This window comes from Streptomyces sp. NPDC104226, from assembly GCF_055584085.1.
Window position 1 is genome coordinate 790,090 of the sequence record NZ_JBVJMS010000001.1, and the last position, 57,671, is coordinate 847,760.

The 57,671-nt window shown below is 72.5% G+C and carries 40 protein-coding genes (2 of these 40 only partly in view); 20 read left to right on the top strand and 20 right to left on the bottom strand.

The window, feature by feature from the left end:
- On the top strand, positions 1-150 hold the 3' end of the coding sequence (locus ACZ60J_RS03525) for a glycoside hydrolase family 6 protein (RefSeq protein WP_469678692.1). It extends 1,611 nt beyond the left edge of the window; the window shows 150 of its 1,761 coding nt (coding positions 1,612-1,761); its start codon lies beyond the left edge, outside the window; its stop codon occupies positions 148-150.
- 92 nt (positions 151-242) lie between these two features.
- Here the strand turns inward: ACZ60J_RS03525 and ACZ60J_RS03530 are convergent, their stop codons facing one another.
- Positions 243-1,295, bottom strand: a complete 1,053-nt coding sequence (locus ACZ60J_RS03530) for a LacI family DNA-binding transcriptional regulator (RefSeq protein ID WP_469678694.1) — start codon at positions 1,293-1,295, stop codon at positions 243-245.
- A gap of 364 nt (positions 1,296-1,659) precedes the next feature.
- Here ACZ60J_RS03530 and ACZ60J_RS03535 point away from each other — a divergent pair, with 364 nt between their 5' ends.
- The 6 genes from ACZ60J_RS03535 (at position 1,660) to ACZ60J_RS03560 (ending at position 10,066) form a co-directional block, all read left to right on the top strand.
- Positions 1,660-3,018 carry an ABC transporter substrate-binding protein gene (locus ACZ60J_RS03535; protein ID WP_469678696.1) on the top strand — a complete coding sequence of 453 codons (1,359 nt, stop codon included), beginning with the start codon at positions 1,660-1,662 and terminating at the stop codon, positions 3,016-3,018.
- A 190-nt stretch (positions 3,019-3,208) separates the two neighbouring features.
- Positions 3,209-4,288 carry a carbohydrate ABC transporter permease gene (locus ACZ60J_RS03540; protein ID WP_469678698.1) on the top strand — a complete coding sequence of 360 codons (1,080 nt, stop codon included), beginning with the start codon at positions 3,209-3,211 and terminating at the stop codon, positions 4,286-4,288.
- A gap of 4 nt (positions 4,289-4,292) precedes the next feature.
- Entirely contained in the window at positions 4,293-5,228 is a 936-nt protein-coding gene (locus ACZ60J_RS03545; RefSeq protein ID WP_469678700.1) for a carbohydrate ABC transporter permease, read from the top strand.
- Between the two features lie 106 nt (positions 5,229-5,334).
- A complete protein-coding gene (locus tag ACZ60J_RS03550) occupies positions 5,335-6,777 on the top strand; it encodes a GH1 family beta-glucosidase (protein WP_469678702.1) in 1,443 nt (480 codons plus the stop codon).
- A 528-nt stretch (positions 6,778-7,305) separates the two neighbouring features.
- Positions 7,306-9,306, top strand: a complete 2,001-nt coding sequence (locus tag ACZ60J_RS03555; RefSeq protein WP_469678704.1) for an RICIN domain-containing protein — start codon at positions 7,306-7,308, stop codon at positions 9,304-9,306.
- 124 nt (positions 9,307-9,430) lie between these two features.
- Positions 9,431-10,066: a hypothetical protein gene (locus ACZ60J_RS03560; protein ID WP_469678706.1), complete on the top strand. Its 636-nt coding sequence runs from the start codon at positions 9,431-9,433 to the stop codon at positions 10,064-10,066.
- Here the strand turns inward: ACZ60J_RS03560 and ACZ60J_RS03565 are convergent.
- The 3 genes from ACZ60J_RS03565 to ACZ60J_RS03575 all read right to left on the bottom strand — a co-directional run bounded on the left by ACZ60J_RS03565 (position 10,063) and on the right by ACZ60J_RS03575 (position 12,458).
- Complete coding sequence (locus ACZ60J_RS03565; RefSeq protein ID WP_469678708.1) at positions 10,063-11,535, bottom strand: sialidase family protein; 1,473 nt, start codon at positions 11,533-11,535, stop codon at positions 10,063-10,065. The two genes, ACZ60J_RS03560 and ACZ60J_RS03565, sit on opposite strands and share 4 nt — an antisense overlap.
- A gap of 259 nt (positions 11,536-11,794) precedes the next feature.
- On the bottom strand, positions 11,795-12,001 hold the full coding sequence (locus tag ACZ60J_RS03570; protein WP_469678710.1) for a hypothetical protein: 207 nt from the start codon (positions 11,999-12,001) through the stop codon (positions 11,795-11,797).
- Positions 12,002-12,182: 181 nt separating this feature from the next.
- Entirely contained in the window at positions 12,183-12,458 is a 276-nt protein-coding gene (locus ACZ60J_RS03575) for a hypothetical protein (protein WP_469678712.1), read from the bottom strand.
- A gap of 525 nt (positions 12,459-12,983) precedes the next feature.
- Here ACZ60J_RS03575 and ACZ60J_RS03580 point away from each other — a divergent pair.
- Positions 12,984-13,211, top strand: coding sequence for an Orn/Lys/Arg family decarboxylase (locus ACZ60J_RS03580; RefSeq protein ID WP_469678714.1), 228 nt, complete (start codon positions 12,984-12,986; stop codon positions 13,209-13,211).
- A 6-nt stretch (positions 13,212-13,217) separates the two neighbouring features.
- On the opposite strand, the gene ACZ60J_RS03585 is transcribed toward ACZ60J_RS03580, so the two are convergent.
- The 6 genes from ACZ60J_RS03585 to ACZ60J_RS03610 form a co-directional block, all read right to left on the bottom strand.
- Complete coding sequence (locus ACZ60J_RS03585; protein WP_469678716.1) at positions 13,218-15,290, bottom strand: SpoIIE family protein phosphatase; 2,073 nt, start codon at positions 15,288-15,290, stop codon at positions 13,218-13,220.
- Positions 15,291-15,476: 186 nt separating this feature from the next.
- A complete protein-coding gene (locus ACZ60J_RS03590) occupies positions 15,477-16,904 on the bottom strand; it encodes a serine/threonine-protein kinase (RefSeq protein WP_469678718.1) in 1,428 nt (475 codons plus the stop codon).
- Positions 16,901-17,710 carry a serine/threonine protein kinase gene (locus ACZ60J_RS03595; protein WP_469678720.1) on the bottom strand — a complete coding sequence of 270 codons (810 nt, stop codon included), beginning with the start codon at positions 17,708-17,710 and terminating at the stop codon, positions 16,901-16,903. Before ACZ60J_RS03595 ends, ACZ60J_RS03590 begins: the two co-directional genes overlap by 4 nt.
- Positions 17,711-18,184: 474 nt before the next feature.
- On the bottom strand, positions 18,185-20,221 hold the full coding sequence (locus ACZ60J_RS03600) for a DUF8189 domain-containing protein (protein ID WP_469678722.1): 2,037 nt from the start codon (positions 20,219-20,221) through the stop codon (positions 18,185-18,187).
- Positions 20,222-20,320: 99 nt separating this feature from the next.
- Positions 20,321-21,829 carry a DUF8189 domain-containing protein gene (locus ACZ60J_RS03605; RefSeq protein WP_469678724.1) on the bottom strand — a complete coding sequence of 503 codons (1,509 nt, stop codon included), beginning with the start codon at positions 21,827-21,829 and terminating at the stop codon, positions 20,321-20,323.
- On the bottom strand, positions 21,826-22,749 hold the full coding sequence (locus tag ACZ60J_RS03610) for an alpha/beta hydrolase (RefSeq protein WP_469679103.1): 924 nt from the start codon (positions 22,747-22,749) through the stop codon (positions 21,826-21,828). The genes ACZ60J_RS03605 and ACZ60J_RS03610 overlap by 4 nt, the downstream gene beginning before the upstream one ends.
- 427 nt (positions 22,750-23,176) lie before the next feature.
- Here ACZ60J_RS03610 and ACZ60J_RS03615 point away from each other — a divergent pair, with 427 nt between their 5' ends.
- From ACZ60J_RS03615 to ACZ60J_RS03645, 7 genes are all read left to right on the top strand, one after another.
- On the top strand, positions 23,177-24,844 hold the full coding sequence (locus ACZ60J_RS03615) for a PLL family lectin (protein WP_469678726.1): 1,668 nt from the start codon (positions 23,177-23,179) through the stop codon (positions 24,842-24,844).
- Between the two features lie 161 nt (positions 24,845-25,005).
- A complete protein-coding gene (locus ACZ60J_RS03620; protein ID WP_469678728.1) occupies positions 25,006-25,494 on the top strand; it encodes an RICIN domain-containing protein in 489 nt (162 codons plus the stop codon).
- A gap of 74 nt (positions 25,495-25,568) precedes the next feature.
- Positions 25,569-26,759, top strand: coding sequence for a serine hydrolase domain-containing protein (locus tag ACZ60J_RS03625; protein ID WP_469678730.1), 1,191 nt, complete (start codon positions 25,569-25,571; stop codon positions 26,757-26,759).
- Positions 26,760-26,798: 39 nt separating this feature from the next.
- The gene (locus ACZ60J_RS03630; protein ID WP_469678732.1) at positions 26,799-27,908 is read left to right on the top strand and encodes an alpha/beta hydrolase; all 1,110 of its coding nucleotides are present in this window, start codon (positions 26,799-26,801) and stop codon (positions 27,906-27,908) included.
- Positions 27,909-27,994: 86 nt separating this feature from the next.
- Complete coding sequence (locus ACZ60J_RS03635; protein WP_469678734.1) at positions 27,995-30,022, top strand: protein kinase domain-containing protein; 2,028 nt, start codon at positions 27,995-27,997, stop codon at positions 30,020-30,022.
- Between the two features lie 37 nt (positions 30,023-30,059).
- Positions 30,060-32,420 carry an outer membrane protein assembly factor BamB family protein gene (locus ACZ60J_RS03640; RefSeq protein WP_469678736.1) on the top strand — a complete coding sequence of 787 codons (2,361 nt, stop codon included), beginning with the start codon at positions 30,060-30,062 and terminating at the stop codon, positions 32,418-32,420.
- Positions 32,421-32,486: 66 nt separating this feature from the next.
- Positions 32,487-34,652 (top strand): protein kinase domain-containing protein, encoded by a 2,166-nt coding sequence (locus ACZ60J_RS03645; protein ID WP_469678738.1) that lies wholly within the window; start codon positions 32,487-32,489, stop codon positions 34,650-34,652.
- A gap of 122 nt (positions 34,653-34,774) precedes the next feature.
- On the opposite strand, the gene ACZ60J_RS03650 is transcribed toward ACZ60J_RS03645, so the two are convergent.
- From ACZ60J_RS03650 to rhaI, 5 genes are all read right to left on the bottom strand, one after another.
- Positions 34,775-35,101, bottom strand: a complete 327-nt coding sequence (locus tag ACZ60J_RS03650; RefSeq protein ID WP_469678740.1) for an L-rhamnose mutarotase — start codon at positions 35,099-35,101, stop codon at positions 34,775-34,777.
- Positions 35,098-38,325 (bottom strand): discoidin domain-containing protein, encoded by a 3,228-nt coding sequence (locus tag ACZ60J_RS03655; RefSeq protein ID WP_469678742.1) that lies wholly within the window; start codon positions 38,323-38,325, stop codon positions 35,098-35,100. The genes ACZ60J_RS03650 and ACZ60J_RS03655 overlap by 4 nt, the downstream gene beginning before the upstream one ends.
- Before the next feature lie 382 nt (positions 38,326-38,707).
- Complete coding sequence (locus tag ACZ60J_RS03660; protein WP_469678744.1) at positions 38,708-40,180, bottom strand: rhamnulokinase; 1,473 nt, start codon at positions 40,178-40,180, stop codon at positions 38,708-38,710.
- Positions 40,181-40,187: 7 nt separating this feature from the next.
- Positions 40,188-42,227, bottom strand: a complete 2,040-nt coding sequence (locus ACZ60J_RS03665) for a bifunctional aldolase/short-chain dehydrogenase (protein ID WP_469678746.1) — start codon at positions 42,225-42,227, stop codon at positions 40,188-40,190.
- Between the two features lie 169 nt (positions 42,228-42,396).
- Positions 42,397-43,563, bottom strand: a complete 1,167-nt coding sequence (gene rhaI, locus ACZ60J_RS03670) for an L-rhamnose isomerase (RefSeq protein WP_469678748.1) — start codon at positions 43,561-43,563, stop codon at positions 42,397-42,399.
- A gap of 151 nt (positions 43,564-43,714) precedes the next feature.
- Here rhaI and ACZ60J_RS03675 point away from each other — a divergent pair, with 151 nt between their 5' ends.
- Positions 43,715-44,734 carry a LacI family DNA-binding transcriptional regulator gene (locus ACZ60J_RS03675; RefSeq protein WP_469678750.1) on the top strand — a complete coding sequence of 340 codons (1,020 nt, stop codon included), beginning with the start codon at positions 43,715-43,717 and terminating at the stop codon, positions 44,732-44,734.
- Positions 44,735-44,751: 17 nt separating this feature from the next.
- On the opposite strand, the gene ACZ60J_RS03680 is transcribed toward ACZ60J_RS03675, so the two are convergent.
- Entirely contained in the window at positions 44,752-45,768 is a 1,017-nt protein-coding gene (locus tag ACZ60J_RS03680; protein ID WP_469678752.1) for a fatty acid desaturase family protein, read from the bottom strand.
- 56 nt (positions 45,769-45,824) lie between these two features.
- Positions 45,825-46,541 (bottom strand): DUF998 domain-containing protein, encoded by a 717-nt coding sequence (locus tag ACZ60J_RS03685; protein ID WP_469678753.1) that lies wholly within the window; start codon positions 46,539-46,541, stop codon positions 45,825-45,827.
- A 311-nt stretch (positions 46,542-46,852) separates the two neighbouring features.
- On the opposite strand from ACZ60J_RS03685, the gene ACZ60J_RS03690 reads away from it, so the two are divergent.
- The 3 genes from ACZ60J_RS03690 to ACZ60J_RS03700 all read left to right on the top strand — a co-directional run bounded on the left by ACZ60J_RS03690 (position 46,853) and on the right by ACZ60J_RS03700 (position 51,674).
- Positions 46,853-48,277, top strand: a complete 1,425-nt coding sequence (locus tag ACZ60J_RS03690; RefSeq protein WP_469678754.1) for a YVTN family beta-propeller repeat protein — start codon at positions 46,853-46,855, stop codon at positions 48,275-48,277.
- A gap of 268 nt (positions 48,278-48,545) precedes the next feature.
- On the top strand, positions 48,546-50,084 hold the full coding sequence (locus tag ACZ60J_RS03695) for an MFS transporter (protein WP_469678755.1): 1,539 nt from the start codon (positions 48,546-48,548) through the stop codon (positions 50,082-50,084).
- 24 nt (positions 50,085-50,108) lie between these two features.
- Positions 50,109-51,674 (top strand): MFS transporter, encoded by a 1,566-nt coding sequence (locus tag ACZ60J_RS03700; RefSeq protein ID WP_469678756.1) that lies wholly within the window; start codon positions 50,109-50,111, stop codon positions 51,672-51,674.
- Between the two features lie 89 nt (positions 51,675-51,763).
- Here the strand turns inward: ACZ60J_RS03700 and ACZ60J_RS03705 are convergent, their stop codons facing one another.
- The gene (locus ACZ60J_RS03705) at positions 51,764-53,128 is read right to left on the bottom strand and encodes a lipase family protein (RefSeq protein WP_469678757.1); all 1,365 of its coding nucleotides are present in this window, start codon (positions 53,126-53,128) and stop codon (positions 51,764-51,766) included.
- 184 nt (positions 53,129-53,312) lie between these two features.
- On the opposite strand from ACZ60J_RS03705, the gene ACZ60J_RS03710 reads away from it, so the two are divergent.
- Positions 53,313-54,596, top strand: coding sequence for a PucR family transcriptional regulator (locus ACZ60J_RS03710; RefSeq protein WP_469678758.1), 1,284 nt, complete (start codon positions 53,313-53,315; stop codon positions 54,594-54,596).
- 45 nt (positions 54,597-54,641) lie between these two features.
- Here the strand turns inward: ACZ60J_RS03710 and ACZ60J_RS03715 are convergent, their stop codons facing one another.
- Both ACZ60J_RS03715 and ACZ60J_RS03720 read right to left on the bottom strand, forming a co-directional pair.
- On the bottom strand, positions 54,642-57,554 hold the full coding sequence (locus tag ACZ60J_RS03715) for an ATP-binding protein (RefSeq protein ID WP_469678759.1): 2,913 nt from the start codon (positions 57,552-57,554) through the stop codon (positions 54,642-54,644).
- Positions 57,555-57,623: 69 nt separating this feature from the next.
- Positions 57,624-57,671, bottom strand: partial view of a cytochrome P450 gene (locus ACZ60J_RS03720; protein ID WP_469678760.1) — the 3' portion only. 1,374 nt of this gene lie beyond the right edge of the window; only the last 48 of its 1,422 coding nucleotides appear in the window; the start codon falls outside the window, past its right edge; the stop codon is at positions 57,624-57,626.

Genomic DNA, 57,671 nt, shown 5'->3' on the forward strand with positions numbered 1-57,671 from the left:
GGCTTCGACCGGATGTGCGACCCCACCTACACGGGCAACGCCCGCAACGGCAACAGCATGTCGGGCTCCCTCCCCGACGCACCGCTCTCCGGCCAGTGGTTCTCCGCCCAGTTCCAGGAGCTCATGAAGAACGCCCACCCGGCGCTGTGACGCGGGACGGGTGAGCGGCCCGGAGTTCTTCGGAAGCCTCCGCTTCCGAAGGACTCCGGGCTTCGGCCCGTCACCCCGTCACCCCGTACCGCTCAGGAGGAGTCCCGCACGACCAGTTCCGTCGGCAGGACCCGGCGGGGCTCCTCGCCCTTCCCCGCCGGCGACGCGGAACCGGGCCCGAACTCCTCCGCGATCTTCTGGAGCAGCAGCCGGGTCATCGTGCGGCCCATCTCCTCGATCGGCTGGCGCACGCTCGTCAGCGGCGGGTCCATCAGGCGGGCCACCGCGGAGTCGTCCACCCCTACGAGGGCCACGTCCTCGGGGATCCGCCGCCCGGCCTCGCGGAGCACTCCGCGCGCGCCGGCCGCCATCACGTCGGAGGCGGCGAAGACCGCGTCCAGCCCGGGGCTGCGTTCCAGGAGCTCGCGCATCGCCAGCCGGCCGCCCGCCTCGGTGAAGTCGGCGGTCGCGACGAGCGATTCGTCGGGCTGGATTCCGGCCTCGGCGAGCCCGGCCCGGTAGCCGCCGAGGCGGGCGCGGGCCACGTACATGTCGAGCGGGCCGCTGATGGTCGCGATCCGGCTCCGGCCCCGCCCGGCGAGGTGGGCGACGGCAGCCCTGCCCGCGCCGATGTTGTCGGAGTCCACGTAGGCGACCGGTTCGGCTTCGGAGCGCCGGCCGTTCATGACGACCGGCAGCCCCAGCCTCGCGATCCGGTCGGGCAGCGGATCGTCCCCGTGCACGGAGGCGAGCAGGACGCCGTCGACCCGCTGGGCGGCCAGATAGTCCTCGAACCGGCGGCGCTCGGCCTCGGTGCGGACCAGGGTGAGCAGCAGCTGCTTGTCGGCTTCGGCGAGCTCGGCGCTGACCCCGCGGATCAGGTCGAGGAAGTACGGCTCCGAGAACACCCTGGCCTCGGTCTCCGGAATCACCAGGGCCACCGCGTCGGTCCGGCTGCCGGCCAGGGCCCGGGCTGCCTGGTTGGGCACGTACCCCAGCTCCGCGACGGCGCGGGCCACTGCTTCCCTGGCCTGTTCGCTCACCCGCGGCGAACCGTTGATCACCCGGGACACCGTGCCCCGGCCGACACCGGCCAGGGCCGCGACCGCCTCCAGGGTGGGCCTGCCGTTCTGCCGTCCGTTCACGACCCTCGAACTCCCCTCGTACCCATCGCTCTGCGCGGCACACGTTACGCCCACGCCGGATGGGAGCGCTCCCACACTACCGCCGATCCACCGCATCTTCCACGCCTGCGTTCACAACCCGACGGGGCTCCACGCCCGACGGGAAGGCGAACCGGCTCCGGGGGCCGCCGTGTAATGAATTCGCCTTCATCTCTTGACACCTGCGCCCGCCAGGCAGCAACCTTCCGGCAGCGACGTGGGAGCGCTCCCATTCGGGGGCGACAACGGCTTTCACATCAGGTCCGGGCGGGCCCTCGCCGAGCCGCGAACAGCCCGCCGGACCCCCTGGCGCACAACGAGCACCACCTTGGACGAGGAGAGTGGAATGCGCACTTCCAGCAGCAGACGCGGACGCCGTACCACCGTCACCGCGGTCGCCACGGCCGTCGCCGTCGCGACCGGCGCGGCTTTGCTCACCGGCTGCGGCGGTGACGGCGGCGACGGCGACAAGAAGGGCGGCGCGGCCGGCGGCGAGCAGATCACGCTGCGGATCGGGACCTTCGGATCCTTCGGATACGACAACACCACCGGGGCCAAGCTCTACGCCGAGTACGAGAAGGCCCACCCCAACATCAAGATCGAAGAGTCGAACGTCGCCGACGGCCAGAAGTACTGGGACACCCTCAAGCTGCGCCTCTCCCGCGACAGCGGCCTCGCGGACATCCAGGCCCTGGAGGTCGGCTACATCGCGGAGGCGACCGGTTCCGCCCTGGCGGACAAGTGGGCCGACCTCGGCAAGACGGGCGGCGCGGACCTCGGCGCGTTCCTCGACTGGAAGGTCAAGCAGGCCACCACGGCCGACGGCAAGGTCATCGGCCTCGGCACGGACATCGGCCCGATGGCCATCTGCTACAACAAGGACCTCTTCGCCAAGGCGGGCCTGCCGACCGATCGCACGGAGGTCTCCAAGCTCTGGGCCGGCGACTGGGCGAAGTTCATCGCGGCCGGCGAGACGTACAAGAAGAGCGCCCCCGAGGGCACCTCCTTCCACGACTCCGCGAGCGGCCTGTTCAACGCCGTGGTGTCCAGCGAGCCGGTCCAGTACGCCAACGCCAAGGGCGAGCTGGACTACCAGAACAGTCCGGGCGTGAAGAAGGCGTGGGACACCGCAGTGGCGGCGGCGAAGGGCGAACTGACGGCCAAGCTGCGCCAGTTCGACGAGAAGGGCACCTGGAACGCGGCCTTCAAGAACTCGAAGTTCGCCACCGTCGCCTGCCCGAGCTGGATGACGGGCATCATCAAGGAGCAGGCGGGCCCGGAGAACCAGGGGAAGTGGGACATCGCCTCGCCTCCCGTGGCCGGCAACTGGGGCGGCTCCTTCCTCGCCGTGCCGAAGTCGGGCAAGCACGCCAAGGAGGCGGCCGAACTCGCCGCCTGGCTCACCGCTCCGGCGCAGCACGCCAAGGTCTTCGGAGTGAACGGCAACATCCCCTCCTCCAAGGACACGCTCACCTCCGCGACCGTCCAGGACGCCAAACTGCCCTACTTCGGCGACACCCCGATCGGCAAGATCTACTCGGAGGCCGCGGCCGGCATCACGCCCGCCCCGATCAGCCGCTGGGACGGCCAGGTGAAGACCTTCCTCACCGACAACGGCATCCTCGACATCGAGCAGCGCGGCACCGACCCGGCGAAGGCCTGGGAGAACGTCAAGAAGCTGGTCGAGGACAAGATCGACAAGTAGCGCGGCCACGCGACGGGCCCGCCGCCACCCGCCCTCTCCCCGCCTCTCGCCACCGCCGCCCCACCGGCTCCCCACCGGCTCCCCGCGGCCCTCGCGCGCCCTTCGCGCGGCCTCCCGGCGAGTGGCGGCGGCCCGTCGCGGTCCGCACACCACCGCACCACCGAACGTACCGACCTGGAAGGACGCCCCCGTGGCCACCTCCGTACGGGCGACGGGTGGCGGCTCCCCGCCGCCCGTAGCACAACCCCCGGTCCCGAGCACCGACTCCGGACCCGGCTCGCGCAGCCGGCGGCCATCCGGCCGGAGCGGTCTGCGCAGCACGCTCTACCGCCTGGACCTGAAGGCGGTGCCCTACCTCTTCATCGCCCCCTTCTTCCTGACCTTCGCGGCCTTCGGTCTCTTCCCCCTGATCTACACCGGCTGGCTCTCCCTCCACCGGGTCGAACTCGGCGGCAGCGCCCAGTGGAAGGGGATGGAGAACTACACCTCCCTGGCGACCAGCGAGTTCTTCTGGAACGCCCTCGCCAACACCTTCACCATCGGCGTCATCGCCACCGTCCCCCAACTGCTGATGGCTCTCGGCCTGGCCCATCTGCTCAACTACAAGCTCCGCGGGCGGGGTTTCTTCCGCGTCGCGGTCCTCGCCCCGTACGCCACCTCGATCGCGGCGGCCACCCTCGTCTTCGCCCAGCTCTTCAACACCGACTACGGGCTGATCAACACGGCGCTGGGCTGGGTCGGCTTCGAGCCGGTCGCCTGGGAATCCTCGAAGTGGCCGGCCCAGATCGCCATTTCCGTGATCGTGACCTGGCGCTGGACGGGCTACAACGCCCTCATCTACCTGGCGGCCATGCAGGCCGTACCTCAGGACCTCTACGAGGCCGCCGCCCTGGACGGGGCTTCGCGGTGGCGCCAGTTCCTCAGCGTCACCATCCCCTCCATCCGGCCGACGATCCTCTTCACGGTCATCGTCTCCACCATCGGCGCCACCCAGCTCTTCGGCGAACCGATGCTCTTCGGCGGCAGCGTCGGCATCAGCGGCGGCAGCGGCAACCAGTTCCAGACATTGAGCCTGCTCATGTACGAGAAGGGCTGGGTGACCGGCGCGTTGGGCCAGGCCTCGGCCATCGCCTGGGTCATGCTGCTCCTCCTCCTGCTCATCGGAGGCGTCCAGGCCCTGATCACCCGCTCCCACCACAACCGCGACCTCAGGCGCAGCCGCCGCACCGGCGGCCCCGTCGGCGGAATGCACAAGAAGGCGGGGAGCTGAGCTCATGGCACACGCACTCGACACGACCACCACCACGACGCCGGGCACCACCACCACGCCCACCTCGACCACCGCCAAGGCGCCGCGCACCCACCGCTTCCGGCAGTCGCCGGGACGCCAGCACCACGCGGGACCGCTCACCTACGTCTTCCTCGGCGTGGCCGCCCTCGTCTCCCTCTTCCCCCTGTACTGGAACCTGGTGGCCGCCTCCCACACGGGCGAACGGGTCGTCGAGGCGCCGGCGCCGCTCCTGCCCGGCCCCCGCCTCTTCGACAACCTCTCCTTCGCCTGGAACCAGGTCGACATGGGCGAGGCGCTGGTCAACACGACGGTCGTGGCCGGGCTCGTCGCCCTGTCCACCGTCCTGTTCTCCACCCTGGCCGGCTTCGCCTTCGCCAAGCTGCCCTTCAAGGGCCGCGGCGCACTGCTGGCCCTGGTGGTGGCGACCATGACGATCCCGCCGCAGCTCAGCGTGATCCCGCTCTACCAGATCATCACCGACCTCGGCTGGGTCGATCAGCTCCAGTCGGTCGTCCTGCCCTCGCTGGTCGCCGCCTTCGGCGTGTTCTTCATGCGCCAGTACCTCCTGGAGGCCTTGCCGGTGGAGCTGGTGGAAGCGGCCAGGATGGACGGCGCCCACAGCCTGCGCATCATCTGGCACGTGGTGTTCCCCGTGGCCCGCCCCGCGATGGCGGTCCTCGGAATGCTCGTCTTCGTCCAGGCCTGGAACGACTTCTTCTGGCCCTTCATCGCACTGACCCCCGACGGCAACCCCACGCTCCAGGTCGCCCTGGCCGGTCTCGGCGCGGGCAACCACACCGTCGACCAGGCCGTCGTACTGACCGGCGCCCTCATATCCACCCTGCCGCTGCTGCTGGTCTTCGCCGTGCTCGGCAAGCACATCGTGGGCGGCATCACGGCCGGCGCCGTCAAGAACTGACCGTCCGGGTTCGCCCCCCTCCCCCTCCCCCTCCCCCTCCCCCTCCCCCTCCCCCTCCCCCCTGTCCGCACCGCATCCTCCAAGCTCGCGTTGGGAGCGCTCTCCTATGACCGCGTCCGAGACCCTGCCACTCACCACCGTCCGCACCTTCCCGCCCGGCTTCCTGTGGGGCACGGCCACCGCCGCGTACCAGATCGAGGGCGCCGCCCGCGAGGACGGCCGGACCCCCTCCATCTGGGACACCTTCTCCCACACCCCGGGCAAGGTCTTCGAAGGCCACACCGGCGACGTGGCGGTGGACCACTACCACCGGTTCCGCGACGACGTCCGCCTGATGTCCGAACTCGGGCTGGGCGCCTACCGGTTCTCCGTCTCCTGGTCCCGGGTCCAGCCGACCGGCCGGGGACCGGCCGTCCAGAAGGGCCTGGACTTCTACCGCCGGCTCGTCGACGAACTGCTGGCCGCCGGAATCGCACCCGCCCTCACGCTCTACCACTGGGACCTGCCCCAGGATCTGGAGGACGCGGGCGGCTGGCCCGAACGGGCAACCGCCGAGCGCTTCGCCGCCTACGCGGACCTCGTCGCCGGCGCCCTCGGCGACCGGGTGAAGCACTGGATCACCCTCAACGAGCCCTGGTGCAGCGCCTTCCTCGGCTACGCCTCCGGCGTCCACGCCCCGGGCCGCACCGACCCGGTCGCCGCCCTGCGCGCGGCCCACCACCTCAACCTCGGACACGGCCTCGCCGTCCAGGCCCTGCGGTCCGCGCTGCCCGGAGACGCTCAGCTCGCGGTCTCCCTCAACCTCCACGAGGTCCGCCCCCTCACCCCCTCCCCCGAGGACCGGGAGGCGGCCCGGCGCATCGACGCCGTCGGCAACCGCATCTGGCTCGGCCCCATGCTGGAGGGCGCCTACCCGGAGGACCTCCTCACCGACACCGCGCACCTGACCGACTGGTCCTTCGTACGGGACGGCGACACCGCCGCCATCCACCAGCCCCTGGACCTGCTCGCCGTCAACTACTACACCCCCACGGTCGTCTCCCACGTCGTACAGGGCGCGGAGCGGCCGCAGGACGACGGCCACGGCAACAGCGACCACTCCCCCTGGCCGGGTGGGGACGAGGTCGCCTTCCACCGGGCGCCGGGCGAGCACACGGCGATGGGCTGGTCGGTCGACCCGAGCGCGCTGTACGACCTGCTGACCCGGACCGCCGCCCGCTACCCGGGCCTGCCCCTGGTGATCAGCGAGAACGGAGCCGCGTACGAGGACGAGGTCGGCCCGGACGGCACGGTCCACGACCCGGAGCGCGCGGCATACGTCCACGCACACCTCGACGCGGTCCACCGGGCGATCGGGGCCGGGACGGACGTCCGCGGCTACTTCCTCTGGTCCCTCCTCGACAACTTCGAGTGGTCCTACGGCTACGCCAAGCGCTTCGGAGCGGTCCACGTCGACTACGACACGCTCGAGCGCACGCCCAAGTCGAGCGCACACTGGTACGCGGCGGTGGCCCGGACGGGCGAACTGCACGCTCCCGACCCCGCATAGCCCGACCCGCCCGAGGGCGCCGGCGCCGGCCCGCACGTAGGCCCGGCACCGGCGCCCTCGGGTGCCGTGGACCGAGCTGCCGCTTCGCGCCGTCCACGGTGGAGCCCGCCGGGCCGTCGAGCTCGTCGGAGGAGGCAAACCCTGCCAAGGGGGCGGTGTGGGCCATCGCCATGCTCACGGCTCGTGACCGAGGGAATTCGACAGGTAGTGATTAGGTGAATCCTTGACTGAATTCCCGTCAATAGGCTTTCAGTCGTTATCTCGATTGGATAACGACTGCCCCAGAAAAGGCCTGGACCAATACCGCATGACGCGCGTAACTCCCGTTGTTTTATTGCCTGTTGATTGTTCATCAGATCCGACGGACAGGTAACGGAACGATTTCTCGGCCCACTTTCCTCTTTGCCCGAATTCTTCGCCGCATTCGTCTGGCAGGCTTCCGCGCACCCACTCATCCGACGTTGACTTGAGGTGCCCATGACAGGAAGACGCAGACGGCGTGAACACCGGCGCAAGCCGAGGCGGTTGATGCTCCTCACCGCCGCCATGGCCTCGGCGGCGGTGATCGCCGCCGGCATCGCCTACTCCGGACTGGGCGACGGTGCCCAGGCCGTGTCCGTACAGGCCGGTGCCGAGGCCGCCGCACCGGCCGCCGCGCCCGCCCGGGACCACGAGCCCGAACCCCTCGCGGCCGCGCCCGCCAACGAGAACGCGCGCGGCATGGTCTACGACGGCCTCGCCCCCGCGCCCAAGGGCGACCGGTGCGCCGGTGTCTACCGGACCGGCGCGGGGCTGTGTACCCACGGTCCCGACGCCCCGCCCAAGGGCGTCGACATAAGGAAGGACGTCCCGCCCGCCGTCAAGGCCTCGGCTCCGGCGGCCGATCCGGCCCGCCCCGCCGCCGACGACCCGGCGGCCGGCGAAGACGGCGGGCGTCCTCAGGACGCGCCCGCGGCCGACGCCGACCGCACGGCCGACAAGTCCGCCGCGCCCGCGCCCTCGGCCTCCGGCCAGACCGTCGCCGCCGGCCCCGCGGGCCAGACCGTCCAGTGCGACGGAGACGGCAGCACGGGCAACCGCGTCCAGGTCGTGTACGTCCACGGCCCCGGCCGAGACCGCTACTCCGCGTACGTGGCCTCGTTCCGCAAGTGGGCGGCCGACGCCGACCTCATCTACTCCGCCAGTGCCCAGGAGACCGGAGGAGTCCGGCACATCCGCTACGTGACGGCCTCCGACTGCACCCCGACCGTGCTCAACATCGAACTCCCGGACTCCGCGCTCGCGGAGTTCAGCGCGACCAACGCCGCCCTCGCCGGCAAGGGACTCGACCGCCGCGACCGCAAGTACATGATCTTCGCGGACACCCAGGTCTACTGCGGCATAGGCACCTTCAACGGCGACGAACGGCCCGGCCAGGCCAACCTGAGCAACTTCGGCCCCTCCTACGGGCGTACGGACTCCGGCTGCTGGGGCGGCCACACCGCGGCGCACGAACTCGGCCACAACCTCGGCGCGGTCAACAACAGCGCCCCGAACACCAGCCGCGGCGCGCACTGCACCGACGAGTTCGACGTCATGTGCTACTCGGACACCCCGTACTACCCGAAGATGCGCAACATCTGCACCAATCAGGCCTCCGAGAACATCCTGGACTGCAACCACGACGACTACTTCCACACCAGTCCCAAGGCCGGCAGCTACCTGGCCACGCACTGGAACATCGCCGACAACCAGTTCCTGATGAAGAACAAGGGCGGCGGTACCGACCCCGGTCCGAACCCGAACCCGAGCCCCTCGCCGACCAAGAAGCCGACGCCCACCCCGACCAAGAAGCCCACGGGGGGACCGGCCGTGACGGTCGGCCAGATCCAGTCGGACTCCGCCGTCGTGAGCTGGCCCAAGGTCGAGGGAGCCGCCTGGTACCAGGTCCTGCTGAACGGCAAGCACCTGGGCTGGGTCCAGTCCCCGGTGCTGCGCGTCTACAACCTCCGGCCCGACACCTCCTACACGGTCGCCGTCTCCGTCCGCGACGGCGCCGGCCGGGACAGCGGAGCCGGCAAGGCCGCGTCCTTCCGTACGAAGGGCACCGGCGGCGGCGCGACCACCCCCGGCACCCGGTACCTGCTGGGGAACGGCAGCACCGGCACGGCCGCCGAGATATGGGGCGGGCGCAGTGCCGACGGCACCGTGCTCGTCGGGGCGCGCTCCAACGGGTACGCGCAGCAGCAGTGGTACTTCGACGACGCGGGCAGCGGACTGGTCCGCATCCGCTCCGCGGTCTCCGGCAAGTGCCTGCAGCCGGGCGGCACTCCCGCCGCGGGCATGTGGGTCGCGCAGCAGCCCTGCGGCCGCAGCGGTGCGCAGAGCTGGAAGCTGACCGCCCGCGGTGGCGCGGTGAGCGTCACCGACCCGAGCGGCGGCTTCGCGCTGACCGTGAGCAGCCGCCCCTACTACGGGAACTGGCTGCTCGACCTCCAGCGCGCGGACGGCCGTGCACCGCAGGCCTGGACCGTGCAGAAGGCCGGCTGATCCTTCCGTCCGCCGGAGCTCCCCGCAGTCCCCTCCGGCGGACGGCCGCCCCGCGCTGCCGTCCGCCGGCCGCTCACCCAGCGCCCCCACCCCACCGCCCTCACCACACCCGGAGCACGCCACGATGCGCAGACGAACCGCTTTCCAGGCCCTCCTGACCGCCGTCGGCCTGATCCTGCTGTCCCCCGCCGTGGCGCACGCCCACGGCGACACCGTGAAGGTGGTGGTCACCGGGCAGCGGGAAGGCCACGTCACCGCCGACGTCACCTGGGAGAACGACGGCGACGCCGTCGAAGAGGCGGTCGCCGCCACCGTGAACGCGGTCAGCGCCGACGGCGCCCGCACGCTGGGGCCCTGGCGCCTGGTGCGCGATCCCGCCGCAGCGCCGGCCGGCTGGACCACGGCCGAGTCCCTGCCGCCCGGCGCCTGGAAGGTCACCGTGGACGTGGGCTTCCCCGCCCTCGGGCACGGGGAACTCGAAGTCGGCGTACCGGTGGTGGATCCGGCCCCGGCCACCGGCACCCCGGGTCCCCGCCCCGCCGGCCCGTCGTCCGCACCGACCGGCACACAGGCGCAGACACAGGCGCAGACCCCGACGCAGACGCCCACGCCGACACCGGCCCCCGCAACGGCCTCCGCGACCCCGGCGGAACCGGGCACCGGTCCCGCCGTCTGGTGGACCACGGCCGGAGTGGTCGCAACGGCCCTGGCCGGAGCGGCGGTCGGCATCCTGCTGCGCCGCAGGCGCGCACGCGGCTAGCGGGTGCGGAAACTTCCGGTGTAGACGTCCGTGCGGTTCCGGGGCGCGTCGGAGTGGGTCTCGGTGAGCACCGCCCGGACGCCCTCGCCGTCCGCGACCAGGCCTTGGTAGTCACCGAGGAAGTAGCCTCCGGCGAAAGGCGCCTGCAGCCAGTCGAAGATCCGGGAGATGCGTCGCTCGGTCCGGCGCTCCGGGTCCCCGTGCGGCAGGGTGGCCAGCTGGTAGGCGGTGGGCAGGGTGGTCGTGTCGCCCGGCTTGAGGAAGCGCAGGTCGTAGTAGGTGAGTGCGACCGTGCCCCGCTCGTCGACCGCGATCGACGGGGAGAAGGCCGGCACGTTCTTCGGGCTGATCAACTCCGGTGCACCCCACGTGAGTCCGCCGTCCGTGGAGCGCACCATCTGGACCGAGTCGAACCTGCCGCCGGAGAAGTCCGAGCCCTCGTACGCCATGTAGAGCGTGCCCGTCTTCGGGTCGACGGCCGGGCTGGGCAGGGTGGACGCGGCGCGCAGCAGGATGGAGGGGTCGTTCGGGTCGACCTCCGGTACGGAGGTGTCCCGTGCCGCGGTGACCGGGGCGCTCCAGGTCTCCCCGGCGTCGGTCGAGGTGACCACCTCGTAGCGGGCTTCGGCGACGGCGCCGAGGTCGTCGGTGTAGGTGATCCGGTCGAAGAAGTCGTACAGGGTGCCGGTGTTCCGGTCGACGACGATCTGATGGCCGATGGTCTGGGTGTTGGGCACGCTGTCGGTGTCGACGAAGGGCCGGGCCCCGCTCCAGGTGCGGCCGCCGTCTCGGGTCACCGAGATGTAGCCAGGACCGTCGAGGGAGCTGGGGCCGGGCGGGTCGTTGTCGAGGCGGTTCCAGACCTGGTACGCGGTGCCCTCGCGGATCGGGTCGGCGGTGAGCGACGGCTTGTCGTTGAAGAACGGCTGCTCGTCGACGTGCGTGGTGGTGAGGTTCTGCCACGTGCGGCCGCCGTCGCGGGACGTGGCCGCCAGGAGGCCCGTTCGCGTGCTCTTGGTGAAGTCGACGCCCTCGCCGCTCGCGTAGACGGTGCCGTCCGGCCCGGTGCTCACCCAGGGGTCGGAGGCCCGTTCGAAGTCGGCTCCGCCCGGGGCGCACAGGCTGAACGGCAGCGTGCTCCGGTGGAAGGTGTGGCCGTCCGTGGTCCAACTGGCCGCCAGGCCACGGGCGCCGCCGTCGTTCCAGCGGTCCTGCTGGAACACGGTGACCACGCGCTTGGAGTCGCGCGGGTCGACGGACAGGTACGGCTCGACCTCGGTGGCCGGGTAGGCGACGCTGTCGGGGGACCTGGCTCCGATGGTGCACTGCGCGTACGGGTCGCCCTGGGAGACCTTGACCAGTGGTGCGCCGTCGGGGTTCCGCTCTGCTGCGGCGGGAGTTGCGCCGGTGGCGGTGCCGAGCAGGAGCACGGCGGTGGTGACGGCGGTCAGGGGCAGGACGACGCGCATACGGGATCTCCTCCGGGCCTGTCGGCAGGGCGCGGGACCGCCGTCGTCGGACGGCCCGGGGCGCGGAGGCGTACCGGAACGCGAGGGCGGGGCGACTCCGCTTGGTCCTTTTCGGCGTTGCGGCCGATGCCCTTGATGGGCCGAACGACGGAGTCGCCCCTGGATCGCCGTGGAGCACGGCGGAGCCGACCGGCGGTCGTACCGTGCCGGTCGGCTCTTTGTCGGTGCTGTTACACGCCCTTACGGGCTGCTCCGTGCGTCAGGTGATTCTCTGCTTGCTTCCGTCGGGCAGCACACAGAAGTCGCCGCCGTACGGGACGGAAGTGGTCTGTCCGCCGGCGGCCGTGCACTCTTCTCCGGTGATGTTCGGGGACGAGACGGCTCCTGCGCTGACCGCGCCGAAGGCGCTCATGCCGGCCAGGGTTGCCGAGGCGAGGGCCAGGCCCAGGATTCTTCGCATGCGCATGACGTCTTCCTCCTCTCAGGCGCCTTCGTCCGGCCTTCGGGAGGGACAAGTCTCAAGACGACGGCGCCCTCTTACTCAGCATGGGCGCTCCGGATGGGGCCCGCGAGGCGGGGGCGGGGCGCCGTGCCCGGTCGGTGACCGTCCGGCTCCGCATCGGTACGCCGCGTGCGTGTGCGATTCGCTAGCGCGGTTCGTGGGCGGCCGCCCGGCAGGCACCGGTCGCGGCGCCACCCGCGACTCCGGCCTCGCTCAGTCCGGTCACACAACCCTGCAGGTCGCCGGACACGCCACGGCTGCAGGCCGCTGAGGCGGACTCGGAAGCGGTGGCACCGGCCAGTTCGGCCATCTGCGTGCAGGCGGGGATGTCCGCCCGGACCGCGGGGGCGGCGATGACGGCGCCGCCGAGGATGAGGGTCAGGCCGGTGACGGCACCGGCGATACGGGTCGACGCGTGCATGGGGGACGCACCTGCCTTCGGGGTTGGCCGCGTGGTCCTGGTCCTCATTCCAGCGTCGCACCCTCTCCGCCGCGCGGCACGCCGCTGCGGGAGCCGGCCCCCTCCGTCGTCACCCCGTCCGAATGCAAGGACGGCGGCGGAACGCCCGCGAGCAACGACGACGGCAACTACTGCATGGGCGGGACGAAGGACGGGGAGCAGATCGACTGACCAACCCCGCAAGGCGCCCCGCAGCCACGTGCCGCGGGGCGACCCTGGCTCGAAGCCCTCCTGGGCACAGGCCAGCACCCTGTCACAGGGGTCGTGCGGGTCGGCTGCTCTTCCGGGACCACCAGATCATGGTCGAGGTGGCCACCGGCTCCGCGATCGTCGCCGTGATCGGCGCCGGGTCCGCTCCCGATACGGACCGGTTCGTCGAGGCCCTGCACTGCTTGCCGTCCCCGCTCACCGCGTCCGGGAACGACGCCGCGGTCGGGGCACCGCTCTCCCTGCCTCGGCCGGGTCCCGCCCGGCTCACGGCCCGCGATGCGTTTCCTCAGCCCTGCCCTGGTGGTCCCCGCCGAGGAGGCCGTCGGCTTCGTCTGCGCGGACACCCTGGCCGCGTACCCGCCCGGCATCCCCAACGTGCTGCCCGGCGAGGTCGTCACCGCCGAGACCGTCGCCTTCCTGCGCCGGACCGCCGCCGCCCCGGGCGGCCACGTACGCGGGGCCCTCGATCTCGCGGTCACCCGTCTGCGGGTCGTCCACCCGTAGCGCCCCTCACGGCAGCCCGCCGATGCGGGCGACGAGGAGTGCCACGTCGTCGTCGGCCGCCGCCGGGACGAGGTGGGTGATCAGCGAGTCGCACAGGTGGTCCAGGTGCCGCTGCGGATCCGCGAGCAGCTGCGTCAGCTCGGCGAGCCGTTCGTCGAGGTCACGGCCCCGGGCCTCGATGAGTCCGTCGGTATAGAGCACGAGAAGGCTGCCCGGAGGCACGGTGATGTCGGTGGGAGTGAAGTCGATGCCCCCGACCCCCAGGGGGACACCGGGCGGGGTGTCCAGGAGCCGGACCGTGCCGTCGGGGAGCACGAGTGCGGGCGGCGGGTGTCCGGCCCGGGTGACGGTGCACTGTCCGGTGGCCGGGTCGCAGACGACGTACAGGAAGGTGGCGAGCATCGGCTCGGCGAGATCGCCGAGGACGGCTTCCAGCTGGTGGAGCAGCCGTACGGGCGAGAGGTCCAGGCGTGCGAGGGCCCGTACGGAGGCGGACAGCCGGCCCATGACCGCGGCGGCCGCGATGCCGTGCCCCATGACGTCGCCGATGAGCAGGGCCGCCTTGCCGTCGGCCCCGGTCAGGACGTCGTACCAGTCCCCGCCGATCTCGTTGACGTCGCTGGCGGGGAGGTAGCGGTGACTGACCGCGATGCCGGGCGGCGGGGTGATGTGCTGCGGGAGCATGCTGCGCTGCAGGACGACCGCGGTGTCGTGCTCGTGGTGGTAGAGCCGGGCGTTGTCGATGCTGAGCGCGGCGCGGGCGGCGAGCTCACCGGCGAGGGTGACGTCCTCGGAGCCGAAGGGTCCTATCGGGCGCGTGCGGTAGAAGGTGGCGACGCCGAGGACCGTCTCCCGGGCCACCAGGGGCGCCATGATCAGGGAGTGCACGCCCACCGAGACCAGCTGGGCGGGCTTGGCCGAGTGCCGGGCGGCGGGGGCGACGGCCTGTTCGTCGAGCCGGGCGGCCAGGAAGGGCTGCCGGGCCGCGAGGGCCTGCGTGTAGGGAGCGGCGGCGGGGAAGGCGAGCGTCCTGCCGAGGGGGGCGAGGACGTCGGTCACCTTGGATCCGGACAGCGGGGCCTTGCCGAGGCGCCGCAGGGCGGATCCTCCGGTCAGCCCCATGCCGGGCTCGTCCCCGCGCGCCAGCGCGTCCAGGACGTCCACGGTCACGGCGTCGGCGAGGCGCGGTACGGCCAGATCGGCGAGTTCCTGTGCGGTGCGCTCCAGGTCGAGGCTGGAGCCGACCCTCATGCTGGCCTCGCTGAGCAGGGCGAGGCGGCGGCGTCCGGCTTCGGCTTCCACGTGGTCGCGCTGCTGCTCGGTGATGTCGACGAGCGAGGCGATGACGCCGATCGGCATGCCGGCGGGATCCTCCACCCGTACGTAGGAGCAGGACCACACGCGGTCGTGCTCCGGTTCCGACGGTGTCCGTCCGACCCGGCGGCGGTCGAGGACCGGCCGCCCGGTCTCCAGCACCTGGAGCATGGCGTCTTCCATCTCGCGGGCGTTCACCTCCGGAAGGATCTGCGCCAGGCTGCGCCCCACGTGCGCCGATTCCGGCAGCCCGTTCATGGCTTCGAGCGCGGCGTTGACCTGCAGGAACCGCAGCTGCGAGTCGAGGATCGCGATGCCGACCGGAGAGCGGGCGAACAAGCCGTCCCAGACCGCCGACGACCCCCGGATGCGCCGTGCCGCGTGGGCGTCGGCGGCGAACACCAGCACGGTGGCCACCTCGTACCGGCGGTCGGACACCGGGGAGGCCCAGATCTCCAGCTCCAGCGGGTGCCCGTCGCGGTGCCAGGCGGTCACCGTGCCCATCACGCCCCGCCCGGCTGCCGCGGCTTCCCAGAGCGAGCGGCCCAGGCTGCGGTCGGATCCCGGATGGAGGAGGTCTGCGATGTTGCGCCCCAGCATCTGCGGAGGGGCGTAGCCCAGCAGTTCCTGGGCGACCTGGTTCCAGCGCACGATCGTTCCGTCCGCACTGGTGGCGACCAGGGCGACCGGCAGTGCGCCCAGCCATCCGCCTGCCGCCTGGGCGGCGCTGCTGATCAGGTCGTCGACCGGGACGCGCTCGTTCATCTGGCACCTGTTCCCAACGCCGCAGTCTCCCCTGCGCCCGCGGTCGCCGTCGGGCCCCGAGCTGCTCGGGCGGGCCCTCCGGGAACCGGGTCCTACGGGTCCATCGTCCGCCCGGTCGGCATGACCCCGCCTCCCGGGGCCTCCGGGGGACACGCTTCCTGGGCCTACCGGGGGGTCAGCCGCCGGTCACGGGGCCGGGCAGCCCCGCAGTGCCGGGCGGTCCTTCGTGCGGACCGCGGGGAGCCACGCCGCGGGGGGTGTGGAGCCTGCCGGGAGGCGGACGTGGAACCAGCGGGTGGACTGCAGGTCCGCCTCGTCGATGACGGCCCGGCCGTCGGGCAGCTGGCAGTCGACGGCGAGGACGTCGCCGTGCCACACCCGGGACGGTACGACGTTGTCCGCGGTGTACTGCCGCATCGGGTCGATCGCCAGGCCCAGACTGCACTGCGGGTCCCGGTCGGCCCGGTCCTGGCAGCCCTTCTCCGCATTGAACACGCGGATCGTGCCGGCCGCCGCGCCCTCCGGACCGTCCGCCGCGGAGGCGCTGGCCCGCGCCCCGTCCGACCACAGGGTCGTACCGGCGATCCCGCAGAGCGCGGTGGTGAGGATCGCGGCGCGGGCCCGGCCCCACAGCCGTCCCGCGCCCCTCCCGCCCGCCCCCCGTTCGGCGGTGATGCGGGCGAGCAGGCTCTCCGCGGTGTGCCGGGCACGTGCCGCGTGGGTCGGGGCCAGGCAGTCGGCGGCCAGTGCGCGCCAGAACGGCGGCACGGCCTGGTCCATGCGCAGCGGCGCGCGCCCTTCCCCGTACTCCTGGACGGCGGCGCCCCGTGCCATGGGGGTGGCGCCGGAGAAGGGGGAGGCGCCGGAGCCGAACACCTCGTGGATGATGATGCCCAGGGCCCAGATGTCGGCGCTCGGCCGGACCTGCACGCCCAGCTCCCCGAGGGGTGCCCGCCAGCGCTCGGGCGGAAGGTAGTCCAGGGTGCCCATGGGGGGCGCGTACCCGTGGGTTCCGGTCATCCGGGTGGCCAGCCCGAAGTCCGAGAGCTTCACGGAGCGGTCGCGGTCCAGCAGGACGTTCTCCGGCTTGAGGTCCGCGTGGACCCAGCCCGACCGGTGGAGGTGGGCGAGCCCCTCGCAGATCCCCGCGATCAGCCGGGGGCGGTCGGCCTCGGCCACCCCTGCGTCGAGGAGTTCGCGCAGGCTGCCCGCGGCCCGCTCCATGACCAGCACGATCGCACCGTCCAGTGCGGGGCGGTCCGGTGCTTCGAGGACGAAGGAGTCCACGAGGCGGATCAGCCGGGCGTGCCCGGCCCTGCGTCCCAGCTCGACCTCGCGGCGGGCCGACTCCACGATCCTGCGCGTCTGGCGCGGGGCATACCCGGCGGTCGGCATGATTTTGAGAGCGACGTCCGCGGGCGCTGCGGACGGGTGTGCGGGGGCCCGGCCGGTCCGGTCCGGGTACCTGCCGGCGCGCCGTGCGGCGTAGACCGTGGACCAGCCTCCGGCCCCGATCAGGCCGGTGATCGTCCAGCTCCGCACCCGGTGGCCGGGCGGGAGCAGATCCGTACCGTCGCATTCCGTGATCTCGTCCAGGGTGCGGGGCGTCGTCATCGCGCGGCCTGCCGCTCCCGCCCGCCGGCCCCCGTCAGGGGCGGCAGCAGCGTCAGGTGCTCCTCGCGCACGAGCCCGAACCGCAGGGCGAGCCCGACGATCTCCTCCCGCTTGCCGTTGCGGCGGTCGCCCTTGCCGGGTTCGCGCGGGTCCGGGGCGCCGATGCGCAGCTTCTCCTCGGCGAGGTAGTCGATGTGCGAGCTGACCGCGCGCGCGGTCAGGGTGGCGCACGCGGCGTGGCCCCGGAGCCGTTCGACGATCTGGGGCGTGGTGGGGACCGCGACGCGGGACTGGTCGCGCAGGCGCGGTTCGCAGAGCGCGAGGAGAACCAGGAAGTAGGTGGCCGTCTCGTCGAGCGAGTAGGCGGTGACGGTGAGGCGGCCCCATGGGGCGCCCATGGCCTCCGGGTCCAGGTAGACGTGATCGGGAGCGAACACCTGGAACGAGACGGGGACCTCGCTGCGGGTGGGCAGCACGACGCGCGAGAACTCGAACGGGACGGGCGCCCCGACCCTGCGGGGCGGAACCCTGAGGTACTCCCCGGCGCCCTCGGGGTTCTCCACGAGGTAGCTGTGGGTGGCGCTGTGGTTCGTCAGCTGCCAGTGGTCGTCGGTCACGCGGATCTCCCCGGCGAGCCGGGAGATCGCCGCGTCGGCGAGGCGGAGCTCCACGGGGACCTGCGCGGAGCCGCGTCCGAAGCGGGCGACTTCGCCCGGTCCGAGCCGTAACGTCACCGCTTCGCCGTACGGTTCGCCGCCGTCGGCGCCACTGCACCCCTGCGGCAGATGGACGACCACCCCGCTCACCGTTCCCCCGCTCCACGCGTCGTGCCGGACCGACGAGTGGAACAATACTCATCTCTCAAGGGAGTTCAGCGGCGCACTTCAGCCACTTCGGCCGGGACGGCACGTCGGGCCGGACGGCCCGCACCGGCTGCCCCGGGAGGCTTTCCGCGCCCCGCTCCCGGAGCTTCTCCGGCCCTCTCATCGCGGACGGCTCCCCCTGTGTGCCCGGTCACTCCGATCCTCTTGCGGCGACGGCGGTTTGGGGTCGTTTCCGACTCTCTGGCGAGTGGTTCGGGGGAAGTTGTCGCGCCGCGGCCGGTGAGCGCGGCATGCGGCCGCCCCGGGCGGAGCGTACGGAACCGGGCCGTGCGCCGCCGTTCGATGACTTCGCGCAGGGGACGCGCCGGGGTGGGGAAGGTCACCGTGCGCGGGGCGTCGCGGACCCGCGGAACCGCCCTTTCGTCCCTTTCCCGTGGCGCGATCCGCACTCCGGGTTCAGAGTGCGGGGCGGCCCGATACGACGGGTGCGACCGTCCGGTCGCCGAAGGCGGTCCACGGCCGCCACCCGCCGCTCGGCCGGTCCTGGACGCGGGTGCGCATCCTGCCTTCGGTGGTGACGGCGAAGACGTGCGTGCGCCCGGTGGGGTCGAGCACGGCCGCGGGCTTGGAGGCGAGCCTGAGGCCGGGCTCCCCGAACTCCCCGCCGGAAGCCCAGCTTCCGCCGGGGGCGGTCTGCCGGCGGTGGTCGAGCCGGGCGCCCCCGGGCGTCAGCGAGAACGCCTCGAGCCGGCCGTCGGCGTTGGCGGCGAACGCCGGGGCGGCGGCGCTCCAGCCGAACATCGGCAGCCATGCGTCCCAGCCTCCGTTCGGCACGGACTGCCGCCGGCTGAAGGTTCCCACGCCCGAGGGCCCGATCGCGGCTACGGTGAGCCGGCCGCTGCCGTCCCTGGCCACCCGCGGCGCCGCGCCGGACGCGGTGCCGAAGCACTGCCACGCAGGGGTCCAGGCGCCTCCCGGCGTTTCCTGCCACCGATGGAAGATCCCGGCGCCGCCGGGCGAGAGGGCGAACACCTCGAGCCGGCCGTCGGCGTTGGCCGCGACGACCGGCGGAGCGCCCGCGGCGCCGCCGAAGTCCGTCTCCCACGGGTCCCAGGCCGGGGACCCCGGCGCCCCCTGCCGTCGCCGGGCGACCGAGGCGCCGCCGGGGCTCAGGGCGAACGCCTCCAGCCGGCCGTCGGCGCCGCGGGCGACGGCCGGGGCCGCGCCGGCCGGGCCGCCGAACTCCTCCCAGTCGTACCAGCCGCCGTCCGGACGCTGGGCCCGGTGGTGCAGGTTGGCTCCCCCGGGGGCGAGCGAGAACACCTCGAGCGCGCCGTCGGCGTTGCGGCCGAGCGTGGGGACCGCACCGGCCGGCCCGCCGAACGTCTCCCACGGCGACCAGCCGTCGGTGTCCGGGTCGCGCTGGACTCGGCGGAGCATCGAGCGGTCGGCGGCGTCGAGCGCGAACACCGTGAGGCGGCCGGCGGCGTCGAGGCCGGCCACCGGGTTGTCCGTGCTCTGCCACGGTGGTGGCGCGTCCCGCCACTGCAGGGGCGCCACGTGCAGGCCGCCCCGGAACCAGCCCGCGGCGCTCGCGTACCAGGTGTCCCCGTCGGCGACCGCTTCCACGGCGTGACCGGGTACGTGGCCCGCGTAGCCGTCCAGGTCGAAGTGGAAGGGGTCCCGGGAGGCCAGCACGTCCGTGCCCTCGTAGCCTCCCCGCGGGCCGATGAACAGGTAGTACCAGCCGTCCCGTTCCACGACGTACGGGGACTCGGTGACCGAGACGGTCGTGTCCGTGGTCGCGTCGGTGAACACGGTGCCCGGTTCGCTCCAGTGGACCAGATCCGCGGACCGCCGGCAGGCCACGACGTGGCGGCCGCCCGGGCCCGAGAGTTCCGTGTAGTACATGACCCACTCACCGCCGACCCGCAGGACCATCGGGTCGCGCGCCGCGAGCCCGCGGAACAGCGGGCCGGTGGGCTCGCGCGTCCAGGTGAACAGATCGGAGGAGGTGGCGAGGCTGATCGCGGCGCCGCTCGCGCCGCCGGCCGCGTAGAACATCCAGAACCTGCCGCCCGCCTCCACGACGTGCGGCGCCCACAGGTGCTCCTCGCCGAAATAGGACGGGTCGAGGGTGAGTGCGTCGGCGTGGGTGGTCCACGGGCCGTACGGGCTCGGCGCCGAGGCGTGGGCGAAGGAGGTCTCCCTCGCGCTGTCGGGGGACTCACCGCGCGGCGCGCTGCGTCCGACGATGCCGAACAGGTGCCAGCGGCCCTGCGTCTTGATCAGCGTGTGGTCGTTGAGATAGCGCGGGCCCTCTGCGGTCGAGGGGTCGTAGACGTACGTGAAGGGTCCCGCGCCGACCCATCGAGGGGGCGGTGCGGCGTCGTCGGCCCGGGCCGCGGCCCTGCCGCCGCCCAGGAACGGCAGCGCGCCCGTCCCTGCGGCGCCCAGCAACAGACTCCGCCTGCTGATGCCGATCGGAAGCATGGGTCTCTCCAGGCAGGCCGCGTGGTCGGCCGGGCCTTTGCGGGCACGGCCGACCGCGGGTCGGGGTGGGGGCGGTCGGAGGGGGTCGGGAGCGGGCCGTCAGTCGAGGGCGGGGCCGGCGGTGTCGTTGAGCCAGCCCCATTCGGACCAGCTGGAGAAGCCGGTCTGCCATCGGTGGTAGGTGCCGGCGTGGCTGGTCCCGAAGACCTCGATCCGCCCGTCGGCATTGGCCACCGCGGTGACCTCGGTGCCGCCTCCGCCGAAGGCGGTCCAGGCTCCGTAGGACGCGTTGACGGCCGTCTGCCAGGCGTGCACGGCCGTAGTGCCGTTCATCGCGAAGACCTCGACCCGTCCGTCCGCCGTGCGCGTACTGGTGAGCTGCGCGTCGGCGGGACCGCCGGTCGGCTCCCAGTTCGACCAACTGGTCGGGCTGGTCTGGTACTTGTGGAACACACCCTCCGGGCCGGAGGCGAAGACCTCCAGGCGGCCGTCGGCGTTGTGATCGACGGTCAGGTCGTGGCCGCCTCCCCCGAAGGCGTCCCAGTTCGACCACCCGCCGTTGGGGGCCGTCTGGTACGTGTGCTGGAAGGTGCCGGCGCTCAGGGCGAACACCTCCAGCCGGCCGTCGGGCGACTTCTCCAGCTCCAGGCGGCCGTTGGCGGGGCCTCCGCCGGTGGGCTCCCACTGCGACCAGCCGCCGTTGGGGGCGACCTGGTACCGGTGGAAGACGCCGGACGGGTTGGAGGCGTAGACCTCGATGCGGCCGTCGGCGTTGACTCCGGCCGCCGTGTCGTGCCCGCCGCCGCCGAAGGTCTCCCAGTTCGACCATTCGCCGGAGGGAGAGAGCTGCCAGCGGTGCTGGAAGGTGTTGCCGGCCAGGGCGAACATCTCCAGGCGGCCGTCGGCGTTGGAGGCGATCGCCAGCTCGGCGTTGCCCGGCCCGCCTAGCTGCTCCCAGGCCGACCAGCTGCCGTTCGCTTCCTGCTGCCAGGCGTGCTGCACACCGTCGGCGCCGGCGGCGAACACCTCCAGGCGTCCGTCCGCCGACCGCGCCGACACCACCCGGCCCGACTCCGCCGGATGCACCAGCGGCTTGGGCCGCGGACCGCTGCCCGGGGTGCACGGCAGCACGACGCCGCGCTCCGCGAGGTAGGCCTCGGGGTCGATGCCGTAGGAGGTGGACTGGTCCCCCCAGATCCGCAGGTGGAGGTGGGGGCCGTCGACGTTGGTGCCCTCCGCGCCCACCAGGGCGATCTGCTGGCCGGCCACGACGTGGTCGCCCTCGAAGACGTCCCGCCGGGACATGTGCCCGTACTCGGAGATCCTCCCGTCGGGGTGCAGGATGCGGATCCACTGGCCGTAGTCGCCGACGTACCCGGAGATCGTCACCACGCCGTCGCCCACCGCGTAGATCGGGGTGCCGACGTCGGCCCCGATGTCGACGCCGTTGTGGCCGCTGTGGAAGTGCTGGGTCACGGGACCGGTGGTCGGGCAGGCCGCGGCGGGTTCGGCGGCCCGCGCCCCTGCCGAACCGGTGACGGCCGGCGCCGACAGTGCCGCGAGGAGGACGGCCGCCGTCGTGAGAACGCGGCTCAGGGGGCCGTTCACGCCTTGCGCAGCCGGTCGATGACGCCGTTGATGTCGTGCTCCAGCAGGTCCCGGCGGACGTAGTGGCCGCCGCCGACCTCGTGCTGCTCGTAGGGGATGCCCACGCGGTCGAGGTTCCACTTGAACTCGCGCTGGGTGGCCAGCACCAGGGTCTCGTTGGCGTAGCCCTGGATGTCCTCGGGGCTGGTGCCGGCGACCAGGAAGACCCGCTTGTTCCGGTAGCTCTCGATGCGCTCGCACGGGTTGTCCGCGCTGACGCGGGCCTGGTCCCAGAAGGGCGCACCGTAGACGGTGCCGCCGTTCAGCTCCACCGCGGCGGAGGAGGCGTTGGCCCAGTGGGTGACCAGATCACCGTTGCCGCCGCGCAGGTTGGCCGGGCCGGAGTGGGCACTGACCGAGGCGAAGTGGCCGTAGTACTTGGCCGCGTACTTCAGGGCGCCGAAGCCGCCCATGGAGAATCCGGAGACGGCGCGGCCGTCGTACTCGGCGTAGGTCCGGAAGTTCGCGTCGATCCACGGGATCAGCTGACCGATGTGGAAGTGCTCCCAGTTGCGGGCGCCGATGTTGGAGCTCACCGCGTTGGAGTACCAGCCGGCGCGCCCGCCGTCGGGCATCACGACGATGATGTCCTTCCAGGCCGTCAGACCCCGGATGTCGTGGAAACGGTCGAAGGTGATGAAGTCCTCCAGGCCGCCGTGGAGCAGGTAGAGGACGGGGTAGCGGCGCCCACTGGTGTGGTAGCCGTCGGGGAGCAGCACGTTGACGGCCGGGGTCCAGCCGCCGATCGCGGCCGTCTGGAACCGGTAGTACCACATCCGGTGATCCTGCTCGCCGCGTTCCGTGATGTGCAGGCCGGGGATGTCTCCGACGGCGGAAGCGGTCGACGCGGCGGCGAGGACTCCCGCACCGCCCATGGCCATCGCGGCCGTGAGGCCGCTGGCGGTCTTCAGGATGTTCCTGCGGCTCGGGTGCTGCGCGCTCACTGTGTCCTCCTGGTCGGAAGCCTGACGATGCGTCTGGAAGGTAACAACGGTGCACGGGTCCGCAGACCCCGGAAGGTTCCGGACTGACAGGCGGGTGCACGTCGGCTAGGCCGTCTCCTTCGGATCGTGTCGGCCGGCACGATCCGAAGGAGACGGCCTGAGCGGTCGACAAGGTAGTCGCGGGGGCGCCGCGGAGGCATCCGGAACGATCCGGAGTGACAGGGGCGGTCGTGCCCGGTGAACTCGGTGGGCCCGGACTCCTCCGGCCGGTGTCCCGATGCGCTTCGGACGGGGCGGCCGCCGCGGTCGGCGCCGAAGGCCGAGCGGATTCCGTGCACTTCACTTCACGACAGAAGGGGACACCATGGCGATATCCGGCTTGTGCCGCATGTTCACCAGACTGGCCTTCGCGGCCGGCATATGGGCGCTGGTCATCGGCATGACCGCCTCGGTCGCCTCCGCCGCGCCGCCCGCCCCCGTTCCGGGCCCGGGCGGCGACCGCTCCGGCGTCTCCCGGTACTTCAGCGGCCCGCAGGGCTTCGCCATTCCGACCGTGCCGTGCGATCCGGCCGGCCCCTCGGCCACCGACGGCATCCTGGCCGACCAGCTCAACCCCCAGCTGCAGGCGAAGATGGCCGGCTACATGACCGCCTACAAGGTGTCCTGCGCTCGGAGGGTGACGCAGGCGGTGAAGGACCGGGGCCTGAACCAGAGGGCCGCGACCATCGCCATCGCCACGGTCATCGTGGAATCCAGCCTCAACAACTACGCCCAGGCGGTCGACTACACCAGCCTCGGGCTGTTCCAGCAGCAGGACTGGTGGGGCTCCCGCGAGGAGCGTCTGGACCCGGTCTACGCCACCAACGCCTTCTTCGACGAGGTGGAACGCATGTATCCGGGCGGCTCGTGGAACGACGAGGCGGTCGGAGAGGTGTGCTGGCACGTCCAGCGGCCGCGGGAGGACCTGCGCGGCCTGTACGCCGTCGAGGCGGGCGACGCGGAGCTCATCGCCCATGCCCTGTGGTCCGGTACGAGCGCCGGCGGCCCCAAGCACCCCTACGGATCGGGCCGGGTGACCACCGGGCGGTCCGCGGACGGGCGGCTGGAAGCCTTCGCCGCCGGCGCGGACGGCGTGTACCACGCGTGGCAGACGGCGGTGAACGGCGGCTGGTCGCAGTGGCGCTTCGAGGGGGGACCGCGCAACGCACAGTTGACCGTGGCGTCGAACGCGGACGGCCGCCTGGAGGTGTTCGCGCTGTCGGACAGCACCTTCGACCACATGTGGCAGACCGCGCCCGGCGGGAGCTGGTCGGCGTGGGCGAACTTCGGCGGCGGCGGATACCGGCTGGCCGCGGGCACCAACGCCGACGGCCGCATCGAGGTGTTCGCCTCCAACGCGACGGGCGTGTTCCACCGGTGGCAGACCGCCCCCAGCGGCGGCTGGGCCGACTGGGAGGGCACCGCCGGCGGTCCGGCGAACTCCCGGCTCGCCATCGAGACCGCGTCCGACGGGCGCCTCGAGGTCTTCGCGCTCTCCGACGCGACCTTCGAGCACCTCTACCAGACCGGAGTCAACGGCGGCTGGTCCGCCTGGGAGAACTTCGGCGGCGGCGGTCACGACCTGTCCGCCGGCTACAACCAGGACGGCAGGCTCGAGGTGTTCGCCTCCAACGCCAACGGCGTGTTCCACCGCTGGCAGACCAGCCCGACCTCGTGGTCGGAGTGGGCAGGCATGGGCGGCATCACCAACGCCGAACTGACCGTCGCGCGGACGGCAGACGGCCGGGTCGAGGTGTACGCGATCAACGCCGACGCCGCGAGCCACGCCTGGCAGACGCGCCCGAACGCCCCGTTCTCGGGGTGGGAGACCTTCGGTGGCGGCGGCACCGAGATCGCCGCGGGCACCAACGCCGACGGCCGCATCGAGGTGCTCGCCACCAGCCATGCCGGGGTCTACCACAAGTGGCAGACCGGCTTCGCGACGTGGTCGGAGTGGGCCTGGCTGAACGATGCCGGGCCCGCGGTGGCCTAGTACTCCGGCAGGAACTCAAGCAAGGGGGAGGCCTTCGACGGACCGCACCGCACCGCGGACGACGCTGTCACTCCGGATCGTTCCGGGTGCCCCGCCGCCTCCCCCGGCTTCTAGCGTGTGGCCCGGCCAGTCCCATGGACACGAAGGAGACGAAGGATCACATGCGCCTCACGAAGACGCTTCTGCTCGGCGGGGCCCTCGCCCTCACCGCCCTCAGCCCGGCGACCGGCGCCGTGGCCGCCACCTCCGGCTCGGCCGCCACCTCCGGCTCGGCCGTGCAGGCAAGGACGTACGACGCCGTCCAGTCCTTCCGGAACCAGGCCACGACCCGCTGTATGGACGACACCAGCAACGGCTTCCGCACCTGGAGCTGCAACGGATCGAACCCGCAGCAGTGGAGCGTGCACGTCTGGGGCGACGGGACGCGCCAGCTGGCGAACATCAACACCGGCCGCTGCATCGAGGACACCAACAGCGGCTTCCGCACCGCGGTCTGCAACTCCAGCCCGGAGCAGAGCTGGTGGGTCAAGGTCTGGGACGACGGCACCGTCCGCTTCCAGAACCAGCAGACCTCGCGCTGCATCGACGACAGCTCCGTGGGCTTCCGCACCTGGGCGTGCAACAGCCTTCCGTACCAGAGCTGGTCCTGAGACACACCGTGGCGACGCCACGGCGAAGCCACTCCCCTTCCGGCAGACGATTCCCTCCACGAGGAGCAGGTTCGATGATGAAGTTGAAGCTGAGCGCGTTGCGGTTCCCGCTCGTCCTCGGTGTGGCCGGTGCGCTCCTGGCCGTGCCCGCGGCAGCGCAGGCCCAGGCCCAGTCGCAGACCCGGTCGCAGGCGCAGGCCCCGGCCCGGGCGGCCGCCGACCACGCCGCCACGCTCGCGGCCCTGAACGAGCTCAAGGCGGGAGGCGGTCCGGGGGCGGGCGTGTACGCGGGGACCGGCGACGCCTCGTGGAACCTCTCCACCGGCACGGCCACCGTCAACACCAACGATCCGATCGGCCCGGACGAGTACTACCGCGTCGGGAGCCAGTCGAAGACCTTCACCGCCGTCGCCGTACTGAAGCTCGCGGAGGCGAACGGAATCGGCCTCGACGACCCCATCGAGCGGCACCTGCCCGGTGTGGTCTCCGTGAACGGCTACGACGGGAACCGGATCACCCTCCGGCACCTCCTCCAGCACACCAGCGGCATACCGGTGAACGGCCTCCCGCTCGCCCAGGCCCGCCCGGACGGCTCGTACACGCTCGCGGCCCTGGTGCAGGACGGGCTGCGCTTCGCCCCCGCCTCCCAGCCGGGCGCCGCCTTCCAGTACTCGAACACCAACTTCGAGATCCTGGGCATGCTGATCGAGAAGATCACCGGCCTGCCCCTGCACCAGGCCGTCACCCAGCAGGTGATCCAGCCGCTCGGCCTGACCCACACCCGCTTCCCCGCCCCCACGGACCGCGCCGTGCCGAGCCCGGCGATCCACGGCTACCGGGGTACCCGCATCGGCTCGTTCTTCTTCTGGCTGGATGGAACGGCGTTCGAGCCGTCCACCTTCTACGGATCCGGCGCCGTCATCTCCACGCTCCGGGACATGACCGCCTTCTACCAGGCGATCGTCGACGGCACGGCGCTCTCCCCCGCCAACCTCGCCGAGATGGAGAAGACCTTCGAGCTCGGGGCGCCCGGCTCGGGGAACGGGTACGGCCTCGGGTTGTTCAAGATCGCCCTGCCCTGCGACGGCGTCACCGCCTGGGGGCACGACGGAGCCGTCCCCGGCTACTACTCGCAGACGCTCGTGACCGAGGACGGGCGGCACGCCTCCGTCATGACCAACGCCCATCTCGTGACGAACATCCCGGCCCAGCAGATGTACAAGACGCTGACCAGTGCCCTGTGCGAGACGCCGGCCTCCCCCTGACACCGTCCCTGCCCCTGTCCCACTGAAAGGAGAGCCACCGTGCGATCCCTGCTCACCGGCGCGGCCGGATTCCGCGCCGCGGTACGGGCCACCGCGCTCACCGCCGTTGCCGTGGCGGCGGTCGCGGCGACCGCCCTCACCGGCTCCGCGGCCCACGCCGCGGGCGTGGCCGACGTCCCGACGATCCCGGCCTTCACCGACGGGCAGGGGCTGGCCCAGGTGGCCGGAGCCACCGAGGTGCGCTCCGCGACCGACTTCACCCTCACCGTCACCACGGCGCAGCTCTCCGGCCGGCACAAGGTCCGCGTCTTCCTGCCGAGCGGCTACTACGCCGAGCCGGGCAAGCGCTGGCCGGTGACGTACTTCCTGCACGGCGGTGGCGGCAGCGTGGACGACGCCGCGGCGGCTCCGGCCCTGCGGGACGACCGGATGATCACCGTCGTCCCGGACGGCGGCCTGAAGGGCTGGTACGCGAACTGGCGCATGCAGAACACCGCCGAGGGCGCCGCCAACTGGGAGACCTTCCACCTCCTGCAGGTGGTCCCCTTCATCGACGCCAACCTGCGGACCCTGCCCGACCGCGGCCACCGTGCGGTCGTCGGCCTGTCCATGGGCGGCTTCGGTGCCCTGCACTACGCCCAGGCCCGCCCCGACCTGTTCGGCCGCGTCGCCTCCCTGTCCGGGGGCATCGACTTCGGCCTGTGGGAGGTGCGTGCCGCGGTGCTGGCCACGGAGCTCAACCTGACCGGCGCCTGGTGCGCCTCCACCACCTCCGGTACCGGCAACTGCACCGGCTACGGGCCCGTGGTGGACAGCGACGCCATCTTCGGCTCGCCGTACGCGATCTTCGACGACCGGATCTGGAACGAGGTCAACCCCGCCTCGCTGACCAACCTGGGCAAGCTCGCCGGCACCGGGGTCACCCTCTACACCGGCAACCAGGGTCTGATCGACGGCAAGACCGCGGTCGCCTCCACCAACGTCGCGAACCGTCTGAACCAACTGGGCATCCCGAACCGCTTCGTCAACTACGGCAACGGATCCGCCCTGTCGCCCGGTTGCAAGGGAGACCACACGTACGCCTGCTGGGCGCCGGCCCTCGCCGACTACATCCCACGCCTCGCGACCGAGTTCACCCTGACCGGCTGAGGCGCCCCGACACCCACCCCTCCGAGGTCAGGTCAACTTTCCTGATTCCAAGGCTGGTTGACGACCACACGCATACGATCAACGCCATGACACCAGTGATCTCCCCGCTGCCGGGCGGCACGCCCGTGCAGCTCGGAGGCCACCGGATCCTGGGGGTCCTCGGGGCCGGCGGCATGGGCACGGTCTACCTCGCCCGCCGCCGGGGGCGTCCGGTCGCCCTCAAGACCATCCGGCCCGAACTCTTCCGCGACGCGGACCTCCGGGAACGGTTCACCCGCGAGGCCGCCGCCGCGGCGGCGGTCCGCAGCCCCTTCGTCGCGAACGTGCTCGGCTCCTCGACCACCGAGCACGTGCCGTGGATCGCCGCCGAGTTCGTCCCCGGCGTGACGCTTGCCGACGCCGTCCTGCGGCACGGGCCCCTGCCCGCACCCGCCGTGCGCGCCCTCGCCGGGGCGCTCGGCCGGGCCCTGACGGCCCTGGCCGCGGCCGGGGTCGTGCACCGCGACCTGAAGCCTTCGAACGTCATCCTCGGCGCCGACCGCCCCCGTATCGTCGACTTCGGCATCGCCCGGGTGACCGGCGACGCCACCTTGACCGCGACCGGGCAGCGCCCCGGAACGCCCGGCTACATGTCCCCCGAACAGGTGGTCAAGGGTCCCCTCGGGCCGCCCAGCGACGTCTTCTGCCTCGGCGCGCTGCTCGTCTTCGCGCTGACCGGCCGGCACGCCTTCTACGACGGAGACCCGGTCCGCTCGGACTTCCGCATCGCCTACGAGGCCCCCGACCTCACCGACGTTCCGGCCGGGCTGACGCCCGTGATCCGCGGCTGCCTCGAGAAGCAGCCGGAAGACCGGCCGGCCGCCGCGGACGTGGCTGCGGAACTCGACCCGCACGGCGCCGCCCTGCGCGCCGCCACCCGCTGGCTGCCGCCCACGGTGCTCGCCGATGCCGCCGAGATCGCACGGGCCGCAGCCGCCCTGGGAGCCGGCCCGCGGCTGCCGACCCGGCGCAGGGTGCTCACCGGCGCCGGGGCCGCCGTACTCCTCGCGGCGGCCGGAGCCACCGCCCTGCGCACCCTCCGGGACGACGACGGCCCCGCCCGCACCCCCGCCCCCCGCTGGAGCGGCCCTCCCGGCACGGTGCCGGTGCCCCTGTGGTCGTACGACGGCGCCGCGGTGCAGCCGGCCTTCGGGCCGGTCGACGTCGACGGCCGGGTGTGCTTCGCGGACGGCGACGGCACGCTCCTCCTCCGCGATCCGGTGTCGGGCGAACGCCGCTGGCGCGGACCGGTGGTCCGCGACCTCGTCGGCGGCCGCCGGCCCGTCGCCCTGGACCCGGAGGGCGCCCTGCTGTTCCTGGACGCCGGCAGCGGTACGGTCCGCCACCGCGCGCGGGAGAAGGCGACCGGACTGCTCGCCGCCGACGAGGACCAGGTCTACGCCCTCGACGCGGACGGCCGCCTCGCCGCGCTCAAGCGGGCGGACGGTTCGGTGCGCTGGCGCGTGCCCGTCCCCGTGCCGGGCACGGCGCTCGCCGCGTCCGCCGGGTACGGGCGGCTGCTCCTGGCCTCCGCCGCCGGCGGGGTGGTGGCCCTGAACTCCGCCGACGGCGGTCCCGCATGGAAGCGACCCGCGGGCGCCGACGCCTCGCGTACGGCCCTGTCGGCGGGCGGAGTGCTGCTGGGCGGGGCCGGAGACCGGACGCTGACCTTCCTGGACCGGGAGCGCGGAGAGCAGCTGTGGACCCTGCCCGCGGACGACAGCGCGGGCTTCGGCGTGCCCGCCCCGGTCGGCGGCACCGTGTACGTCGCCGACGGCAGCCAGCTCCGGAGCATCGACGTGAAGACCGGAGCCCCCGCATGGACCGTGCTGGCCGCCGGAGAACTGGCCCGGGACCAGGCTCCGTTGGTGGCGGGATCCGGGATCTTCGCGCCGCTGCGGAAGCCCGAGCTAGGCATCCTCGCGGTGCACGGCGGACGGGCGGCCGAGCAGTACGTGTTCGCACCTGCCCCGGCCGGGGAGGTCCGGGCCGACGTTCCCTGGCGGGGGACGGTCGCCGGAGGCAGCGTCATCTGGCAACGCAGCAGCGCGGTCCGCGCCCTGCCGGGCATGTGACCGGCCCCGGGCGGGGCCACGAGTGAGGGGGGAACGCATGGGGGGCGGACGTCTGGGCGAGGGCTTGCGCCCCGAAGACCCGCGGTCGGCCGGTCCGTACCGGGTGCTGGCCCGCTGGCCAGGCCCGCGGCCGGTGCCGCCGCGGGGCGGCATGTACGTCGGCCGCGACCGGGACCACGGGCACGCCGTGGTGTGCCTGCTGCCCCCGGCCGCGTACCGGGCGGCCGAGACGCTGAGCCGCGGTCCCGTGCCGGGAGTGCCGGCCGTACTGGACCTGAACACCGGGACCGAGCCCGCCTGGGTGGCCCTCGTACACTCCCCTGCCGTGTCCCTCTCGGACGTGGGGCGGCGGCCCGGAACACAGTCCGGCACCCTGCCCCTGGAACAGTCGGTGCGGCTCGCCGCGGAGATCGCCGACTCCCTGGCCGCCCTGCACTCCCGGGGCATCAGCTACGGCGCGGTGGCACCCGACGGCGTCTGGCTCACCACGGGCCGCCCGCTGCTGATGGCCGTGCACGCCTGCCGTACGCCGTCCCCGCACCCGCCTCACGAACCGCACCGGGAGCGGGGGCCCGGCCAAGAGCCGCGACCCCGGGCAGAGCACGGGAGGCCCGAAGCGCAGAGCCGCGTGTCGACCGTGCCCGCCGCCTTCATGGCCCCGGAGGTGGCCGCGGGGCGGCCCTCCTCCTCCGCTGCCGACGTGTACTCCCTGGCGGTGCTGCTGCTCCACACGGCCACCGGGCGGCTGCCCTTCGGGGACGGCCCGCCGCCCGTGCTGGCCTACCGCGCCCTCCACAACCGCCCCGAACTGCCCGAACTGCCGGGAGAGCTCGGCGAGGTGGTGGCCGCGGCCCTGGCCGCCTCCCCGGACGACCGGCCCACTGCCGCGGAGCTCTGCCGGACGCTGGCCCCCGGCGGGCAGGACGCGGAGCGGACACCGGACCCGCTGCCCGGCCGGGTCGTCGCCGCACTGGCCGTACGCACGCAGGCGATCGCCGACCTCGAAATGGCCGATGCGGACACGGACGCCGATGCGGGCGGGGACGGACACCCCGACGACCGTGCCCCGGCGGACGCCGATGCACCCGCGCCCCCGCACCCCGCCACCCAGGTGGCGACGCCCTCCTCCCCCGGCCCCGCTCCGGACCCGGCCGCCCACGGCGCGGCCGACCGGCCCACCCGCCGCCGGGTCCTGTCCGGCCTGCTGACCGGCGCGGCGGGCGCCGCCCTGGGGGTCTCCGGGACCCTCGGCTGGTCCGCCCTGACCCGCGCGGACGACCGTACCGGCCCGCCCGCGGCAGGGAGCGGTTCCGGTACGGGTTCCCGCGTGCCCGGCATGCCGCCGGCCGCCCTGTGGCGCCTGGACGACCCGACGGCCCGCACCCGGCTCCTCCCGGTGAGCAGCGCCGACCATTGCCTGATGACGCGTGGCGACGCCCTGTACGGGCACGACCTGCGCACCGGCAAGGAGGTGTGGCAGCTGCCCACCGGCGGCAGCACCATGCCCGTCTCCGTACCCGGCGACCGCTTCCTGACGGCCACGCGCGAGGGGCTGTCGCTCTGCTCCATGCGGGACGGCCGTACCCAGTGGCTCCAGCGCAGCGAGAACCTTTCGCGGGTGCTCGCCGCCGACGGCTCCACGGCGTGGCTGCTCGTGGGGGACGGGAGTCCGACGGGCGGATACCTGCTGGCGGCCTTCGACCTGGACCACCGCAAGGAGGTGTGGCGCACTCCGCTGCCGAGCGGATTCGGCAACGGCCAACTCTCCACCGCCGTCGGCCCCGAGACGGTCGTCGTGGAGGTACAGGTATCCCGGCAGACGCTGTTCCGGGACGTCACGTCCGTCCGGACCCTGACGATCGCCGGCTTCGAGCGGGCCGGCGGGCGCATGCTCTGGAACCGCTCCTATCCCGACGTGCACGCCGGCCCCGCCTCGGCGGTGGACCCGGCGGGCGGCGGCCGGCTGTTCCTGCTCTCCCGCGGGAACGCCCACGCCTACGACCTCAAGACCGGCACCCGGCTGTGGGAGTCACAGGCCCTGGTCGGCGGGACCAACGCACCGCCCCTCTTCAGCGGCGACACCCTGTACCTGACCGACGACGGCACGGGCCCCGTCGTTGCCGTCGATCCGGACACCGGCCGGACGCGGTGGGAGCAGACGCTCAACGAGAACCTGGAGTGGAACATGCTCGGGAGCATGACCGCAAGCGATTCCGGACGCACCCTCTACCTCGCGACGCTGCACCAGGTCACCGCGACCGGCCTCCCTTCGGGAAAACGGCTGTGGCAGACCGGGCTCGCGGGGGTGGAGGCCCGGGAACCGTTCCAACTCGCCGCGGCTCCCGGCACCCTGCTCGTCGCCCGGCCGTCCGCCGTCGTCGCCCTCCCGGCGGACTGACCCCGAAACGACCGCCGAACGCCGACCGCCGGCCCCCGACCGCCGCCCCGAAGGAGTCCACCGGTCATGTCCACCCTCCTGCCCCTGCTGCCCGACGACCCCGAACAGCTCGGGGGTTACACCCTGCTCGGCCGGCTGGGCGCCGGCGGCATGGGGACCGTCTTCCTGGCCCGCACCTCCGGCGGCCGCCTCGCCGCGGTCAAGACCGTCCGGTCCGACCTGCGCGACCAGCCCGGCCACCGCCAACGGCTGGCGTTGGAGGCCGAGGCCGCGCGGACCCTGGGAGCGGAGCACACCGCGGCCTTCCTCGGCGCCGACCCCGACACGGCCCGGCCCTGGCTGGCCACGGCGTACCTCATCGGGCCCTCGCTGACGGAGGCGGTGGCGGCCGGGGGGACGCTGCCCGAGCCGGTCGTCCGCGGACTGGGCTCGGCGCTCGCCGGCGCCCTCGCCGCCCTGCACCGTGCCGGGCTCGTCCACCGGGACGTGAAGCCCTCGAACGTACTGATCACCGCGCAGGGCCCCCGGCTCATCGACTTCGGGCTCGCCCAGGCCCCGGGCAGCCCACGCCTCACCGAGGCCGGGGGGCTGGCGGGCACACCGGCGTACATGTCACCGGAGCAGGCGCGCGGGGGGCCGCCCGGCCCGGAAGGCGATGTGTTCGCCCTCGCCGCGGTCCTGGTGTTCGCCTCGACCGGTCACGGCCCCTACGAAGCCCGCGGCCGGCAGAGCACCCTCGAACTGCTGCGGCACGGGGCCGACCCCGACCTTACGGGCCTGCCGGACGGGCTGCGCGGGACGCTCACCGCCTGCCTGTCACCGGAGCCGGGTGACCGGCCGGCGCCCGGCCGGCTCTGCGAGGAGTGGGGGCCGTTCGACGCCGGGGAGTTCGCCGAGCTGCTGCCGCAGGCGCTGCTCGCCGACCTGTCCCGCCGGATCGGCGACGTCGCCACCGTCGCCACCGCCCCGCTGCGCGCGCCCGCCCCGCGCCGCGCGGTCTCCCGCCGCACGCTGATCGCGGGCGCGGCGGCCGCAGCGCTCACCACCGTGGCGGGCGCCTCTGCTCTCTGGGCCACCGGGAACCTCCCCGGCTCGGGGAACGGCGGCGGCTCGGGGAACCGTACGGCGCCGGCCGGACCGGGCCGGAGTTCGCGACCTCCCGGCTCGCCGCCGGCTCCGTTGTGGTCGGTCGCGTCCCCGATGTCGGCCTCCCCGGTCGTCGCGTCCGACGAGGTCCTGATCCACACGAGCGACGTCCTGCGCGGCATCTCGACCGCCGACGGCCGGGTGCTGTGGGAGACGCAGAGCGTCAAGGTCGACGTGGCCGTGGCGGGAGACCGCCTCGCGGGCTTCGTGTTCGACGAGGACGGCCTGGCGAGCGCCGGATACCTGGACCCGGCCACCGGCCGCCTCCCCGCCGACGCCGCCGACCCGGCCGTGCTGGGCGGCCTCGCCCACACCACGCAGCTGCTCGCCGCGGACGCCGACTGCCTCTACCTGCGGGCGTACTTCCGCTCCGACGATCGACGGCAGGAAGAGGAGGCCTGGCTGGTCGCCTACGATCCGGGCGCCCGGAAACTGCGCTGGCGCATGCGCGTCGAGGGCGCCGTCCTGGACTCGATGGGCTCGCTCATGATGTCGGCGATCGTCTCCGACGGCCGCCTGATCTGCTCGGACCCCGCACGCGTCTTCGCCGTCGACCTGCGCGAGGGCCGCCAGTTGTGGGCCTGCAGGGTCCGCACCGACGAGGAGGCGAAATCGTCCGACAAGTCGGGAGGCATCAACAGCCCGGTCGCCTCTGACCGTCACGTCTTCGACTTCGAGGAGCGGATCACGGCGGTGGACCTGGTGACGGGAGCGGTGGCCTGGAAGCTGGAGCCGGAGGGTACGAAGCTGCTGAGCGCACCCGTCTGCGTGAACGGAACGGTGTACGTGGCGGACGGGGCGCTCCAGGCCTTCGACGAGTCGACCGGGAAGAAGCTGTGGACCCACGACCCGGGCGCGTACGTCTCCATGCTGGCGGCTCCCGCCCCGTTCCGCGGGGAGCTCTACGCGGCGGTCGGCGGCGACGGTCAGGCGGTCATCGCGGTGGACGTCGCCGCCCGCCGCGTCGTGTGGACGCTCTCCGCGGGTGCCGTCAACATGCCCGACGGCCCGACCATGATCGTGCAGCGCGGCAACCGGCTCTACCCCCAGACCACCGACCGCCTCGCCGCCGTACCGCTCGACTGAGTTCAGGACGGTACATCCACAGCGCCGGCAGCAGCTGGCTCCTCGTCTCGGAACGCCGGGGGCCGGCGGTGTGCCCCTCCCTTGTACCCGTCGGGTGGGGCGGATGCCGGCCGACACGGCTGTCAGTCCAGGTGGAACACCTCTGTCAGCGGTGCCATCGCCTGGTCGGCCGGCGTGCCGTCCAGGTTCTGGAAGTAGTGGGACATCTGGGCCTGCCAGCGGGCGTTGACCTCGGTGGCGGACATCGCCTCGCGGGCGCGGTCGAAGTCCTCGGTCTCCAGGTAGCCGACGAGCAGGCCGTCCGGGCGCAGGAACAGGGAGTAGTTCGTCCAGCCGGTGGACCGGAGGGCATCGAGCATCTCCGGCCACACCCGGGCGTGGCGCTCGCGGTACTCGGCGGCGAGTTCGGCCTTCACCTGGAGCAGGAAGCAGATCCGGTGCTTCGTCATGACACACCGATCCCCGCCAGCTGCATGTAGTACACGCCGAACTGGTCCGCGGTGAGGGTGGTGCCGGTGACCTTCACGTACCGGGCGGTGGTGGCGGCGAAGGGGAAGGAGATCCCGCCGGCGCCGGGGCGCGGGTACGAGCTCTCCGACACCACGGTGGTCCAGTTCGTACCGTCGGCCGAGACCTGGACGGTGAAGGCAGACGGGAAGCCGCGCCCGGTGTTCGGTGCGTCGTCGCGGGGGTACAGCGTGACCTGGCTGATCCGTGACGGGCCGCCGAGGTCCACCCGCGCCCACTGCGTGGTGTTCGGGGATCCGCTGCCGGCGCTGCTCCAGCCCGAGGAGTTCCACAGCTGGGTGTGCCGGACGCCGTTGGTGAGGTTGGCGGTCAGCCAGCCCTCTCCGGGGTACTCGACCGAGCTGGAGGCGGTCGCCCTGCGGCCCAGGGCCAGGTCTCCGCCGAGGGCTTCGATCTCCGCGAACTGCATGCGGTAGCTGCCGAACTGATCTCTGCTCAGGTTCGTTCCCGTCACCCTCACGTACCGCGCGTCGACCGTCGTGAACGGGAAGGCCTGCGCCGTGGCGCCGGGCCTGGCGTACCCGGTCCTGGTGCTGACCGTGGTCCAGTTCGTGCCGTTGGTGGAGGTCTGGATGGTGAAGTCGACCGGGAAGCCCTGGCCCGTGTTGGCCCCGTCGCTGCGCGGGTAGAGGTCCACCCGGCTCACGGGCCGGGTCGAGCCCAGGTCCAGCCGCACCCACTCGGTGTGGTTGGTGGCGGTACTGCCGGAGCTGCTCCACCCCGCGGCGTTCGGGGCCGACGGCCGCTGCCCGTCGACCGCCGAGCGGACGCCCCAGCCGTCGGCCTCGTACGAGCTGGAGGCGGTGACGGCGGCGCTCTCGGCCGGGGCGATGGAGGTCGGCATGACCCGGGCGTTCCAGAAGTTCGCGCTGGCTCCCCCGGTGACCAGACCCACGTCGCCTGCGGTGAACGCCCCGTCGGTGACGGTCAGCACCGGCGCCTGACCGGTACCGGAGTACACCTTCAGGACCTTCCCGCTTGCCACGACGCGCAGGTGGTTGCGCTGCCCCGGCACGTAGCCGGGTACGGACGCCGAGCCGATCCTCGTGCCGCTGCGGTAGACGAACACCTCGCCGTTGTCCCGCTGGGCGATCAGGTAGCCGGAGTCCAGGTCCGTGCCGTTGGCCGAACGCACCATCAGACCGGCCCAGTTGGTGTTGCCGCCGTACGGGCTCACTCCGGTGATCTGCAGGTCCACGCCGACCGACACGTCGGTGTAGCCCCGGCCGCGCAGGTAGGAGACGTACCCCCAGTTCGCCGATGCGTCGGACTGCGTGTACCGGGCGCCGCTGGTCGACCAGGCGCCGCGGGTGTGGGTCCAGAAGTGGTCGCCGCCGCTGAAGTCGTCCGTGAACGGCAGCGCCAGGTCGCCGGTCGCCGAGGCCAGTTCGTCGAGGAGTTGCTTGTGCCGGCCCTCGACGTTCCACCCGGAGAGGTCGTACGCCGTCGGATTGGTGATCAGCGTCTCGGCCAGGGTGCGCGCCGCCTGCGGTTTGACCGCGGCCAGCTGCTGCAGCAGTTCGAAGTCCTGCAGGCCCGCGGTCTGGGCCTCGCTGCGGAGGCTGTCGTAAATGCCGTAGGAGGCCTTGTTCGGATAGACCAGCCAGTGGTCTCCGGTCTGCGGGGTGTTGAAGGTGTCGGCGGCCGGGTACGGCTCGCTGAAACCGTCGTGCCAGTAGTTCCAGCCCCAGTGCAGGTAGCCGGTGCCGCCGATCTTCCAGGTCAGCCAGGGAAGGAGCCTGGTGGCGCTGAGGTGGTTGCTGGTGAAGCGGTTCATGTACGCGCCCTGCGGGAGGATGCAGGTGTACAGCCACAGGTCCTTCCCGCTGATCCGGAAGTTCTGGTAGAGCGCGACGTTCGCGTCGTAGGTCGACAAGAGCGGGGTCTGCGTCGACAGGTGCGCCGCGTTCCCGGTGAAGTTGGTCAGCTGCGCCTCGTTGGTCCGCGGGTTCGGGAAGTACTTCTCGTACTGCGTGTACAGCCAGTTGGAGGCCGTGGCCTGTTGCGGGGTGGTGGGCTCGTCCAGGGCGCTCATGTAGAAGTTGTCCGTCCAGCCCTTGGCGTCCAGGTGCGCCTTCAGTGCCGGGAACAACTGGTTCAGCCAGTTGTTGGTGTTCGGGCAGCCGTCGGCCGCGGCGGAGTTGGGCCGGCAGAGCACGTGCTTGACCGCGCCGCTGACGCCGTTGACCGGCACCAGGGTGTCGAGCTGCGGTGCGTCGGCAGGCGGCTCCAGCAGGGTCGGGGTGTAGATGTACTGCATGGCCCCGGCATTGACGAAGAGGTTGACGAACCGGTCGAAGGTGGCCCAGCCGAAGGTGAAGCGGCCCGCGGCGTCGACCGTGGTGTCCGGGATCAGCAGGGCCACCGCGTCGGCGTAGATCACGTTGTTCCGGTGCCGCGCCATGTTCGCCGCGATGTTGGCTTCGACCTTCCACCAGTTGGCGTCGTACATCTTCACGCCGTACACGTTCGGGATCGACGCCTCGGTGCCCGCGTAGTCCCAGCCCGCCGAGGAGAACCAGTTGTTCATCTTGAACGTGGACTGCGAGGTGGGCGGGATCGTGGCGCTGTAGACGGTCACCGAGACCGGCACGGAGACGTCGCCCAGGCTGCTGTTCACCGTGGCGCTGCCGGTGTAGACGCCCGGTGCCTGACCGGCCGGCACGTAGACCTGGTAGTAGGAGGCGTAGGTGGTGTTGGCCGGCACCGACCGCGGGCTGTTGTCCATCAGCGCGTCGTAGTAGGCGGTCCCCCCGTCGGGCGGGCTCTGGACGTTGCCGATCTTCTGGATGTTCGGGTGGTTGTACTCGTAGCGCGTGGTGATGTTCGCGGCGGGGATGGTCGCGCCGCCGGGGCCGGTCAACGCCCTGGGGGTGACGGACACCCCGGTCTGCGCCGAAGCGGAGCGCACCAGGATCTGCGCCCCCTCGTAGGCGTTGCGGGCCGCGTACAGCTCGATCCTGGTCGGCGCCCAGCCCGGCGGGGTGGTCGAGGTGAAGGGCCGGTCGGTGGCGTCCAGGATCCACACGGTCGGCGTGGCGGCGGCGCCGGCCTGAGGCGCGGCGAAGACGGCCAGCAGCACTGCGGACAGTGACAGTGACAGGCCCTTCAGGAGGCGCAGGGAGCTGCGACGAGGCGTGCGCATGGAAACCCTCCGAACTCTGAGAAACGGCTTCGAGAGCCGAACAGGTTGTGTTTCCAAACCTGCTGGGGGTGACCGCAATTGTTTTGCGGCGCGGCTTTCGATCGACGCGGGGCCTCGCTGTTCGGGGTCATGGTGACGGCGTGCGGGCAGCTCACAGCGATGACAGCGAGATCGGGGATGACACGAAGGGCAGCCGCTGGTCGCGCGATCGCATCGGGAAAATGCACACCCGGCCACCTGGCGGCCAGTACGTTTCCCTTCGGTAAAGGGAGTATTTCCAGATTGGCGATCGGCAACCATTCGAATTTTAGCGATACTTGACTGACCGTCACGATCTGTAGGGCAGGGGAAGGTGTGCCGCGTCCACGCCGTGCGGCTCAGGTCAGGTGAGCCCCACGCGGGCGGCGGCGGCGTCCCACGCACGGAGGTCTCCGGCGGGCTCGTAGCGCTGCAGGCGCTGGGTGCGGGCGACCAGGCGACGCATGGCGCCGCGGTCCTCGACCAGGCCCCGGGCGCGGGCCTGGACGAGGATGTTGCCGATGGCGGTGGCCTCGGCGGGGCCCGCGATGACGGGCAGGCCGGTGGCGTCGGCGGTGAGCCGGCACAGCAGGGCGTTGCGGCTGCCGCCGCCGACGAGGTGGACGGTCCGGATCGTGCGGCCGGTCAACTCTGCGGCCTGGAAGAGCGTGTGACGGTGCGCCAGTGCCAGGCTCTCCAGGATGCAGCGGACGACGGCCCCCTGGTCCTCGGGCAGGTGCTGGCCGGTGCGGGCGCAGTGCGCGGCGAGGCGGGCCGGCAGGTCGCCGGGGGCGAGGAACTCGGGGGCACCGGGGTCGACGAGCGCCGCGAACGGGCGGGCGGCAGCGGCGCGTTCCAGCAGCTCGGGCAGGTGGTGCCCCTTGCCTCGGGCACGCCAGGTGCGCAGACTCTCGCTGAGCAGCCACAGGCCCATGACGTTGCGCAGGTAGCGGACGGTGCCGTCGATACCGAGCTCGTTGGTGAAGTTGGCGGCGCGGGAGGCATCGGTGAGGACGGGCGCGTCGAGTTCGAGGCCGGCGAGCGACCAGGTGCCGCAGGAGATGTAGGCGAAGTCCTCGGTGTCGGCGGGGACGGCGGCGACCGCGGAGGCGGTGTCGTGGGAGGCGACCGCGATCACGGGGGTGTCGGGGCGCAGGCCGGTGGCGGCGACGACGTGCGGCAGGACGGTGCCGGCGTGGTCGCCCGGGCGGCGCAGTGCGGGGAGGAGGGCCGGGTCGAGGTCGAGCGCGGAGAGGACCGGGGCGGACCAGGCGCCGGTGCGGGCGTCGTACAGGCCCGTGGTGGAGGCGTTGGTGACCTCTGCGCCGACGGTGCCCGTGAGCCAGTGGGTGATCAGGTCGGGCAGCAGGAGCAGGGTGCGGGCGCGGTCGAGGTGCTTCTCGGCGGCGAGCTGGAAGACCGTGTTGAACGGCAGGTGCTGAAGGCCGCTGATCCGGTACAGCTCGCCGGGCGGGAGGCGGGACCAGACGGACTGCACGGCGGCGGCGCCGCGCGGGTCCCGGTAGTGGAACGGGTTGCCGAGGAGCGCGCCGTCGGCGTCGAGGAGCCCGTAGTCGACGGCCCAGCTGTCGATGCCGACGGAGGCGAGTTCCGCGAGCGCGGCGGCCTCCCGGAAGCCGTCCAGGACGCCTTGGTACAGGCCGAGGGCGTTCCAGTGCAATCCGTCCGGGAGCTGGACAGGAGTGTTGTCGAAGCGGTGGGTCTCGGTGAGGTCGAGGCGGTCGCGGCCGACCCGGCCGACGAGCACCCGTCCGCTGGTGGCGCCGAGGTCCGCCGCGGCGAAGGCGGTCGGGGTGTGGGGGGTACGGGGCGTCACCGCCGCCTCAGCGCAGGAAGGCCGCGGCGACGCCGGCGTCGACGGGGATGTGGAGGCCGGTCGTGTGGGTGAGGTCGCCGCCGGTGAGGGCGAAGACGGCGGCGGCGACGTGTTCGGGCAGCACCTCGCGCTTGAGGAGGGTGCGCTGGGCGTAGAACGCGCCGAGCTGCTCCTCGGCGATGCCGTAGGTGGCGGCCCGCTGGGCGCCCCAGCCGCCGGCGAAGATGCCCGAGCCGCGGACCACGCCGTCCGGGTTGACGCCGTTGACGCGGATTCCGTGTTCACCCAACTCGGCTGCCAGCAGTCGGACTTGATGGGCCTGGTCGGCCTTGGTGGCGGAGTACGCGATGTTGTTGGGCCCGGCGAAGACCGCGTTCTTCGAGGCGATGTAGACGAGATCGCCGCCCAGGCCCTGTCCGATCATGGTGCGGGCGGCCTCCCGGGAGACGAGGAAGGAGCCGCGGGCCATGATGGCGTGCTGCCGGTCCCAGTCGTCGGCGGTGGTCTCCAGCAGCGGCTTGGAGATGGAGATGCCCGCGTTGTTGACCACCAGGTCGACGCCGCCGAAGGCGAGGACGGCGGTGCGGAACGCCTCGGCGATCTGCTCCTCGGAGGTGACGTCGACGGTGACCGCCACGGCGCGGTCCGGGCCGCCGAGTTCGTCGGCGACGGCCCGGGCGGTGCCGGTGTCGACGTCGGCGACGACGACGCAGGCGCCTTCGGCGGCCAGGCGGTGCGCGATGGCCTTGCCGATGCCCGATCCGGCGCCGGTGACCAGGGCGATGCGGGTGGCCAGCGGTTTGGGCGCGGGCATGCGCCGCAGCTTCGCCTCTTCCAGTGCCCAGTACTCGATGGCGAACTTCTCGCGCTCCTCGATCGGGGCGTAGCGGGAGACCGCCTCCGCGCCGCGCATCACGTTGATCGCATTGAGGTAGAACTCGCCGGCCACGCGGGCGGTCTGCTTGTCCCTGCCGAAGGAGAACATGCCGACGCCCGGGACCAGGACGATCGCCGGGTCGGAGCCGCGCATGGGGGGCGAGTCCGCGGTGGCGTACCGCTCGTAGTAGGCCCGGTAGGCGGTCCGGTAGTCGGTGTGCAGCTTCCGCAGGCGGGTGATCGTCTCGTCCAGGGGCGCGGCGGCGGGCAGGTCGAGGACGAGCGGGGCGACCTTGGTGCGCAGGAAGTGGTCGGGGCAGGAGGTGCCGAGGGCGGCCAGGCGGGGATGCTCGGCGCGGGCGAGGAAGTCCAGCACGGGCGCGGCGTCGGTGAAGTGGCCGACCTGCGGGAGGTCGGTGGAGGCCAGACCGCGGATGACGGGGGCGAGCGAGGCGGCGCGCCGGCGGCGTTCGGCCTCCGGCAGGGCTTCGTAGCCGTCGAGCGGCGGGCCGAACGGCTCGGCCTTGCCGTGGCGGGCCAGGAAGTCCTCGGCGGTGCGGATGATGTGCAGGGCGTTGGCCTCGCACTCCTCGCTGGTGGCGCCCCAGGCGGTGATGCCGTGACCGCCGAGGATGCAGCCGATGGCCTGCGGGCGGGCCCGATAAAGCTCGGCGAGGTCCAGGCCGAGCTGGAAGCCGGGTCGGCGCCAGGGCAGCCACGCGACGGTGTCGCCGAAGCAGGCGGCGGTGAGGCTTTCGCCGTCGGCGGCGGTGGCGAGCGCGATGCCGGAGTCGGGGTGCAGGTGGTCGACGTGCGCGACGTCGAGCAGGCCGTGCATGGCGGTGTCGATGGACGGGGCCGCGCCGCCCTTGCCGTGCAGGCAGTACTCGAACGCGGCGACCATCTCGTCCTCCCGTTCCACGCCCGGGTAGGTGTCGGCGAGGGCGCGCAGGCGGTCCAGCCGCAGCACGGCCAGGCCCGCTTCGGCGAGGGTGCCGAGGTCGCCGCCGGAGCCCTTCACCCACATGAGGTCGACGGGCCGCCCGGTGACGGGGTCGGTGGCCGCGTCTTTGGCAGAGGTGTTGCCGCCGGCGTAGTTGGTGTTGCGCGGATCCGATCCGAGCCGTCGGGAGCGGGCGAGGAGGGCGGCGACTGCGGGGTGCTGGGCCATGGCGGGAGCAGCTTCCTGTCTGGTGGCGGTGGCGCTCTCGTGGGCTGCGCGAGGCGGGTGCGGGCCGGCCCGCGGGGGCGAGGCGATGCGGGCCGGCCCGCACAGGCGAGATGATGCGGGCCGGCCCGCACGGGCGAGATGATGCGGGCCGGCCCGCGGGGCGGACGGCTCAGGCCCCCCATCCGGCCTGGGATCCACCGACCCGCTCGGCGACGATCTTCTCGGCCCAGCCGCCGGCCCGGTAGGCCGCGACCGGGTTCGGGTCCCGCCCGTCCTCGGCGCGGACCTCCGCCAGCAGCGGACGGACGTCGGTGGCGTAGGCGTCCATCAGCACCTCGTTGGCTCCGAGTACGTCGCCCGCGTCCTGAGCTGCCGTCAGGGCCTCGCGGTCGACCAGCAGGGCCTTGGCCGTGGCCTCCTGGACGTTCATCACCGAGCGGATGATCGCGGGGATCTTCGCCTCGATGTTGTGACACTGGTCGAGCATGAACGCGACGCCGGCCTCGGCGGCGAAACCGCCGTTCCCGGCGACCTCGTGCAGGATCCGGAACAGCTGGAAGGGGTCGGCGGCGCCGACCATCAGGTCGTCGTCCGCGTAGAAGCGGGAGTTGAAGTCGAAGCCGCCGAGCTTTCCCTCGCGCAGCAGGAACGCGACGATGAACTCGATGTTGGTGCCGGGGGCGTGGTGGCCGGTGTCGACGACGACCGTGGCCCTGGGCCCGAGCCGGAGGCAGTGCGCGTAGGCGGTGCCCCAGTCCGGGACGTCCGTGGCATAGAACGCGGGCTCGAACAGCTTGTACTCCAGCAGGATCCGCTGGTCGCCCGCGAGCCGCTCGTACACCTCCGACAGGGCGTCGGAGAGTCGCTGCTGGCGCGCCGAAATATCGTCCTGGCCGGGGTAGTTGGTGCCGTCGGAGAACCACAGCTTGAGATCGCGCGAGCCGGTGGCGTCCATGATGTCGACGCATTCCAGCAGGTGGTCCAGGGCCTTGCGGCGCACCCGCGGGTCCGGATGGGTGACGGAGCCGAGCTTGTAGTCGTCGTCCTGGAAGACGTTCGCGTTGATCGCGCCGATCTCCAGCCCGAGCGCGCGGGCATGGGCGGACAGCGCACCGTAGTCCTCGACCCGGTCCCAGGGAATGTGCAGCGAGACCTTCGGGGCCACGCCGGTGGCGGCGTGCACCTGGGCCGCGTCGGCGAGCTTCTCGAACGGGTCGCGCGGGACGCCGGGTTGGGCGAAGACCTTGAAGCGGGTCCCCGAGTTCCCGTAGCCCCACGAGGGCGTCTCGATGCGCTGGGCCCGAAGGGCTTCCTTCACGGCGGATCGGTCGGCCACCGGAGCACCTCCCACGCTATGAATCGTTTCAGCCCGACGGTAGGGGCGACCGCGGGAAGCGTCAAGGAGCCCGCAAGGAGGTGTTGGAGCGATGTCGTAGCCTGGGTTCCGGGCGGCCGTCGGAGCCGGTGAAACCTTTCAATGGTGGGACATGGGCGGCGCGGCGAGCATCAAGGACGTGGCACGGGCGGCGGGTGTGTCGGTCGGCACGGTCTCCAACGTGATCAACCGGCCCGAGACGGTCGGCGAGGCGACCAGGGCCAGGGTCCGGGCCGCGATCGACCGGCTCGGCTACGTGCGCAGCGAATCGGCGCGCCAGCTGCGCTCCGGGAGCAGCCGGATCATCGGACTGCTCGTCCTCGACCTGGGCAACCCGTTCTTCGTCTCCGTGGCGCGCGGGGCCGAGCAGGCGGCTCGCGCGGCGGGCCTGGGCGTGATGGTCTGCAACAGCGCTCAGCGGCTCGCCGACGAGGCGGACTACCTGGCCCTCTTCGCCGAGCACCGGGTGCGCGGGGTGCTGCTGACCCCGGCCGACGCGGCGGGGTCGGGGGCGGCGGTGCTCCGTCGCGGCGGCGTGCCCTTCGTGCTGGTGGACCGGCTGGCCCCGGGGCTCGACGCCTGCTCGGTGTCGGTGGACGACGTCGGGGGCGGCGCCCTGGCGGCCGGGCACCTGCTGGCGGGCGGCCACCGGCGGATCGCGTTCGCGGGCGGCCGCCACCGGCTGCAGCAGGTCGCCGACCGCCGCAGCGGCGCGCTGCAGGCGCTGGCCGGGCGCGACGCCGTCCTGCTGGACCTGGAGGTGGACGGGCTGGACGTGGCGGCGGGCCGCGACGCCGGCGCCCGCCTGCTGGGGATGCTGCCGAGGCCGACCGCGGTGTTCTGCGCGAACGACCTGCTGGCCCTCGGGATGCTGCAGGCCGCGTTCGCGGCGGGCCTGCGGGTACCCGAGGACCTCGCGATCGTCGGCTACGACGACATCGAGTTCGCCGCGGCGGCCGCGGTGCCGCTGACCTCGGTGCGCCAGCCCGCGGAGGCGATGGGGCGGACCGCTGCCGAGATGCTCGCCGAGGAGACCGGCCCGGGCGGCGCGGCCCACCGGCACCGGCACGTGGTGTTCGAGCCGGAGCTGGTGGTGCGGCGTTCGACGCAGTCAGGGCCGCTGCCCGGCTGAGCGCGCGACCGTGGGCGTTACGTCGTACGGGCTTCCCGGAGCGGCGCGCCCGCGTGATGGAGGCTGCCGAGCGCCTGCCGGTAGGACTCGGTCAGGCTGGTCTCGAGGTAGCCGACCCCGGCCTCCTGGCAGTGTCTGCGGACGATGGCCTGGGCCTTGCGCAGGTTCGGGCTGGGCATGCTCGGGAAGAGGTGGTGCTCGATCTGGTGGTTCAGACCGCCTAGCAGGACGTCGGTGATGCGTCCGCCCCGGACGTTGCGCGAGGTCAGTACCTGGCGGCGTAGGAAATCGGTCCGGTCCGTGCCCCGCAGGGTCGGCATGCCCTTGTGGTTCGGGGCGAAGACGGAGCCGAGGTAGATGCCGAAGAGGCACTGGTGGACCAGGAGGAACGCGATCCCCTTGCCGGGCGGCAACACCAGGAACAGGGCGCCCAGATAGGCGGCGAAGTGCCCGCCGAGGAGGGCCGCCTCCCACCCCCGGTTCTTCAGGGTCCTGTCCCCCAGTGACCGGATCGAGCCCAGGCGGAGGTTGAACGCCTCCAGTGTGAGGAGGGGGAAGAACAGGAACGCCTGGACGCGGGCCACGATCCGTGGCAGCCCCTTCGCGGCGCGGGCCTGGTCCTGGGTCCAGAGGATGACGCTGGGACGGATGTCGGGGTCGAGCTCCTCGTGGTTGGGGTGTGTGTGGTGGCGGGTGTGCTTGTCCCGCCAGAAGCCGTAGCCGATCGCGATGCAGAGGTTCCCGACGAAGCGCCCCGAGACCTCGGTCGCCCGGCACAACCGGAAGACCTGCCGGTGCGCGATGTCGTGGGCGAGCAGGGAGACCTGTCCGAACACGAAGGCGAGGAAGACCGCGTCCAGCAGCGTCCACCAGCTGTCGCCGATCGCCACGAGCGCTGCCCAGCCCGCGACGTAGAGCGCGGTCACGACGGCGACGCGCAGGGCGTAGTAGACGGGGCGGCTGTCCATCAGACCGGCGGCCCTGATCTTCTTGGACAGTCGGGCGAAATCACTGCCCGGCTCTGGAGAAGGCATGCTCGGAGGTCACTTTCCGTGTGAGGTCACTTTCCGTGCGAGGTCCCCGTGTGAGGTCACTTCCCGTGTGCGGAGGGTGGCCGGCGGGGCAGCCGCCCGCGGGCCCCGGGCCGGTCGTCCGGACGGCGGGACGTCCGCCAGGCGGCACGGGCCACGACCACCCCCGTACCGATGATCCACAGCACGCTGGGCCACGCGGACGCCCGCTCGAACAGCCCTTGGAGCGTGGGCGCCGGGTGCACGGCGGTGACCGCGGTGCCCACGAGGGACACCACCCCGCACGCCATGCCCGTCGCCCCCCAGTAGGGGCGGCCCATGTGCCGGAACGCGCTGCCGAGCAGCAGGACTCCCACCGCCCCGGCGATGAAGCACGTCCCGGCGGACAGCAGGTGGAGTGCCAGACGGAGGTTGTACGGGTTGAGTCCGGCGGAGACTAGCGCGAGTCCGCTGAGGACGAAGGCGGCGGTGGTCACGGTGCGCCGACGGCCGGCCGGCAGGAGCACCGTGTTGAGAACCGCGCCCAGGGCCAGGCAGAGCCCTCCGACGACCCAGGCGGTGTTCGCGGCCTCGTGCCAGGGGGAGCAGAACCGGATGCCTTCGACCCGTGCGCACCGCGTGACGCCGAGCGCCGAAATGATCTCGTCCGTCAGGCTCTGTCGCGACGCGCGGGGCATGACGACGGCGTTGTTCACGATGAAGATCTGGACCAGCGACGCCCAGAGGAGACCGCCGGCCAGGAGTCTCTTCGGAGCCGTGACGGTGAGTTCGCTCATGTGGGGGTGCCCGATCGACGAAGGATGCCGGTACCGGCCGGAGTCCGTTCCGCCCCGGGGTCGGGTCTCCGGGACTCTCGGGAAACCGTCCGGGGCCCTCTCCCCAGTGTGGCCCGCATCCGCCGCGCCGCAGGTCCACCACGCACGGTGCGTCCGGTCCCGGTTCCACCGATGACAGGGGCGCCTTCGGAGCCGGACGGCCCATTCGGATCGTCCGAACGGCTCTCGTCCGGGGGTGTCGGGCGCGTGGCCGTCTTCACCCCTCCTAGCGTCGTCGGTCGCACACCGGTGTCCACTGCGGGAGGTCTTTCATGGTGTCGGCCGTCTCGGTCCTCAGCGGGCCGGAACAGGAGCCCGCGGGGCCGCGCCCCGGACGTGGCCGGTGGGTGACGCCCGCGCGGGGGTGGGTGGCGGGTCTGGCCGTACTGGCCTCGCTGGCGGCCCCGGCCTCGGCGGCCGACACGCCGCCGCTCGGCGCGCAGAGCGGCACCTTCGCCTACGTCGCCAACGGCGGGTCGGACCGCCTGTCGATGATCGATACCGCCGACAACACCGTCACCGGCACGTTCGCCGTGAGCACCGATCCCGATGCCGATCCCAACGGTGTGGCGGTGAGCCCGGACGGCACGCGCGTGTACGTCGCCAACGCGCTGGCGAACACCATGGCGGTCGTCTTCCCCGCCGACGGCAGCCGCCTCTCCGTCGACGTCGGCGACGGCCCCACGGCCGTGGCGCTGAACCCGGACGGCACCCGGGCCTACGTCACCAACGAGAACGACGGCTCGCTGTCCGTGATCGACACCGCCGACATCCCGGAGCCGGTCACCACCTTCGACGTCGGAAACAACCCCCAGGACCTGGCGCTCGCGGTGCACGGCACCAAGGCGTACGTCGCCATCCGCCCCTCCTTCGACGTGGGCGCCGTGGCCGTGGTCGACACCGTGAACAACACCTTCGAACGCACCATCCCCGTCGGCTCGTTCCCCCAGGGCGTGGCGGCGAACCCGGACGGCACGCGCGTCTACGTCACCAACTTCGGGGACGGAACGGTCTCGGTCATCGACACCGCGAACGACACGGTCGTCGGGACCATCAGCGTCGGCGGAGGGACGACCAGCCCCGCGGACGTGGCGGTCAGCCCGGACGGCAGGCGTGCGTACACCGCGAACTTCGGCGCGGGCAACGTGTCGGTGATCGACCTCACCGCCACCCCGCCCGCCGTCATCGCCAACGTGCCCTCCGGACAGGAGCCCCTGGGCGTGGCGGTCACTCCGGACGGCTCGCGCGTCTACGTCACCAGCTCCGGGAACGACAGCGTCTCGGCGATCGACACCGCCACCAACACCGTCATCGAGCCCCCCATCGACGGCTTCGACATGCCGCTGGGGATCGCCATCGGGACCAGGACCGTCGGCGCGACCCCGGCCGGCCTGACCTTGAAGGTTCGGTCCAACGGGAAGCACGAGGGCGCACCCGGTGCGCTGAGCAACCCGGGTGCCACGCTGAAGGCCCGGCTGACCAGTGGGGGCCGGCCCCTGGCGGGCGAGGAAATCCTCTTCTCCACCGGGTCGAGGGTGCTCTGTATCGAGAGGTCCGACGGCCGGGGCGAGGCCACCTGCGCGGTTCCGGGCGGGAAGAACGCCCCTGACTGCTACCGGGCCACGTTCCTCGGCACCGCCACCCACGCGGCCACCCGCGCGCCCACCTGCCAGGGTCACGACCGCCACCGCCCCTGACGGACGCCGCAGGTCACGGCCGCCCGGTGTGCGCGACCGATCCCCCGCGGGGAGGATGGGACGTGTGAACGGCAGTGGGGGCACCGCCGGGGGTACCTGCCCGGGTGCTCGCGGCAGCGGGGCCGAGGAGGGCCCCGCCGACGGTGCTCCGGACGGGGCCCCACCGGGCATTCCGGCCGGGTCCCCGCCCGGTCTGCCGGCCAGGTCCCCGCCGGGGAACGCCGATGGGCGGGAAGGCGGCCCGAGGCGGGTCCTGACCCTGGCGGCCATGCTCTTCGCCGTCTCGATGATCTTCGTGGATCAGACGATCGTCAGCATCGCGGCCCCGAACATCGTGGACGACGTCGGCCTCAGCTCGTCCGGCATGCAGCAGGTGGTCAACTCCTACCTGCTCGCCCTCGCCGCGTTCTTCGCACTCGGCGGGCGGCTCGCCGACATCTTCGGGCACCGCCGCATGGTGGTCGTCGGCACCGTGGCCTTCGCCGGGGCGTCCCTGCTGTGCAGTGCGGCGCCGGTGGGAGACTTCGCCCAGGCCTGGCTCGTGCTTTCCCGTGCCCTCCAGGGGTTCGGCGCGGCCCTGCTCTTCCCGGCCGCCGTCGCCATCCTCGTCGGTGCCTTCCCCGTCGACGAACGGGGCAGGGCCCTGGCCGTGTTCTACGTGGCGGCCGGCTCCCTCACCGTCGTCAGCCCGCTGCTCGGGGGTGTGCTGACCGGCTGGACCTGGCGGGCCATCTTCTGGGTCAACCTCCCCATCGCACTGGTTTCGCTCCTCCTCCTCGCACCCGCGCACATCCCGAACGTCCGGCGGCCCGAACGCCTGGACGTTCCGGGGGCCGCACTCGTCGCCTCCGGCCTGGGGCTGAGCGTCCTCGGCCTGCAGCAGGCCCCGTCCTGGGGCTGGGGCGCCTCCGCGACCTGGGCGTGCATCATCGGCGGGCTGGTCCTGATCGTGCTCTTCTGCAGACACGAACTGCGGACCGCCGATCCCCTCGTCAAGCTGCGCGTCTTCCGCGACCGGGCGTTCACGGCCGACGTCCTCGTGCTCTTCTGCGCGATGCTGGCGTTCGTCCCGGTGATGTTCTTCGCCTCGGTGTACGCACAGATCTCGCTCAGCGCCTCGACGTATCAGGCCGGGTTCTACCTGCTGTACTTCTTCGCGGGCTTCGCCCTCGCGGCCCAGGCGGGCGGCAGGATCCTCGACAAACGCGGTGCCCGGCCCGCGATGCTGATCGGCTCGGCGCTCGGCTGCCTGGGGTTCGCCCTGTGGGCGTGGAAGCTGACCGTCCTGTCGGCCCACGACCAGTGGCCCTACGTCTGCCTCGCCGGAGCCGGCATCGGCTTCCTGCTCTCCCCCGCGTCCACCGACGCCGTGAACCGGGCGATCGACTCCACGTACGGCGAGGTCACCGGCCTGACCCAGACGGTGCGCAACTACGCCTCCGCCCTGGGCATGACGGTCTTCGGGACGGTCCTCATCCACGCCACGACCGGCCGGGTCACCTCGACGCTCACCGCGACCGGCATGCCGGAGGGCGAGGCCCGCAACGCGGCGCGCGGGGTCACGGAGGCGATCACCGGCCATCCGGACGACCGGATGCCCACCGGAGACGGGCCCACGGCCGCACTGATACGGAACTTCGGGCGGGCCCTGCGCGCGGACTACGCCGCGGGCAACCAGTGGGTCTTCTACGGGATGGCCATCGCGCTGGGTCTGGCGTTCCTGTGTGCGCTGCTGCATCCGGGGACCCGGGTGACGGACGGGGCCGTCCCGACGGAGACGGACGGGCACCGGAACGCTCCGCACTGATCTGGATCTACCGGGAGAGAACGGGTGGAACGGTCGCGGCACTTCCTGGCCGGGCGTCACCAGTGGTGGGTCCTGGCCACGATGACCTGCGCTTCGTCGATGATCGCCATCGACGCCCTGGCGGTGCTGGTCGCCCTGCCGACCATCCAGCGGGACCTCGGTGCTTCGACCACCGGACTCCAGTGGATCATCAATGCGTACCTGCTCGGCTTCGCCGGCGTGAGTGCGCTCGGCGGACGCCTCGGGGACGTCCTGGGGCACGAGCGCGCCTTCCGCATCGGGACCCTGCTCTTCGTCGTGGCATCGATCGCCGCGGGCCTGGCCCGGTCCGAGGCCTGGCTCATCGCCGCGCGCGCCGTACAGGGAGCCGGTGCGGCTGTCCTGCGGCCCGCCTCCCAGGTACTCCTCTACAAGGAGTTCGGCAGCGGGCAGCGCGGCCAGGCCATGGGCATCTCCTCCAGCGTGTCGACCCTCTTCTACGGCATGGCCCCCCTGATCGGAGGGCTGCTCACCTCGGAGGTCTCCTGGCGCGCGATCTTCTTCGTCAACCCTCCCATCGGCATCGCCGCGGTGGTCCTCGCACGCCTCCTGCTCACCGAAGAGCCGCCTCGGCGCGAACGGGTCGACTGGGGTGGCGCACCACTGCTGACCGGCGGGCTGGTGTGCGTGGTTCTGGCCCTCATGCAGGCCCGGCACTGGGGGTGGGGCTCGACCGCCGTCCTCACGCTGCTCGGCTCCGGTGTCGTGCTGCTGGCGCTCCTGGTCGTGCGCGAACGCCGGATCGCCCATCCGCTGCTCCACTTCGAGCTGTTCGCACGCCGGGAGTTCGCGGTCGGTACGGCGGTGATCTCCACGGTCCGATTCGCGTTCGTCGGATTCGCCGTGTTCGGGGTCATCTGGCTCCAGGACGTCATGGAACTGTCGCCCTTCGAAGCCGGGGTCGCCGTACTGCCGCTCACTCTGCCCACGGTCCTGTTCGCTCCCGTCGGCGGGAGGCTCTACGACCGACTGGGAGCTCGTATCCCCCTCGGTATCGGCATGGCGCTGTGCGTGGCGGCCCTGCTCGGGTCGGCGGTGGCACTGCACCGGCAGGACTCCGCGTGGCTGGTCGCCTTCTACTGCGTGATGGGCATCGGGATGGGCCTCTGCGTCAGCCCTGCCTGGATGACCGCCCTGCACGGCACCGCCAGCCGGATGCGCGGGTACGCGGCCGGGGTGATGCAGACCGCCCGGGAGATCAGCGCGGTGCTGGGGCTCGCGGTCATGGGCGCGATCGTGGCGCACCTGCAGAGTGCACGCATGGAGGAGGTCCTGCACCGGGACGCCCGTATCCCTCCCGAGCGCTTCGACGAGGTCGAGCGGTCGATCGGCAGGACGGTGGAGGCGACGCAGAACGGCGCGGGCCTGCCTGCCGGGATCCCGGCCGATCTGCTGCCCGCGCTCAAGGGCGCGGTCACCGATGCCGTGGCGGCCGCGTTCTACGCGGGTTCCGCGGTCCTGCTCGCGGCGGCCGTGGCGGTCGCCCTCCTTCCCCGGGGAAAGCCGGAGGACCTCGCGGAGCCCGACGAGGACACCGGCGGTCCCGCCTGAGCGCAGCCCCGCAGCACGACACGTGACCGCCCCGCCGGGTTCGGCGGGGCGGTCACGTGGGTCGGGCGGCGGGCGTCAGGACCCTGGCGTCAGGACGCCGGGACCGGCTGTTCCGGTGCCAGCGAGTTGCCCGGGCGGATGCGGCCGCAGTCGGACGGGGCGCTGCGGCCCGCGAACCGGTCCCCCAGCCAGCTCATCGCCTGCGGTGCCCAGACGACGGGCACGCCGACGTGGCTGAGCAGGTCGTACTGCTGGTACTTGATCGCTCCGTTGCCGGTCGAGCAGTACTGCCGGGCGAGGGCCCGTACGTCTCCGGCGACCATGACCCCGTCACCGGTGCCGATGCCGGGGCGGTTGCTGAAGGTCCCTTCCAGGACTCCCCCGTTGCCCTGGGCGATGTATCCCGGGATGGACGGGGTGGGCGCCGAGCCGAGATTGACCTTGTTCACCGCCTCCAGGAAGGCGGGCACCGAGTTCGGGTCGGCGTACTGCGACTTCGCCATCTTCTTCCAGGTCAGGCCCGGGTAGCGGCCCAGCGCGTCGACGATCGACCCGCGCTCCAGCCCCTGGTAGACCTCCAGCCCGTAGCTGTTGAGGTAGGGCTTGAGGTCGATGCCGTAGGAGCGGGAGACGCCGATGATCGCCATGGGGATGACGCCCGACCACACGAGGGAGCCGTCCACGTACTTGAGGTTGTGTGCCGGGTCCACCAGCAGGCCTCCCTCGGCGAAGCCGACCAGCTTGCTGTTGACCTCGGGCGCGTAGACCGGAGCGAGGGCGGCCGCCCAGTTGGTCGCGATGGCGCCGCCGGAGTAGCCCATCAGCCCGAACCTCGTGTCGGCGTTCATGCCGGTCTCCGCGGACCTGGTCGCGGCGCGGATCGAGTCGAGCGTGTTCGTGCCGTACTCCGGGCCGGCCGCGAAGTCGGCGTTCTGCCCCTCGGTGTCCGCGATGACGAGGTTGTAGCCCTGCAGCAGCAGCGGCACCAGGAAGAGGGACTCGGCGTTCGCGATGGCGCCGCCCAGGCTGAGGTCGCCCGCGATGGCCCGGGACGGTCCGTGCTCGGGGTCGAGCGAATCGTAGAACGACTGGTAGGACACCGCCTTGCGTCCGTCGCCCGTCAGACTGCGCACCACCGTGGTCACGTTGGCGGAGGGGCGGCCCTGGGCGTCGGTCGTGCGGTAGAGGAGCTGGATCGCCTTGACGGGCGTGGGCAGGCCCACGATGTGGTACTGCAGCGTCCGTGTGTTCAGCACCGCGCCCGGCGCGAACGAGGAAAGGGGCTCGCTGCCCGTGTAGGTGTAGAACGGGTCGCTCGCGGTGGCACGCGACGGCGTGACCGCTGCGGCCGTGGCGCCCGCGGCGTCCGTGGCGGCCGTTGCCGCCGGCGCGGCGGTCACGGCGATCGCGGCGACCAGGGCAGTGGCCAGGAGACGAACGGCGTTTCTGGTCATGGCGGTCCTCCCGTGCGTGTGGGGGCGTGGGGATCCGGTGGAGGATGCGGTTCGCGTTCGAACGCCTCTGGCGATCCACCGGGCGGGCGTGTTACCAACTAGTAAGTAACGTCCCGGAAACCAGGATGCGGGCGGTACGGGGCCGTGTCTCCGGGTCGCACCACAGAGATTCGCGAGGTGGATTGTGACCGCGCCCAAACCCGAGTCGCGCACCGACGGTGACGAGGGGCCGCAGTTCGGCGGCGTCCCGGTGCACAAGCGGCTGCTGGCCGCCGCGCCGACCCTGGCACCGGCGGTGACGGCCCTGCTCGTCGAGCGACTGCCCGCCTACGGAGCACTGCCCTCGGAACAGCTCCGCGGCGAGGTCACCAAAGAGGTGGACCGCGGGATCCGGGCCTTCGTCCGGGTGCTGCGCCACGGCGAGCTGCCGGAGGAGTCCGAGCTGGCGAGGATCAGCGAGTCCTCGGCCCGCCGCGCCGACGAGGGCGTACCGCTCGAAGCCGTCGTCGGCGCCTACCACTTCGGTGCGGAGGAATGCGCCGCCCAGGTCCTCGCGGCGGCCGAACCGGGCGACCTTCCGGACGTGCTGCTGGTCCAGCAACGACTGCTCGGCTACCTCCGCCAGGTGAGCTGCGCGGTCGCGGCAGGGTATGTACAGGAGCGGCAGGCGGCCCTCGGTGAGGAGCAGGTCGCCCGGCAGGCCCTGCTGTCCAGGCTGCTGGAGGGCGGCAGCCCGCAGGCCGCGGCCGACCGGGCCGGCATCCGGCTGCCCCCCTCGTACCTCGTCCTGGCCCTCACCATCGGACCGCACCCGGACGAGCTGCGGCCCGGCGTGAACCACACCGTCGCCGCACGCCGCAAACTCCGGCGGCTGCGCAACGAGTTGCAGCGCCAGACGCCGGGCGTCGCACTGTCCGTGCTGTCCCGCGAGGGCGGGCTGGTCCTGATCCCGTACGAGACTCCGGCCGCCGAGTTCGCCGCCGCGGACCGGGAGCGGCTCAACCGGCTCGTCGAGCAGCTCGGTGTGATGTGCGGCGCCGAACTCCTGGTGGCGGCCGCCGCTGCGGTACCGGACGGCGTCGCGGAAGCGGCCAGGACGGTCGGCGAGGTACGCAGGGTGGCGCAGGCGTCCGGGCGGGGGCCCGGCCTCTACCTGCTCGACGACGTACTGCTGGAGTACCAGCTGAGCCGCCCGAGCCCGGCCAGGGACGGGCTCGCCTCACGGCTCGGCCCGCTGGCCGGGCGTCCGGAGCTGCTCGACACCCTGCGCACCTTCTTCGCCTGCGGCCTCGACCGTCGGCGGGCCGCCGCCCGGCTCCAGGTCCACCCCAACACGGTGGACTACCGCCTGCGCAAGGCGGCGGAGTTCACCGGACTGGACGCGACCCGAGGCGCCGACCTGCTGACCCTGCGCGCCGCACTGGCCGCCCACGACGCCGTACGGCAGGAGGGACCCGACACCGGCTGACGGCGCCGGGGCCGGCCCGGACTCCCCTCCGGGCCGGCCGTACGGTCAGGCGCCGAGCGCCCGGTGCAGTCCGAACCGGTCGGTGCCCAGCTTCGTGAAGACCGCGGACAACAGCTCGGACACCGCTTGGGCGCTGGTGTGCATCGCCGCGGCGATCGCCTTGTTGTCCATCCCCGCCGACGCGTGGCGGGCGGCGGTGAGCTCGGTGACGGTCAGGGTGTCGTGCTCGGAGGTGCGCAGCCGGCGGGGCCGCAGACCTGCCGAGGCCAGCTGGGTCCTGGCCCGGCCCACGAGTCCGTCGGCGCCGCACTCGGCCGCCAACTCCATCCCGCGGTAGGTCTGCTGCGCTGCCATGTGCGGGTCGCCGATGGCGTGCAGGACCATGCCGTGGTCGATGAGCGCGTGCGCGAGTTCGTAGGCGGCCGGAGACTGTTCGAGGTGGTCCACCGCCTCCTGCAGCAGGGCTTCCGCCCGGGACGGGTCCGTGGCGGCGGCCGCGACGCGCAGGGCGTGTCCGATCACGCTGGAGGTGCCGAACGCGCGGGCCCGTGCGAGCGCTTCGGCCGCGGTGGCCCGTGCCTGCTCGGGCGCGTGCGTTGCCTGCGCGAGCGCCAGGTCCAGTTGCCAGGGGCTCCACGAGGGGTTGCGCGTTCCGCGCAGGTCCAGGCGCCGGCCGGCTGCGGTGAGGTGGTGCTTCGCCTCCTCGATCCTGCCCTGGGCCAGGAGCAGTTTGCCCCACACGGCCTGCGGATCGGGGTAGACCACGGCCTGGGGGAAGCCGTCCGCCAGTTTGTAGGCCTTGGCGATGCGCTGGGCCTCGGCGGTGTTCCCCCGGGCGAGCAGGGTCTCGATGAGGGTACCGACCGCGTACCACTGTGCCGGGATGCCGGCTCCGACGCGGTCGGCGATCTGCAGGCCGTTGCGTACGAAGTCCTCCGCCTCGGCGAGCTGCCCGCGCCGGTAGCGGACGTAGCCGAGCAGGGTGTAGACGAAGGACAGGTGCGCGCCGCGCCAGCCCTTCCCCTCGAACTCGATGATCGCGGTGTTGAAGAGGTCCTCGGCCCGGCCGGGCTGGTCACAGTACATGAGCGTGACTGCGAGGACGGCCGGCACCTCGAAGCCGAAGTCCTGGTCGGTCCAGCTCATGCCTCCGTCGAGCGCCTGTTCCGCGTACCCGAGGGCGGTGGAGACGGGCTCGCCGCGCATCGCGGCGTCCCAGGCCCGCAGACCCAGGATGTGCCGCTCGGGCAGCCCCCGGCCGGTGAGCCGCTTGGCGAACTGGGCGAGGAGCCGGGAGCGGGCGGGCGAGTTCTCCTCGTCGAACCGGACGGAGTTCCATTTGAACTGCTCGGCCTGCATGCGCAGTCGCGTACGGGAGCTCGTGGCGCGCCGGGCCTCGTCCGCGAGGAGCTCTGCCGCCGCCCCCAGCTGACCCGTGTGGCCGAGCGCCTGGGCGAGCCGGTACGTGATCGCCTCGCGCAGGGCCTGGTCGGTCTTGGGCTCCTCCAGCGCGGCCCTGAGCTGGTTGATCGTGGTCGCGGGATCGTGCAGGAGGTTGGCGGATCCGAGTTCGAACAGGACCTCGGCGCGGTCCTCGACCTCCGGGGGCTCGCGCAGCGCACGTGCCAGGTAGCGGCGCGCGGCATCGGGGGCGCCCGCGGAGAAGCTCTCGCGCGCGGCCTGGCGCAGCTGCTGTACGACCCACGGGTCGCCCTCGGGGTGCATCTCCAGGAGGTGGCGGGCGGCGGCCGCGGAACCCTGCCCGTCGTCGATCACGGCCTGGGCGGCCATGCCGTGCATGGCTACGCGCACACCGGGCGGGATCGAGCGGTACACGGCGGTGGCGATGAGCGGGTGGAAGAACTCCACGACCTCCTTGCGCCGTACGCCCGTGAGGACGGTCAGGATGCGGGCGGCCCGGAGCTTGTCGATGGCCTCGGCGGCCTGTGCCTCGCCGAGGGCGGCCACGCCGCCGACGATGCCGAGGGGTACCGCGGTACCGAGCACGGCGGCGGCCCAGGCGAGCCGGACGGTGGACGGGCCGAGCTGGTCGAGCCGGTCGATCAGGCCGCTGCCCTTGACCGCGGAAGCCAGGTCGCGCAGCTCGGGGATGTTGCCCTGGTACGGCTGCAGCCCCCGGTCGCGGCCCTTCATGACCAGCTCGACCACTTCGAAGGGGTTTCCTCCGGTGATCGCCCAGCATTCGCGGCAGAACACGTTGTCCGCGTTCTCACCGAGGGCGTCGCGCACGATGCGCGCGACGGCGCTCGTGGTCAGGGGAGCCAGCTCGTGCGGGCGCGTCCCCTGGCGTCCCATGAGGGCGCGCAGGGCGCCGGCGTCGGCGGGGATCTCGTCGGGCCGGCAGGCCACCATGATCAGCATGGCGAGTTCCTCGGCGCGCGCCGCGAAGGAGGTGAGCCAGCTCAGGGACTCGGCGTCCGCCCAGTGGGCGTCGTCGACGATCAGCACGACGGGGGCGTTGCGTACCGCTAAATGCGTGACCACCCAGTCCAGTCCGTCGCGCACGCCCTGCGGGTCGGGCGCCGTCGGCCCCTTCGAGGCGGCGGTCAGCCCGAGCGCGGGGGCGATGATGCCGTACCAGTTGCCGAGCGCGTCGCGCCGTTCCTCCTCGCTCATGGCGGCGAGGGCCGGCTGGATGAGCTGGCGCATCACGTGGAACGGAACCTGCCGCTCCTGCTCGCCGCCGCGTGCGAAGAGCACGGTGCAGGAGCGGTCGGCGGCGTGCCGACGGGCCTCGTTCAGCAAGGTGGTCTTGCCTATGCCGGGCGATCCGGCGAAGGTCAGGACGCCTCCGCTGCGGTTGCCCGGTCCGCTGCCGGAGCCGTTGCCCGGGATTCCGCAGAGCACGTCCACCGCGCGTTGGATCGCGCGGACCTCCGCCTCCCGCTCCAGCAGGGGCTGAGTGTTCCAGCTTCTCGGTTCCGCGACCTGCGACATCGTTTACCCCCTCCGGCACGTGCGGCAGAGTGTACGGGCCGGAGGAGGAGTTGATGCTGTTTCAGCACACTATTGCGGTATCTCATCACTCGTTTGAGAGAAGTGCTGTATCTTCCG

Bases quoted from the DNA above. Each gene is read 5' to 3' on its own strand.
- ACZ60J_RS03665 (WP_469678746.1), bottom strand. From the start codon at position 42,227: ATGGCCCAGCACCCCGCAGTCGCCGCCCTCCTCGCCCGCTCCCGACGG.
- ACZ60J_RS03635 (WP_469678734.1), top strand. From the start codon at position 27,995: ATGACACCAGTGATCTCCCCGCTGCCGGGCGGCACGCCCGTGCAGCTC.
- ACZ60J_RS03680 (WP_469678752.1), bottom strand. From the start codon at position 45,768: ATGCCTTCTCCAGAGCCGGGCAGTGATTTCGCCCGACTGTCCAAGAAG.
- ACZ60J_RS03570 (WP_469678710.1), bottom strand. From the start codon at position 12,001: ATGCGCATGCGAAGAATCCTGGGCCTGGCCCTCGCCTCGGCAACCCTG.
- ACZ60J_RS03645 (WP_469678738.1), top strand. From the start codon at position 32,487: ATGTCCACCCTCCTGCCCCTGCTGCCCGACGACCCCGAACAGCTCGGG.
- ACZ60J_RS03550 (WP_469678702.1), top strand. From the start codon at position 5,335: ATGACCGCGTCCGAGACCCTGCCACTCACCACCGTCCGCACCTTCCCG.
- ACZ60J_RS03610 (WP_469679103.1), bottom strand. From the start codon at position 22,749: ATGGCCATGGGCGGTGCGGGAGTCCTCGCCGCCGCGTCGACCGCTTCC.
- ACZ60J_RS03535 (WP_469678696.1), top strand. From the start codon at position 1,660: ATGCGCACTTCCAGCAGCAGACGCGGACGCCGTACCACCGTCACCGCG.
- ACZ60J_RS03640 (WP_469678736.1), top strand. From the start codon at position 30,060: ATGGGGGGCGGACGTCTGGGCGAGGGCTTGCGCCCCGAAGACCCGCGG.
- ACZ60J_RS03625 (WP_469678730.1), top strand. From the start codon at position 25,569: ATGATGAAGTTGAAGCTGAGCGCGTTGCGGTTCCCGCTCGTCCTCGGT.
- ACZ60J_RS03695 (WP_469678755.1), top strand. From the start codon at position 48,546: ATGCTCTTCGCCGTCTCGATGATCTTCGTGGATCAGACGATCGTCAGC.
- ACZ60J_RS03565 (WP_469678708.1), bottom strand. From the start codon at position 11,535: ATGCGCGTCGTCCTGCCCCTGACCGCCGTCACCACCGCCGTGCTCCTG.
- ACZ60J_RS03705 (WP_469678757.1), bottom strand. From the start codon at position 53,128: ATGACCAGAAACGCCGTTCGTCTCCTGGCCACTGCCCTGGTCGCCGCG.
- ACZ60J_RS03715 (WP_469678759.1), bottom strand. From the start codon at position 57,554: ATGTCGCAGGTCGCGGAACCGAGAAGCTGGAACACTCAGCCCCTGCTG.
- ACZ60J_RS03590 (WP_469678718.1), bottom strand. From the start codon at position 16,904: ATGACGACGCCCCGCACCCTGGACGAGATCACGGAATGCGACGGTACG.
- ACZ60J_RS03655 (WP_469678742.1), bottom strand. From the start codon at position 38,325: ATGCGCACGCCTCGTCGCAGCTCCCTGCGCCTCCTGAAGGGCCTGTCA.
- ACZ60J_RS03690 (WP_469678754.1), top strand. From the start codon at position 46,853: ATGGTGTCGGCCGTCTCGGTCCTCAGCGGGCCGGAACAGGAGCCCGCG.
- ACZ60J_RS03615 (WP_469678726.1), top strand. From the start codon at position 23,177: ATGGCGATATCCGGCTTGTGCCGCATGTTCACCAGACTGGCCTTCGCG.
- ACZ60J_RS03560 (WP_469678706.1), top strand. From the start codon at position 9,431: ATGCGCAGACGAACCGCTTTCCAGGCCCTCCTGACCGCCGTCGGCCTG.
- ACZ60J_RS03620 (WP_469678728.1), top strand. From the start codon at position 25,006: ATGCGCCTCACGAAGACGCTTCTGCTCGGCGGGGCCCTCGCCCTCACC.
- ACZ60J_RS03675 (WP_469678750.1), top strand. From the start codon at position 43,715: ATGGGCGGCGCGGCGAGCATCAAGGACGTGGCACGGGCGGCGGGTGTG.
- ACZ60J_RS03600 (WP_469678722.1), bottom strand. From the start codon at position 20,221: ATGCTTCCGATCGGCATCAGCAGGCGGAGTCTGTTGCTGGGCGCCGCA.
- ACZ60J_RS03580 (WP_469678714.1), top strand. From the start codon at position 12,984: ATGCGTTTCCTCAGCCCTGCCCTGGTGGTCCCCGCCGAGGAGGCCGTC.
- ACZ60J_RS03555 (WP_469678704.1), top strand. From the start codon at position 7,306: ATGCTCCTCACCGCCGCCATGGCCTCGGCGGCGGTGATCGCCGCCGGC.
- ACZ60J_RS03585 (WP_469678716.1), bottom strand. From the start codon at position 15,290: ATGAACGAGCGCGTCCCGGTCGACGACCTGATCAGCAGCGCCGCCCAG.
- ACZ60J_RS03545 (WP_469678700.1), top strand. From the start codon at position 4,293: ATGGCACACGCACTCGACACGACCACCACCACGACGCCGGGCACCACC.
- ACZ60J_RS03575 (WP_469678712.1), bottom strand. From the start codon at position 12,458: ATGCACGCGTCGACCCGTATCGCCGGTGCCGTCACCGGCCTGACCCTC.
- ACZ60J_RS03685 (WP_469678753.1), bottom strand. From the start codon at position 46,541: ATGAGCGAACTCACCGTCACGGCTCCGAAGAGACTCCTGGCCGGCGGT.
- ACZ60J_RS03650 (WP_469678740.1), bottom strand. From the start codon at position 35,101: ATGACGAAGCACCGGATCTGCTTCCTGCTCCAGGTGAAGGCCGAACTC.